Origin of the sequence: Actinomadura syzygii, from assembly GCF_008085905.1 — a bacterium.
Taxonomy (GTDB): Bacteria; Actinomycetota; Actinomycetes; order Streptosporangiales; family Streptosporangiaceae; genus Spirillospora; species Spirillospora syzygii.
Window position 1 is genome coordinate 230,687 of the sequence record NZ_VSFF01000012.1, and the last position, 56,265, is coordinate 286,951.

The window sequence follows — 56,265 nt, forward strand, 5'->3', positions numbered from 1 at the left end:
ACGTTGACGGTTCCGTCCAGCGGATCGACGACCCAGCGCAGCCCCGAGGTCCCGGGACGGGCACCGGACTCCTCGGTGAGCCAGGCGTCGTCCGGGCGGCGCCGCCCGATGACCGTCCGGATCGCTTCGTCGCTGGCCAGGTCGGCGGCCGTCACCGGATCGCGGGCGTGCTCGTCGGCAGCGTCGACCCGTGCCCGCGTCCCGGCGTCGCCGAGCAGGCGCAGAACCTGTCGCCCGCCGGCGTGGGCGGCGGTGAACGCCAGCCCGGCCAGCCCATCGCGGGGCGCCCCGGCCCTCCTGGGCGAGGAGCGTCGGCGGCTGGGAAGCATCAGCCGGACCGCCGCGGCAGGGACTCGGCCCACCGGGCCAGCAGCAGGTCCTGGCGGGCGAAGGCGTGCACGTCCTGGTCGATCGGGTCCTTGAAGAAGTAGGCGAGTTCGCGGACGGGGCCGACGTGCCCGGCGGCGTGCGCGGCGGCGACGAGCCGGGCTAGATCGAGGACCAGCGGGGCGGCCAGGGCGGAGTCCACGCCCTGCCAGATCAGCTGCATCGTCATCCGGACGCCGAGGAAGCCCTCGAAGGAGACGTGGTCCCACGCGGTCTTGTGATCGCCCAGGTCGGGCACGTAATCGATGTGCAGCGGCGCGGTCACGTCCTCGCCGAGGACCGACGGCAGGACGCCCGACTTGGAGCGCAGCTTGCTGTGGGCGGTCTCGGTGTCGGCGAGTGTCGCGCCGTCGCCGCCGCCGAGCAGATTGGTCCCCGTCCACGACAGCACGTGCAGGGCCCGCGAGGCGAACATGGGCGCGAGGACGCTGCGCAGCAGGGTCTCTCCGGTCTTGCCGTCCGACCCGGCGTAGGGCACGCCGTGCTCTCGCGCGGCCTGGGCCAGCGCCGGGAGCCGCGCCCCGGTCGACGGTGTGAAGTCGACGAACCCGGAGCCGGACCGGAACGCGGCCAGGGCCGCCACCGAACTCGGGCGGAGCACGCGCTGGGACGCGTCGCCGAGCGCCTCGTCCAACGCGGCCAGATCCGCGGTCTGCGGCGACGGCGGCGTGGGCGGCTCGGTGGAGGCCACGTTGATCACGACGACCCGGTCGAGTCCGTGGCGGGCCCGGAAGTCCTCGATGTCGGCGGCCATCCGCTCGACGGCCTCCCGCTGCGGGCCGCGCTGGACCGCCGGGTCGTATCCAGGACGCAGTTCGGCCTCGACCTCGCCGAAACCGGGCCGGACCGCCCGGTAGATCGCGTGCGGGACGACGCCGCTCGCGACAAGGGCCTCGGCGCGCTTGTCGATCGGGTCGCCGGTGATGTCGTGCCCGCCCACGACCATCCGCGACCACACCGGCAAGCGCACCTCGTCGAACGGCGGACGCTCGGTCACGCACCCGATGGGCGGCAGGAGGTTCTCGCGCAGGCCGAGCAGTCCGGTGATGGCGGTCGTCGCCACCGAGCCGCGGGCCCCGTGCAGCCACACGCCGACGAGTTCGGCGTCGCCGGTGTCGTGCGGCCTCCCGGTCGGCTGGGCGGACCGGGTCTCGGACGCTTGGACGTCGGGCGGCCCCGTGAGCGGGACTGCCGCCGGACCAGGGCTGGAAGCGCGGATGGTCATGCTGCACCTCACTGTGGAAGGTTCATCGCCGACGCGGTCCGTCAGCCGATGGCCCGGGTGACCTTGTCGATCGCCTCGGCGATGTCGTTCATGTCCGTGGCGTCGCCCAGGAGAGCGCTGTGGTGCGTCTGCACGCAGTGGGTCGCGATGTGATCGGTCACCGGGTACCGGCGTCCTCGGTGCAGGTCGGCGAACCGGTCGGCGAGCGGCTTGAGCGTCGGCTTGGTCCACGGCCGCAGCAGCGGGCTTCGGTGCAGGGGCGTGTCGGTGAGGTAGAAGCCGCGTCCGAGCTCGGCGGACAGCGCAGTCGCGATGTCCTGGTTGGTCACGCCCGGGGGCAGTTCATCGAAGATGAAGGTCGCCTCGTAGATCGCCAAGCGTGTCTGCTCGGGCGCAGGAGTCAGCAACCGCACTCCGTCGATGCTGGCCAGCAGGCCCGCCAGCAGGCGGAAGTTGCGTTCACGCCGGTCGTGCTCCTCCTCCAGGACCTCGATCTGCGCGCACAGGACGGCGGCGTTGAACTCGCTCATGCAGAAGTTCGCGCCATGGATGCCGGCCGTCTCCGCGAGTTCCAATTCGTCCGGCCCGGCGGGTTCTGGGCGGTAGCTGCGCGAGTCGGCGCGCAGTTCCTCCAGCGCGACCGCGAGGGCGCCGTCGTCGGTGACGACGGCGCCGCCCTCACCACCGGTCAGCACCTTGCGGTCCTGGAAGCTGAAGCAGCCCAGGCGGCCCATCGAGCCGGCGCCGCGCCCCTCCCACCGGCCGCCGTGCGCCTGCGCGGCGTCCTCGATCACGACCATGTCGCGTGCGGCGGCGGCCTTCACCAGCGCGGGCACGTCCGCCATGACGTTCGCCCAGTGCACCACGACGGCCGCGCGTGCCGGGACATCGGTGTCCAGATGCTCGGCCGTCATGCAGCCGGTGGCCGGGTCGACGTCCACCAGCAGCGGCAGCAGCCCGGCGCGCAGCGCCGCCGACGCCGAGGCGATCCAGGTCAGGGCGGGCACCAGAACGACGTCGCCGTGGTCCAGCCGCAGCGACTCCAGCGCGATCACCAGCGCGCTGGAACCGTGGTCGACCGGAACGCAATACCGGGAGCCGGTGTAGGCGGCGAAGGCTCGGCCGAACCGGCGCTCGAACAACTCCGGTCCCTGCGGGCCGCTGATCGCCCAGCGGCCGGCACTCAGAACCTCGCGCAGATTGCGGTCGGCGTTTGGCGCCGGGACGGGCCACTCCGGCCAGCGCCGTCGCGGCGAGCGCACCGGCGTGCCGCCGTTGACGGCCAGTTCCGGCAGAGGCCGGGACCGGCGGGCACCGGACACGCGAGGCGGTTGCGTCATGGCTCAGAGACTGGACAGCGCACATACGCGCCCCCTACATGCGGCCTACGGTCACGCCCAGGCGTCCCGGCCAGGCGTCACGCCCTGGTGTCGCGGCCGGGGATGTGACAGCACCGCCTGGAACGGCCATGCCGTCTCGACCCATTCGGTGACCGCATGGTGGACCGGTGCGTCCAGGACGGCCAGATCGGCACGCACCCACGTGCGGACCTCACAGTCGTGCTCGTCGTCGGCCGCGGGGTAGAGGTAGACGCAGCCAATGACGTCGTCGCTTCCGGACTGCATCACGGCGTAGGTGAAACCGACTCGGGCGGCGAAATGCCGGATGTGGCGGCGCACCGACTGCATGTTCTCCTCCAGCGACATGCCCTCGGACGGGGGCCATGTCGTGCCGGCGAAACCCGCGGTGGCCTGAACGAAGGGGATGTTGGACATCCAAGCCTCGCGGTCGCCCTCGTTGTGCCGTTCGCTCAGCGCCTCCAAGCGGAACACGGGTGTGCGCCACTCGGTCGGCACGTCGAAGTCGTCGGGCACGAGACTTCGGGCCAGCGATCGCCAGCCCGGAAAAAGAGGCATCGTCTCGGCGTCCTTCCCGCGCGAGTCCACCCTGTCTGTACGGGTGGTGTATGGCATCTGCTTACGATCGGAAATCTCCGTGGGCGCGGAGCTCCAATGGAACCGCAGCAGAAAGGTCGATCACGACGATGCGCGTTGCACTGGACCTCTCGCATTCTAGGGTATGGTCCGCCGATCCGAAACGGAGAACCGGCGGACATTCCACTCGCGAGTACACCGAACTGGGCTACGTCGCGCACCTACCCGAGATCTTCGACGGTTTCGCCGAGCGCACGCAGATCATCGACCGGCCATGGACGGCGGAGACGCTCGCTCGAACCGACGTACTTCTCATGCCCACCGGCGGCCGCGAAGCCGACCGGCCGGTGACAGCAGAGGAGTCCGAATTGCTCGCGAATTTCCTCGACGGAGGAGGCGGAATCCTCGCCTTCGGCGACGGCGATCGTCCTCCAACGCGACCAGGCGAGTCACTGACCTCGGCGGTGGCCCGTTTCTCCTTTGGAGACATCTTCGTCTCCCAGCAGCGTCCAACCGCCGAGCATCTGCTGACCTACGACGTCACCTGCGCCGCCGTTCCAGGCCACCCGATCACGGGCGGAATCGACACCGTCCACCTTCACCGGGCCCGTCCGATCAAAGCGGACATGACCGCATTGCTCAGCCACGCCGGGCACACCGTCGCCGGTGCGGCCACCCGGGGCGAAGGCCGGATCGTCGTCGTCAGCAATGCCGACATGTTCACGCTTCCGTTCCTGGGACGCCGCGACAACCTGCTGTTCCTACTGAACGCGATCTCATGGCTGGCCACCGGACAGGTCGATGCGTCGGTCGGCGAGCGGCATGCCGAAAAGGTCCGCGGCCAGGCATTCGCCACACGTTCCTTCGATCCCGAACCCTGTCTGGCGCGCGCGTCCGGCCCGCACGCCATCGACGCCTCGGCACTCCACGCGGAACTGGACCCGATCACCGCTACGGAGCTACCAAACTCCCATGAGGACGACGACGCCTTCATCGCAGCGGCCGAACTGTGTTTCCATGAACTTCCCAGGTCGATCAGGCACACGGTCAGCACATTCCGCGAACGGTCCAACGACTACGGGATTCTCCTCGTCTCCGGCCTGCCTCTGGGGGCGTCCCTGCCGCCGACTCCTGCGGATCCGCATGCACGTCCGCACCGCAAGCGTTGGCTCAGCGAACTGTGGCTGGCGGCCTTCGCTTCAGCGCTCGGATCACCGTTCACCTATCTGCAGGAACAGTCCGGTTCCCTGTTCCAGAACGTCGTCCCGACACCCGAGAACGCCAACAAGATATCCTCTGAAAGCTCCTCTATCCTGCTCGGCTTCCACACCGAAATGGGCTTTCACCCCTACCCGCCCGACTACCTTCTCCTGCTGTGCCTGCGACCCGATCACGACAACGAGGCGAAGACCATCACCGCTGGCATCCGCATGATTCTCTCCCGGTTGACGCTTTGCGAGCGCGCCATTCTCTTCGAGCCGCTGTACCGTCCCGGGATCGACTACTCGTTCGGCAGCCCGAACGCCACGGAAGGAAACGGGCCGGCGGTGCCCATCCTGTACGGCGACCCGCACGATCCCTTCCTGAACTTCGACCTCGACCTGATGGTCGGCCTCACCGAGGAGGCCGAGGCCGCGGTGCAGGCCCTGCGGACCGCGGCCAACCAGGTCAGACGCTGGGTCCGGCTGTCCACCGGTGACCTGCTGGTGATCGACAACCGCCGTGCCGTGCATGCGCGCTCGGAGTTCACCGCCCGATACGACGGACAGGACCGCTGGCTCCAGCGCATGTGCGTGACGCGCGACCTCGCCGCGTCCGCGGCCGAGCGGGCGGGCGGCGGGCGGACCGTCGAGACGACGTTCGCGTTCTGAGCCGAGGGCCGCCCTCAGACGTCCTTGTGCATGATCGCGTTAGTGGGGCGGAGCATCCCGACCCGCGTGAATCCCTCCGCCTCGAACATCGACACCGTGCCGAAATGGCCGTAGTCGGACCAGGTCCCAGGGCCCCACCGGTCCTTCGTCGCGAGATCGAGGGGATAGCCCTCGACCAGCCCGCCTCCGGCGTCGCCGATCGCGGCGAGCACGGCGCGCAGCGCGGTCGCCGCGACACCGCGCCGCCGGTACTTCTTGGCGACGACGAAGCAGGTGACACGCCAGTCCTCGGCGGGCACGCCGTCCAGCGGCGGCTTGGCGAACCTGCCGCGGCGGCCGTCCATCAGCGGAAGCTCGTCCTTCCGGCCGTACTGGCACCATCCGATTGGGGCCCCGCCGTCGTAGACGAGCACACCGTGGGACCGGCCCTGGCACACCAGCTCCCGCTTGTGTCGATGGTTCACGACGCTGCGCTCGGCCCGGGTGCGGTGCAGAGACCCCGGCAGCGGCTTGTCGCGCTGGAAGGCCGTGCACCAGCAGAAGTCCCAGCCGTTGCCCTGAGAGAACAGCGTCTCGAAGTCCGGCCACGTCTGCGTCGTCAGCTCCCTGGTGGTGAGCGACAGCGGTTCGGCCTTCATCTCGTCCCCTCCACTCCGGCTCTGCACCACCAGGATCGCCGCGGGACGCCCGCGGCGCCAGAACCGTCGGGCCCTACATCCCGGTGTCGGCCGAGCCGTCGACGAACCGAACCCCCGGGGCGCGACCGGCCGTTCCGCACAAGACGGCCGCCGTCCACAGCGGGTTCGCCACCGCGCCCCGCAGTGTCTTCGCACGCGTCACCAGCCCCAGGTGCAGCCTGTCCAGACCGTGCTCGGACGCATACTCGATCGCCCGGTAGATCATGAGGTTGAAGTACTCGAACGAGTCCCGCAGCCGCTCGTGATCGAGCCCGACGGCATGCAGGTAGAGCATGTCGCGCCACACGAAGTCGACGGCGCAGGCGACCAGCGCGCCGCGCTCGTCCCGGCAGGTGAGCACCACGGCACGAGGGCCGACCGCCCTGGCCTCCCAGCGGAAGATCCGCCGCAGCAGGAAGTCGGGCACCGTGTCGCCGTGTCGCCGGTTCACCTCGCTCACCAGACGCGCGACCTCCGGGACACAGCCCGCCAGCGGCTCGACGCCGGAACGCCAACCGGCCTTCGCATACCGGTCGCGCTCCTGGCGCGCGTAGTACCGCCGCTTCTTCGGCAGCCGCTCGACATAGGCGTCCACGCCCACGCTCGCGCCGCTGACGATCGCCTCGGCGTCGTCCCGCGCGGCGACGACCCACGCCGCTCGCCGGATTCGCTGCACCTGCGCGGCCGGCAGATAGGGCAAGACTATTCCGTGCAGGCCCTCGCCCTCGGCCACCGCCAGCGCGGCCTGCAGCAGCACCCGGACCGTCTGCTCACCCACGTCCGCTCGCAGATCGTCGGCCAAGAGCACACCACCGCGATTGCACAACCGGGAGCCCGCGACCAAATGGTCGCCTTCAATGCCCAACAGCGTCCGGAAGCGCTGATTCTGATAAAACGTGCCGCCCTCATACAGCAATCGATAAATCGGCAAGGCGCCTATCAGCCGATCACCTGCCAGCGCCAGCACGTACCGGGCCCTAGCGACACGATCACGCTCAATGGAAGCTAACCACTCGTGAGACATGTAAAAGTCGTCGGCCCCGGCCAGCGCATTCCAACACTCCGCCTCGACCTCGCCAATTCCACCGACCACGCGAACACGTGGCGCGCATACGTCCGCTGACTCGGAGCACGGCCGCCAATCGCTTCGCTCGGTGGCCGGGCCGCCATCGGAACGCTGGCCTCCCATGCCCGCCACACTGACCGCCCGCGGTACACCACGGCTACAGCCATAGCCAGGGCGACCCGAAGTACATCCACCAGCCGCCCCGGCGAACACTGCGCAGAGGTCAAGACCGGTCACCGAGGGAGGCATGTGGGATCACCGCAGGTGGCATACCGCGGTGAGGATCTGCCAAGCCGGGCGTCGGTCATGAGCGCGGCGGGCAGGGCGAGTAGCGGGATCTCCTCCCGCACTCCTGCGGCCAAGGCCTGGGCGACGAACAGGCCCGGGTTGTGCAGGCCCGTCGCGCTAGCCTGCTCTGCTTGGTCGGTCACGGCCGGTCTCAGTTGGGTGAGCCAATCGCTCAGAAGCCTTGCAGCCGTGTGCAACCACCGAGAGTTCCGGCAGGGCGAGGCCTCGGTGCCGTATGGCGAGGCACTCGCGCAGAGACGTGTGGCCTCGGCGAGGTGCACCGGGTCGCCCAGCCGAGGCAGTGTAAGCCCGCCGCCTGCCAGATCGAGGTGCATTTCTTCTCTGCAGCCAGGGGGATCGCGTTTCTGAGATCGCGTGATGTTGTTCGGAGGCATGTCTGCGACCACCACGATGCCTCCGATAGCACATCGTCGAATGTCCGCCTCACCCAGTGGGCGGATCTGCGGAAGTCTTATCGATCCCGTGATCGACTGTCGTTGGTCCCGCAACTCCGGGGACCGACCGTGCCCGACCCGCGAGGAGCCCGGAACCCGTCGCCGAGCAGCCATCGAGCAGCCATCCGGAGAAACTGGGACATCCCCGGCGGGGGACATACCGGACGTACTCACTTTGCCCTGGTCAGGGGTGCTGGGTTGCGTGGGAACCCGCCACCTGCGGATTGAAAGTCCGAAGCGCTCCGGCTGGTCGGCAGCCTCACCGACCTGCGCGCACTCCCGAGCGTCCACCCGCCGGAAGCAAGATCATTCCGCGCATTCTCCGGATCTTGCTCGTGGCCGCGTCCTGCCGTCGTGGGCCCTGCCTCGGCGTGCCCCACAGGTAGATTGGACACCATGACCGCCCAGCCCGAGGAACCGACCGCGCCGCGTGATCCTGGTGAGGACCCGGCCGCGATCTTCGATGCGCTCCCACCGTCGCATCGTGACCAGTTCCGGGCCGAGTATGACGAGGCGCTCGACGCGGCTCACGACCTGGCGCGCTTCAAGCAGGTTCAGACCTTGCTGCGGCAGTGGCGGCTGCGGGCCATCGCCTACGCCCGTCCCGGCTACGACGAAGCTGTCCGGGACGCCCTACAGGGCCGTGAAGAGACCTTCGTGCGCTACACCCCGCCGGGCTGGGAAGGCCGGGTGTGACCTACCGCTTCGACGGCTTCCACGGACGCGCACTCTACGAACTCAACGGCCTTCCCGAAGACGTCCGCAACGGCCCACTCCTCGAACGCCTCCTCCAGCTCCTGGAAGCCCCATGGGACGCGGTACCGGAACGGCCAGAGCAAACAGCAATCCGGCACGCCTTCTTCGGCTCCAACAGCGAAGGCATGCTGACGCTCCTGGTGGACGAGGAATCCGAGACGCTCCGCATCATCGACATCCTCTGGACGGGCTAGCGGCGTAGCGGCCGTTCTGTGCTCCCCGCGCACGCGGGATGGTCCCGAGTTCGCTTTCGGCCACCTCCGGCCCACGCGATGGAGGTGAGTGTTCGGGGTGCGGAGGTCCGCGTGCGGGATCAGGCTCAGGAGGCACGCTGCGGCGGGGATCTGCCAAGCCGGGCGGCGATCACCAGCCCGGCAGGCAAGGCGAGCAGTGATGCCTGGGCAGTTCATGCTGCTGGCGATGCAGGCCGGTCTTCCGCCTGTCCGGTTGCATGATCTGCGGCAAGGCGCGGCGACCATCCTGTTGCGCGCTGGGCGGGATCTGAAAGTCGTGCAGGAGACGCTGGGGTTGTCGTCGATCACGGATCGCCTTCGACACCTGCACCGGCGTTCTGCCTGACCTGGCCCGCCCGTCGGCCGAAGATGCCGGCCGCCGGCCGCCATCCTCAACGGCCGGGCCGAGGCCGAACGCACCGAAACGGCGACACTGGGACGTATCGCCCGCCTGGCGGAGGTGGCAAGGCGATGACCGGCGGAGGTTGACCGTCGGATTCTTCGCGCCGTGTCCGCATCCGAGCCCCGGACTGGACGCGGACACCGGTGCGCCGTCTCAACTCAATTGGTCGGCCTAGAGACGTCCAGCCCCGGTCAGGCCGTGGTTGTCGCGGGTCCGTCGGCGCGTTGCCAGGGGTCCTCGGAACTGGTGATCAAGCGGGGTTGGAGGCGGGTTCGGCGACAGGTTTGCGACAGCCGAGCAGACATCGAGCAGACGGGGGGACATATCGGGCAAGATCTGGGATCTTGGCGGTGGTAAGACTGCAGGTCAGGGGTGGCGCGCCCGGCAGGATTCGAACCCGCGACCGTCGGATTAGAAGTCCGATGCTCTATCCAGCTGAGCTACGGGCGCTCGGCGCCCGGCGGGACGCCGGGACACAGTGTAAGGGGGCGGGTCCTCCGGCTCCACATCTATAACGCCACTACCACGGGTGAACGGGCGTGGGTGGTGGGTTCGGAGGCTTATCTTGGGGTGCTGTGGCGGTGAACTTTGAGGTGCCGCTCTCCGAGGGGGGTGTTTCGGAGGGTGTGGTGCGGGTCGGGGAGACGGTGCGCAGGCCGTTGCGGGCGCACAGTCCGGCCGTGCACGGGTTGTTGCGGCATCTGGAGTCGGTGGGGTTCGACGGGGCCCCGCGGGTGCTGGGCGTGGACGAGCGCGGGCGCGAGGTTCTGAGCTGGGTGCCGGGGGAGGCGCCGCGCAGGCCGCTGCCCGGGTACGCGGTTTCGGAGGACGCGCTGCGCGGCGTCGGGCGGTTGTTGAGGGGTTACCACGAGGCCGTGGCGTCGTATGAGGCGCCGGACGGCGCGCCGTGGGACGGGGAGACCTCGAATCTCGACGGGGAGTTCGAGGTCATCGGGCATTGCGATGTCACATTCGAGAACGTCGTGTTCCGGGACGGGGTTCCGGCGGCGTTGATTGATTTTGATCTGGCGCGGCCGACCACCCGGCTGTTCGATGTTGTCACGGCGCTGCGGCATTGGGGGCCCATCGCCGATCCGGCCGATCGGGACGCGTTGTTGTACCGCGCCGACGTCGGGCGCAGGCTGCGGCTTTTCTGCGACGCCTACGGGCTCGAGCGGGAACGGCGGCGGGAAGTGCTTCCGGCGGCGCGGGTGAGGTTCGAGAGGTCCTATCGGGCGATGCGGAACCGGGCGCGGGGCGGTGGCGGCTGGGCGCGGATGTGGCCGGTCGCCGGGCAGCGGATACGGCGGGCGCAGGATTGGCTTGAGCGGAACTGGGATGAACTCGATGCGCGTCTCTGCTGAGGGGCTTGTGCTCGGGGTGGCGCTGGACGCGCTGCTCGGCGATCCGAAGAGGTGGCATCCCGTCGCCGGATTCGGGCGGGTCGCGTCAATGGCGGAAAAGTCTCTTTACGGGGACTCCCGGTGGCGCGGCGCCGTTTTCGCCGGGCTGTTGGTGGGTGGCGCGGGGGTCGTCGGCGTCGGCTTGCAGCGGGTGGGGCGTGGGAATGTCCTGGTGACGGCGGCGTGTACGTGGGGCGTTCTCGGTGGGACGTCATTGGGGCGCGAGGGGCTCATCATGGCCCGAATGCTGGAGCGCGGAGACGTTGACGCGGCTCGTGGGCGGCTTTCCCATTTGTGCGCCCGCGACCCCGAGGGGCTGGACGCGAAAGAACTGGCCCGGGCGGTCGTCGAGTCGGTGGCGGAGAACACGAGCGACGCGGCCGTCGCCCCGCTGGTGTGGGGTGCGGTCGGCGGCATTCCGGGGCTGCTGATGTACCGGGCCGTCAATACGCTGGACGCGATGGTGGGCTACCGGAATCCGCGGTACGAGCGTTTCGGGTGGGCCGCCGCGAAACTCGACGATGTCGCCAACTGGGTTCCGGCACGCGCGACTGGGGCGCTGGTCTCGCTTTGCTCGGGACGCGAGGCTTGGCGAGTCTTTCGGCGGGACGGTGGGAAGCATCCGAGTCCCAATGCCGGACGGTGCGAGGCCGCCTTCGCCGGGGCGCTCGGAGTTCGGCTGGGTGGAGAGAACGAATATGGGGGGCGCGCTGAGCGGCGTCCTGAAATGGGAGACGGCCGGGCCCCCGAAGTGCGCGATATCAGGCGGGCCGTTGAGCTTTCCGCGGTGGTGACGTTCGCGACGGCGGCCATCGTCTGGGCCCTGCGGTGACCGCGGGGCTGCTGGTCGCGGGGACGACGTCCGACGCGGGCAAGAGCGTCGTCACGGCGGGGCTGTGCCGGTGGCTGGCGCGCAGGGGAGTGAAGGTCGCGCCGTTCAAGGCCCAGAACATGTCGCTCAATTCGATGGTGACGAGCGACGGCGCGGAGATAGGGCGCGCGCAGTACATGCAGGCGCAGGCGGCGATGGTCGAGCCGAAGGCGGCCATGAATCCGGTGCTGCTCAAGCCGGGCAGCGATCGGCGCAGCCAGGTCGTCGTGCTCGGACGTCCGGTGGCGGAGGTCGACGCGCTCGCCTATGGGGAGCACAAGGAATGGCTGAGGGGCGTCGTCCGGGACAGCCTCGCGGAACTCCGTGCCGAATACGACGTCGTGATCTGTGAAGGCGCGGGAAGCCCGGCCGAGATCAATCTGCGCGCGGGCGACATCGTGAACATGGGCCTCGCCCGTGACGCGGGCCTTCCCGTGATCGTGGTCGGTGACATCGACCGGGGCGGCGTCTTCGCGTCGCTGTTCGGGACGGTCGCCCTTCTCGAACCCGAGGACCAGGCGCTCATCGCGGGATTCGTCATCAACAAGTTCCGCGGCGCACGCGAACTGCTCGAACCGGGCCTCGACCAGCTCAATGCGCTCACTGGACGTCCGACACTCGGCGTGCTGCCCTGGAAGCTCGGCCTCTATCTCGACTCCGAGGACACCCTCGCGTTGGACGCGCCGCGTCCCGACGCGAGAGGCCCGGTCGGGCGGGAGACGCTGCGCATCGCGGTCGTTCGGTTTCCGCGGATATCCAATTTCACCGACCTGGACGCCCTTGGCTGCGAGCCGGGAGTCGTCGTCCGGTACGCGGCCAGTGTGGGGGATCTGGCGGAGGCCGATCTGGTCGTCCTGCCGGGGACGCGGGCCACCGTGAGCGACCTCGCCTGGCTCCGCGAACGCGGAATGGCGGACGAGATCGCGAGGCGCGCCCGCGAAGGACGTCCCGTACTCGGCATCTGCGGCGGCTACCAGATGCTCGCGGAGAAAATCGTCGACCACGTCGAGTCGGGAGCCGGACGAATCGACGGCCTCGGCCTCCTCCCCGCCGAAGTCGAATTCGGGGAAGAGAAGATCCTCGGCCGACCGCGCGGGAGCGCCTACGGTGAGGACGTCCACGCCTACGAGATTCACCACGGCGTCGTGACCGCGCGCGGAGAGCCGTTCCTCGACGGATGCCGGAAAGGCGCGGTCTGGGGCACGACCTGGCACGGCGCAATGGAGAACGACGGTTTCCGCCGTGCCTTCCTCCATGATGTGGCTCAGGAAAGCGGTCGCCATTTCACGCCCGCGTCCGATGTGTCGTTCGCGGCCATCCGGGAGGCGACCCTCGACGCGCTCGGCGACCTCGTCGAAGAGAATCTGGACGTCGACGCCGTCTGGCGGATCATCCGGGAAGGCGCGCCGGACGGCCTGCCCGTCGTCCCACCGGCCGGGCCGCCCCGACCGGTAGGGTGATCCATTCGAGAACCGGCCGCAAATGTCGAGCAACAGGCGAGCAACAGGCAGGCGTCAGGAGGAGCGTCCCGTGACCGAGCCGCGGTCCAAGCTGATCGTCCCGTTGATGAAGGCGCGCGTCCCGGCCGAGGTCCAGTTGGAGTTCCCGCTGCCCCCGGACGAGGAGCCGGTCCGCGACCCGTTCGCCGCCGGGCTCTACGTCACCTACGCGGTGGAGGTCGCCGACGAGGGCGTCCCGTCCGGACGGCGGCACGAGCACGTCGCGCGGCGGCACTGCGCCGAGCTCGGCGTGCCGCCCGAGGAGCTGCGCCGCAACGCGGTGGCCAACCTGCGCGACCTGCGCCCCGACCTCGGCCTGAGCTGGGATCCCGAGGTGCGCGCCGTGACGGTCACCCTCGGCGGCGGGACCGGCCAGCCGCAGCGCGGGCGCGGCACGCTGGAATCCGGCCTCCTGCTGGACGAGGGCTTCATGGAGAAGCTCGCCCAGGACGTCGAGGGCGACCTCGTCGTCGCCGTCCCCGCGCGGGACATGTTCATCGCGTCCGGTACCGGCCACCCGGACGGCGTCGACCGGCTCCGCCGCACCGTCGCCCGCGTCTGGACGGCCGACCGCGGCGAGGACGCCGACCCCGCCTGGGACGTGCCCGCGGGCACCCTCCTCGCCCACGACCTGCTGGTCCGCCGCGCCGGGAGCTGGGACGTCCTCCCGTAACCCGAGCCCCGGTTCGCCCGCCTAAGTGGGCTATGTCGCAATCCGGAGCGATCACGAAAATCCGGTGGGATTGCGGCGAATCCGGTGCGTAGTGTGCGGCCCATGGTGTCGATGGACCAGATGCTGGCCTTCTCCGCGATGGCCTTCGCGATCATCATCATTCCGGGGCCGTCCGTGCTGTTCGTCGTCGGCCGCGCGCTCGCCCACGGCCGCCGCACGGCGCTCGCCGGGGTCGTCGGCGGGGTGCTCGCCGCGCTGGTGCTGACGGTCGCCGTCGCGGTCGGCGTCGGCTCGATCGTGGAGCGTTCCGCGCTCGTGTTCACCGCGCTCAAGATCGTCGGCGCGGTCTACATCGTGTACCTCGGGGTGCAGGCGATCCGGCGCCGCCGCTCGCTCCAGGAGGCGATCGGCGCGGACGACCGGACCCAGGGCGGCGACCTCCGCGCCCTGGGGCAGGGCTTCCTGGTGGGCCTGACCAACCCGAAGACGACCGTGTTCTTCGCGGCCGTGCTGCCGCAGTTCGTCGTCCGGGAGCACGGGCACGTCGCGCTCCAGATGATCGTGTTCGGGCTGGTCTTCGCGGTGATCGCGCTGCTCAGCGACAGCGTCTGGGGCCTCGTCGCCGGGACGGCCCGGGAGTGGTTCGCCCGCTCGCCCCGCCGCCTCGCCGCGATCGGCGGCACCGGCGGGCTGATGATGATCGGGCTCGGCGTCACCGTCGCGGCCACCGGCCGCAAGGACTGACCCGCGCCGGAACGCGGGTCAGACCGAGCAGAGCGAGAAGTCGTCGAACGTCGCCTCGGGACGGCCGGAGGTGCCGTCCGGGCGGCTGACGAGCAGGCCGCTCGACCCCGGCTTGCCCGAGCCCGCGGGCAGCGGCCGGGTGGCGTTGACCGCGGCCTTCCCGTTCACCCACATGCCGAGCGACAGGTGCCCGTCCTGGACGACGCACGCGGCCTGGACGCGGTTGCGCTTGTCGCGGACCTCGACGGCGGGGTTGGCCGCGATGTCCGTCAGCGTCCCGGTGGAGCCGAAGGCGGCGATCCGCGCGTGCCCGCTCGCGCTGAGCAGGAACGCGAAGCCGCGCCGCCCGTGGCAGAAGACCCCGGCCTCGCCGTCCGCCCCGATCGACTCGATCTTCACCTCGATGAGCTGCGACCGGGGCACGACCGGGACGGGCGCGTCGGCGGTCGCCCCGCCTCCCGCCGTCGTCCCGCCCGTCGGCGCCGCGCCGCTCAGCACGTACTCGCGGTCGAGGTAGCGGGCGCCGGCGGTCGCCTTCCAGCCGGAGCCCGCGTCGTCGAAGTCGTCCTCGAAGACCTTCTCGTCGCGCTTCGGCGGCTCGGCGTCGGACAGCGCCGAGCTGGCCGGCGCCTGCGCGCCCTCCGCCGCGCCGTCGCCGGACGACATCCGGTCCGGCATGAGCGCCATGACGGACAGCACCACGGCGGCGGCGACGGTGACGGCGAGCAGGCCGAGCCGCTGCGGGGAGCGCGCCAGCCGCGCGGGCGCCGACGCCGCCCGCGTCCGCGGCACGCCTCCGCCCGGCAGCGTCGGCTCCACCGCGGGCCCCACTGCGGACGGCGCCGCGAACCGCGCGGCGGGCGGTGGCGACTCCGGCGCGGCGAGGGGCACGAGTGGGTCGTTCTCGCCGGTCAGGGCGCTGATCAACTGCTTGACCGCCGGGCGTGCGGCCGGGTCCTTGGCGAGCGACCGGGCGACGACGGCGCGGACGGCCGGATCGAGCCCCTCCAGATCAGGATCGGCGCTGGTCACCCGATGGATGATCTCCGGGAGGGCGCCGCCGCCGAACGGGACGCGGCCGGTGCCCGCGTAGGCGACGACGCAGCCCCAGGAGAACACGTCCGCCGCCGGGGTGACCTCCCGGCCGTGCATCAGCTCGGGCGCGAGGTAGGCGGGCGTGCCGATGAACTGCCCGGTGCGGGTCGGCCCGTCGGTCGAGTCGAGCGCGCGGGCGATGCCGAAGTCGATCACGCGCGGCCCGGTGGACGACAGCAGCACGTTCGCGGGCTTGAGGTCGCGGTGGACGATCCCCGCCCCGTGGATCGCGCTCAGCGCGGTCGCGATGTTGACCGCGAAGGACTCCAGGTCGCCGCCGCGCAGCGGCCCGCCCGCCTTGACGGCCTCCTCCAGCGACGGCCCGGCGACGTACTCGGTCACCACGTACAGCGGCTCGCCGTCGAGCCGCGCGTCCAGCACGGCGGCCGTGCAGAACGGCCGGACCTGCCGCGCGGCCGTCACCTCGCGCCGGAACCGCTCGTGGAACGCCTCGTCGTCGGCCAGCTCCGCGTTGATGACCTTGACGGCGACCTGCCGGTCCGCGCCGTCCGCGCCGAGGAAGACGGTGCCCATCCCGCCGCGTCCGAGCCGGGCGGTGAGGCGGTACGGACCGAGCCGCCGCGGGTCGCGGTCGCGAAGGGGACCCTGCATGGCTCGACTCCCGGGAGGCGAAGGACACTGGTGTTGTTCGTTTGACGCCGCGATAAAGGGCATTGTTCGCAAATCTCTGCGGGAGGAAGCGTGGACGTGACGGCGGATGTGCTCGGCCCCGGCTACGAGGCGATCGAGCTGCCGATGGGCGAGGACGCCGAGGGCGAGGTCGTGGCGACGCTGGTACGACGCCGCCGGGACGTCCCGGCGCGCCGTGCGGTGCTGTACCTGCACGGGTTCGTCGACTACTTCTTCCAGAAGCACCTGGCCGACTTCTACCTCGACCTCGGATTCGACTTCTACGCGCTCGACCTGCGCAAATACGGGCGGTCGCTGCGCCCGCACCAGACCCCGAACTACGTCGAGAGCCTGGCGGACTACTTCCCGGAGATCGACGAGGCGGTGCGGATCGTCCGGGACGTGGACGGCCACGACGCGCTCCTCCTCAACGGCCACTCCACCGGCGGTCTGATCGCCGCGCTGTGGGCCGACCACGCTCGGGGCAAGGGGCTGGTGGACGGGGTCGTCCTCAACAGCCCGTTCCTGGACATCGCCGAGCCGCTCGTCATGCGCAAGCTCGGCGCGGGCCTCGCGCGGGCGCTGCGGCCCCGGTTCCCGAAGGCGAAGCTCCCGGCGAGCGTGTCCGAGCGGTATCCGCGCAGCCTCCACCGCGACCACGAGGGCGAATGGGAGTTCGACCTGGGCTGGAAGCCGATCGCCGGGTTCCCGGTGCGGGCGGCGTGGCTGGCGGCCGTGCGCCGGGGCCAGCTCCGGCTGCACCGCGGCCTGGACGTCGACGTCCCGGTGCTGGTGATGGCGTCGAGGCGGAGCGTCCGTCCGACCCGGAAGGTCCTGGACGTGACCGGCGCCGACGCGGTCCTGGACGTCGAGCACATGGCGCGCTGGGCGCCGCGGATCGGACGGCACGTGACGCTCGTCCGGATCGAGGGCGGCCTGCACGACCTGGTCCTGTCGGCGGAGCCCGCGCGCTCGCAGGTGTTCGCCGAACTGACCCGCTGGACGAACGGCTACCTCCCGGCCTGAAACGGGCCGGGCCCGGCTAAGAGAGGATCTTGGACAGGTCGAAGTCGTCGAACTCGGCGGTGATCTGCTGGGCCGGGTTGCCGCCCCGCTCGACCCGCAGCCCGGCCTTGCCGTTGCCGAGCGGCTGGTCGTCGTCCTTCGCGTCGATGACCCGCTCGCCGTTCACCCAGAGCCGCAGCCGGACCGACTTGCCGCCGTCGCCGCTCTCGCACGCGATCTGCACCTTGTTCGGCTCGCCCTTGGCGAACCCGGGGACGGAGTCGGGCGCGTCCAGTTCCTTGCTGCCCTTGTCGCCGTTGTACTTGCGGAGCGCCGCGCCCTTCCCGTCGTTGCGGACGACGAAGACGTACTTGTCCTTGTCGTCGTTGGCGGACCGGCAGCTCAGGCCGTAGGCGGCGTCGTCCGGGCCCTGCACCACGGAGACCGTCACGGTGGCGAGCATCGGGTCGGGGGCGAACTCGTCCTTCGGGACGTCCTCCAGCACGCTCGCGTGCGTGCTGTCGGTCAGGATCCGGTACCTGCCGTTCTGGTAGTTGTTCTCGCCCGCGTAGGAGCCCCAGCCGGAGTCCTTGTTGGAGAAGTCGTCACTGAACACGGTGGCGAGTTTGTCCGGCGGGCCGCCGGAGCCCAGCACGGTGAACCCGACGGCGGCCAGCACGGCGAGGACGGCGACGCCCGCCCCCGCGATGATCAGCGGGCGGCGAGGGAACGACCGCCCCGCCGCCGCGCGCTGATCGCCGCGCGTGACGTCCGCGCCGAGCATCGCCGTGGGCTGCTGGAACGCCGCCTGCTGGAACCCCGCCTGACCTGGGCTGCCCGTCCGAGCCTGGACGGTCGGGTCGCTCGGCAGCCCGTTCCCCAGCCCGCCGCGCCCCGGGTCGTGCCAGCCCGCCTGGACGGTCTCCGCGAGCGTCGCCGGGTCGGTCTGCCCGTTGCCGACCAGCCTGGCCAGCAGGTCCTGGACGGACGGCCTGCTCCGCGGGTCCTTGTCGAGCGCGGCGGCGACGACGTCGCGCAGGTCGGCGTCGAGGCCGTCGAGCTTCGGCTCCTCGTGCGCGACCTTGTAGAAGATCTCCGGGACGGTGTTGCCCGCGAACGGCGCGCTGCCCGTCCCGGCGTAGGCGACGACGCAGCCCCACGAGAACACGTCCGACGCGGGGGTCACCTGCTCGCCGCGCAGCAGTTCGGGCGGCAGGTAGTTCGGGGTGCCGACGAACTGGCCGGTGCGGGTCGGGCCGTCGGCGGCGTCGAGGGCGCGGGCGATGCCGAAGTCGATGACGCGGGGTCCGGTGGAGGACAGCAGCACGTTGGCGGGCTTGAGGTCGCGGTGGACGATCCCGGCGCCGTGGATGGCGGCGAGGGCGGTGGCGACGCCGACCGCGAGGCCCTCCAGGTCGGAGCCGGGCAGCGGGCCGCGCTCGGCGACCGCGCGCTCCAGGCTCGGGCCCTCGATGTACTCGGTGACGACGTACAGCGGGTCGTGGTCGAGTTCGGCGTCCATGACCGGCGCGGTGCAGAACCGGCGGACCTGCCGCGCGGCGGTCACCTCCCGGCGGAACCGGTCCCGGAACGCGGCCTCCCCGGCCAGCTCCCGGTTGATCACCTTGACGGCGACGCGGCGGCCGGCGCGGTCCGTGCCGAGGTAGACCGTTCCCATGCCGCCGCGGCCGAGCCGGCCGACGAGCCGGTAGGGGCCGAGTTCCGTGGGGTCCTCGGGGCGCAGGGCCTCGCCGTTCTCTCCTGCGTGCGTGGTCATCGCGTTCCTGAACTGGGGGAATCGGGGAGTCTTCCGGAGAACCCTAGCGGGCCTCGGTAATTCGGACGCTCGAAGTGCTCAGGACGTTCGGCGCGCCCGCGGCAGGGTCCGGAACGGCGGCAGCACCTCGCCGGTGAGCCCGAAGGCGTAGGCGATGACGCGGCCGGACCAGCGGTGGCAGCCGACCGCCAGCCGGTACAGCACCCGCGGGTAGCGCCTGGTAAACGGCACGACCAGCCAGCTCAGCGACATCACGACCACCAGCAGCGCGTACATGGCCAGCATCACGACCAGGTGCGGGACGACGAGCAGCCCCCTGAGCAGGCTGAACCAGCGGCGCGGCCCCTGCCACGACGCCGGGAACGGCAGGTCGACGACCACCGTCGACTCGCCCTCCGCCGAGGACGAGGACGCGGACGCCGTGCTCGGCACGGGCGCGACCGGAGCGGCGGCCGCGGGCTGTTCGGCGGCGGGCCGGGGCCGCGGCACGTCGGTCGCGCGGCGGGCGCCGGACGGGCCCGCCGCCGGGGCGCCGCCGTTCGCCTCCGGCCCGCGCCAGGACAGCGAGATCGTCTCGGTGGTGTGCTCCAGGTCGTCCTGGCCGACGAGCCGGGTGAGGAGCCGCCGCGCGGACGGCCGGCGCCGCGGGTCCTTGTGCAGCGCGGCGGCGACGATCTCGCGCAGCCGCGGGTCGAGGCCGGACAGGTCCGGCTCCTCGCCGCCGATGCGCTGGAACGTCTCGGCGACCGTCCTGCCCTGGAAGGGGGGCTGCCCCGTCCCCGCGTAGGCGACGACGCAGCCCCAGGAGAACACGTCCGACGCCTGCTCGACGGTCTCGCCACGCAGTACCTCGGGCGCGATGTAGGCGGGCGTCCCGACGAACTGGCCGGTGCGGGTCGGGCCGTCGGCGGCGTCGAGGGCGCGGGCGATGCCGAAGTCGATCACGCGGGGCCCGGTGGAGGACAGCAGCACGTTGGCGGGCTTGAGATCGCGGTGGACGATCCCGGCCCCGTGGATGGCGGCGAGGGCGGTGGCGACGCCGACCGCGAGGCCCTCCAGGTCGGAGCCGCCCAGCGGGCCCTTGTCGCCGACGGCCGTCTCCAGGTTCGGCCCGTCGATGTACTCGGTGACGATGTAGGGCGGGTCCTGGTCGAGCGCGGCGTCGATCACGGGCGCGGTGCAGAACCGGTGGACGCGCCGCGCCGCCGTCACCTCGCGGCGGAACCGGGCGAGGAACGCGGACTCCCCGGCGAGGTCGCGGTTCACGACCTTCACCGCGACGCGCCGCCCGTCCGGCTCGGCGGCCAGGTACACGGTGCCCATGCCGCCCCTGCCCAGACGTCCGAGCAGGCGGTAGGGGCCGAGGACGCGGGGTTCGTCCTGCTCCAGCGGTCCGGCGGCGTACGTCGTCATGGCGGGCGGGCTCCTCGGAGATCGTATATTCGAGCCCAGCCTAAGGGAGCCGCCGCGCCCCGGAGGGACGGTCAGGGGATCACCAGGAGCTTGCCGGTGCTCCGCCGCGCCTCCAGATCGGCGTGTGCGGAGCGGGTGTCGGCGAGGCCGTACCGGCGTCCGACGTGCACCTTCACCCGGCCGTCCGCCACCCAGCGGTAGACGTCGGCGGCGCGCTCCAAGAGCTCCTCGCGGGCCGTGATGAAATGCACGAGCGACGGCCGCGTCAGGTACACCGAGCCCGCCGCGTTGAGGCGCTGCGGGTCGAACGGCGGCACCGGGCCGCTCGCCGCCCCGTACAGCGCGAGGACGCCGCGCGGGCGCAGGCTCGCGAGGCTCCCGTCGAACGTGGCCGCGCCGACCCCGTCGTACACGGCCGCGACGCCCTCCCCGCCGGTCAGCTCCCGCACCCGGGCGGCGAAGTCGTCGTAGTCGAGTGTCGCGTCGGCTCCCGCCCCGGCGGCGAGGTCGCGCTTCTCGGGCGTGGACGCCGTCCCGATCACCCGCGCGCCGAGCGCCGTCGCCGCCTGGACGAGCAGCAGCCCCATCCCGCCCGCCGCCGCGTGGACGAGGACGGTGTCGCCCTCCCGGATCGCGTACGTCGCCCGCGTCAGGTAGTGCGCCGTCATGCCCTGGAGCAGGACGGCCGCCGCGTCCTCCAGGCCGACGCCGTCCGGGACGGGCACGACCCTGTCCGCCCGGACGGCGGCCTGCTCCGCGTGCCCGCCCTGGATGTTCGCCCAGGCGACGCGGTCGCCCGCCGCGAACTCGCGGACGCCCTCGCCGACCGCCGCGACCGTCCCGGCGGCCTCGACGCCCGGCGTGTAGGGGAGCTCCTGCGGGTAGGCGCCCGTCCGGTAGTACACGTCGATGAAGTTGACGCCGCCCGCCGCCACGTCGATCAGCACCTCGCCGGGGCCGGGCTCGGGCCGCGGCCGCTCCGCGGGCGTCAGGACCTCGGGTCCGCCGGTCTCGGTGACGACGATCGCGCGCATGTGGTGCCCTCCTGCCGGACGGTTGGGAACGATCAAGGCAACCCGCGTCCCCGGCGGGCTATTCCACCGGGCGGGCGCTCAAACCCAGTCGCGGACGGTGCGGCCGATGAGCGCGACGGCCTCCTCGACGCGGGCGGCGACGGTGCCCGCGTCCCAGATGTCGCGGCGGGCGCAGTCCTCGAACGCGACCTTGACCGCCGCCATGAAGAACGCGACGACGAACCGGGGCCGCAGGTCGGCCACGGGGTCGACGCCCTCGCGCCGCGCGATCTCGGCGACGAGCGCGTCCGTCGTCGCCGAGTGCGCCGCCATGTGCGCGGTGACCAGCGTCGGCGTCGACTCGATCACCTGCCGGACGCGGCGGAACCGGGCGCTGTCGGTCGGGTCGCCCTGGGCGATCGCGCACAGCACCACGCGCAGCGCCTCGAACAGCGCGGTGAACGGCCGCTCCTCGGCCGGGCGACCGGCGAGCGCCTCCTTCAGGACGCGGTCGTGCTCGGCGAGGGTGCCCGTTATCACGTCCTCCTTGGTGGCGAAGTAACGGAAGAACGTCCGCTGCGACACCTCCACGGCGGCCACGATCTCGTCGATCGTGGTCTCCTCGTAGCCCTGCGAGAGGAACAGGTCGAGCGCGGCGTCGAGGAGGGCGAGGCGGGTCCGCTGCTTCTTGCGCTCGCGCAGGCCCGCGAGCGCGGGCGTCCGGCCCGCCGGCGGCTCGGGCGGCTGCCCGGGCTCCGCCGGCCGTTCGGGCGCCTGCGGGCGCGGCTGCTCGGGCGGCTGACCGGGCGTTTCCTCCGGTTCCTGCGCGGGGGCCGCGGGTGCGCCGGCACGGGCGGGGGCGCCGCCGGTCTCGGGGCTCGACGGGTCGCCGGCGGGGACGGCGCTCATCGGCTCGCTCCTTCTGTCCGCTGGACGCGGGCGCTGCGCGCCCGGCTCTCAGAGGCTTTTATCACGGACGCGTCCTCCGTATGCGCGCCGGGTTCCACCATCCGGAACCCGTTCCGGAGCCCCGGAATGGCGCATCGCCGCCCGGCGCGTCGCGGCTCGCTCTACGGTCCATCCTCGCCGAATATTCCGGCGACCGTCCCACTCTGTGGATTTCCGCTGCGCAGCGAGGGAATCCGGGTCATGCTGAGAGTCGGTCACCAACCGTCGCCGGACGGTCGCCGAAGGTCATCGCCCGGCGGCTCGGACCATGCTGAGGCGGCTGATTGTGTCTGTAGTCGGTGGACGGGGGATCGCCGAGGTGCGCAAGCGCCACCTCGCGGCCCTCGCGCACGAGGTCGAGGCCCACGGCCTGTCCTGGCGGCTGACCGGCCCCGGGGAGTCACTGCTGAGCGTGTCGGGACCGGGGGCGCGCAGGCAGCTCATGGTCGTCGCCACCCCGTCCGGCGAGGGCTGGTCCTACCTGTGGCCGGGCGGCGGGATGGCCGACGTCGCCGACGTGGCCGACGTCGCCGAGCGGCTCGCCCGCCTGCTCGCCTGATCTTCGGGCGCGCGTTTCCGCCGACCCGCCTTGCTCGCGGGGCGGCGACTTCCCTACACTCCCTGATGCGAACATTCGTTCGAATCGTCACAGGTCCGCATGTCCTTCCCCCGTGCGGTGAGCGCGAGGGGGAGGCAGATGACGCGCGTGTTCGGCGACCCGGTGGACGTCTGGGTGAGCGACGGACGTCCGGTCCGGTTCGTCTGGCGTGGCCGGCTCTACACCGTCCGGCGGGTGCTGGAGCACTGGGTCACGACCCGTGACTGGTGGCGGGAGCGGCAGCCCGACGGCGAGGCCACCGGAGAGCGGGAGTTCTGGCGGGTCGAGGCCGCCCCGGGCCGCGAGGTCGGCGTCTACGAGCTGCGCTACGACGTGCCCGCCGACAGCTGGATGCTATCCCGGGTATGGGATTGACGTGCACCTTCATGTCGCTTCGGGCTATTCGCTCCGGTACGGCGCCGCCAGTCCGGCGGCGCTGGCCGAGCGTGCCGCGGGCCTCGGCATGGAGACGCTCGCGCTGACCGACCGGGACGGGCTGTACGGCGCGGTCCGTCACGTTCTGTCATGCGCGGACGCGGGGATCGGCGCCGTCGTCGGCGCCGACCTGAAGGTCGCGTCCACCGGCGAGGAGCGGATCGTCGTCCTCGCCGCGGGGCGCGCCGGGTACCGGTCGCTCTGCCGCCTGGTGACCGCCGCGCACGCGGCGGGCGAGCGCGGGAACCCGCTGGTGACGCGGGAGATGGTCGGCGCGCACGCGGACGGCCTGGTCGTCCTGCTCGGGCCGTGGTCGGACGTCGGCCGCGCCGTCGCCGGGCGCCGTCCGGACGTCGCGGCCCGCCTCCTGCGCCGGTGGCGCGGCACGGTCGAGACGGCCGTCGAGATCGTGAACCACCTCGACGAGGGCGACGGGCCCCGCGCGGCCCGGATGCTCGCCCTCGCCCGCGCGGCCGGGGCGCCCGCGGTGCTCGGCAACGCCGTCCGCTACCTGGACCCGGAGGACCATCCCGTCGCGCAGGTACTGGACGTGACGCGCCGCCGCGTCCCGCTCGACCGCCGCCACCTGGACGACCGGACCGGGCAGGCGTACCTGAAACCCGTCCCGGAGATGCGCCGGGTCGCCGAATTGGCCTGCGGCCCGGACGAGGCGGACGCGCTGCTCGCCGAGACGCGGCGGCTGTCCGAGCGGTGCGTCCTCGACCCGGCCCGCGACCTCGGCATGGACGACGTCCACCTGCCGTCCGCCGGCGGCGACCCGTACGCGCGGCTCGTCGCCCGCTGCGCGGACGGCCTGGCCCGCCGCGGCCTGGACGGCTCCCGGACGGCGGCGGCGCGGCTCGACGACGAGCTGGCGGTGATCGCCCGGAAGGGCCTCGCGTCCTACTTCCTCACGGTCGCGGAGGCCGCCGCGCTGATCAGGGCGCGGGGCATCCGCTGCGCGATCCGCGGCTCGGGCGCGGGCAGCCTCGTCACCTACGCGCTCGGCATCGGCGACCTCGACCCGCTGCGGCACGGCCTGCTCATGGAGCGGTTCCTCGCCGACAGCCGGGACGGCCTGCCCGACATCGACCTGGACGTCGAGTCCGCCCGCCGCCTGGAGGCGTACGAGGCGCTGTTCGACCGGTTCGGCGCGGACGGCACCGCCTGCGTGTCGATGATGGAGACCTACCGGGCGCGCAGCGCGATCCGCGACGTCGGCAACGCGGTCGGACTCCCGCCCGCCGAGATCGACGCGATCGCGAAGGCGTTCCCGCAGATCCGGGCGAGCCAGATCACGGCCGCGCTGCACGACCTGCCGGAGCTGCGGCAGAGCAACCTCGCGTCCGGGCGCCTGGAGGTGCTGTTCCGGATCGCCGAACGGCTGGACGGCCTGCCCCGGCACGTCGCCATGCACCCGTGCGGCGTCCTGCTGTCGAACCCGACGCTGCGCGACCGGACGCCGGTGGAGCGGGCCGCGACCGGCTTCCCGATGAGCCAGTTCGACAAGGACGACGTCGAGGCGATGGGCCTGCTCAAGCTGGACGTGATCGGCGTCCGGATGCAGTCGGCGATGGCGCACGCGGTGGCGGAGGTCGCGCGGACGACGGGGGAGGAGATCGCGCTGGAGGACGTCCCGCGCGACGACCCCGCGACGTACGCGCTGGTCCGCACGTCTCGGACGCTCGGCTGCTTCCAGATCGAGTCGCCCGGCCAGCGGGAGCTGATCGGCCGCCTCCAGCCCCGCGACCTGGACGACCTCGTCCTCGACATCTCGCTGTTCCGTCCCGGGCCGGTGAACTCCGACATGGTGACGCCGTTCCTGGAGGCCCGCGCCGGGACGCGGGAGCCCGCCTACCCGCACCCCGACCTCGAACCGGCGCTGCGGGAGAGCCTCGGCGTGGTCGTCTTCCACGAGCAGGTGCTCCGCGTCCTCGACGTCATGACCGGCTGCGGGCTGTCGAAGGCGGAGGCGGCGCGGCGGAGCCTCAGCCATGAGCGGGGGCAGGCCGTCGTCGGGGCGTGGTTCCGGGAGCGGGCGCTCGCGCGCGGCTACGACGCGGAGACCGTCGAGCGCGTGTGGCGGATGCTGACCGCGTTCGGCGCGTTCGGGTTCTGCAAGGCGCACGCCGCGTCGTTCGCGCTGCCCACCTACCAGTCGGCCTGGTTGAAGCGGCACCACACGGCCGCGTTCTACGCGGGCGTCCTCACCCACGACCCCGGCATGTATCCGAAGCGGGTCATCCTGGACGACGCGCGGCATTTCGGCGTCCCGATCCTGCCGCTGGACGTCAACCGGTCGGCGCAGGCGTGGCACGTCGAGCCGGTGTCGGAGGGCGGCCCGGCCGGGATCAGGGTCGCGCTGAGCGAGGTCAGGGGCATCTCCGACGCCGAGGTGCACAAGATCGTGGACGCCCGTCCGTACGTGTCGCTGACCGACTTCTGGCGGCGCGCCCGGGTGTCCCGGCCGACGGCGGAGCGGCTCGTCCTCGCCGGGGGGTTCGACGGCGTCCACACGGGGGCGCTGCGCCGGGACCTGCTCTGCCGGGTCGGCGCGCTGGAGCGGTCCGCCGCTCCGCCGCCGGTGGTCGCGGGTCAGCTCCCGCTCGACGGTGCGGACGGCTCCGGCCTCGGGCTCGGGCTCGTCCCGGCCGACGACGCCGCGCCGGGCGGGCTGCCGCCGATGACCCCGGCCGAGGTCGTCGAGGCGGAGCTGGACGTCCTCGGCATGGACGTCAGCCGCCACCTCGTCACGTTCTTCGACGGGCTGCTCGACGCGCTCGGCGTCGTCCGCGCGGCCGACCTGCCCGGACGCCCCGACGGGGCGGACGTCCTCGTCGCCGGGGTCAAGGTCGCGACGCAGACCCCGGCGGTCCGGTCCGGGCAGCGGGTGATCTTCGCCACGCTGGACGACGCGACCGGCCCGGTCGACCTCACGTTCTTCGAGTCCGTGCAGGACAGGTGCGCCGCGACGGTGTTCGGCCGCTGGCTGCTCGTCGCGCGCGGCCGGGTCCGGCGGGCGGCCGCGGCCCGGCCCGGCTCCGGCTCCGCGTCGATCACCGCGTACGCGTGCTGGGACATGACCGTCCTGCACGAGGAGTGGCTGCGCGGCGGGATGGACGCGGTCCGCGCCGCGATGGCGGGCCCGCCGCGTCCGGGACGCCCGGTGGGGCGGCGGATCGTCCATCCCACCGGGTTCGCGATGTCGCCGTACTCGGACGTCGGCCACGCGGGAGGCGCGGTCAAGCGCCCGCCCGCGGCGCGCCTGTGGCACACCAGCCGGGGATCTTCCGGCCCGACGCCTTAGCCGGGACCCGGCGCGTCGGCCGAGGACGACGCGAACAGGCACTGCAACCGCGTGATCTGGAAGACGGTGGCCATCGCCAGCGTCGCGGCCAGCGCCTGGAACGCGGCGGCGGCGACGCCGACGTGGACGTCGAACCGGGCGTCCGCGAGCGTGTCGACGCTGCCGTGCGTGAACGCGTGCCCGAGGACGAGCCCGAGCAGGGCGCACGCCCACCAGCCTCCGACGACGAGCCCGGCGGCCTGGCGCTCGGCTGTCCGGTACCGGCCGCTGTTCACCCAGACCTCGTAGACCACGCGCGGCGGCATCCACAGGTTGACGATCGGGGTCACCCAGCCCAGCAGCACCCAGGCGCGGTGGTACCGGTGCGGTCCGGGGGACTGCCGGTAGGCGCGCCACAGCCAGGTCAGGTACAGCGCGCCGGTGACCGCGGCCATGATCGTGCTGATCGTGAACACGTCCGCGTAGGGGGCGAGGGCGTGGCCGGTGCCCGCCGCGTCGTAGCTGTCATGCGTCGCCCCGCGCAGCGGGTGCGCGAACCTGAGCAGGCTGATCCCCGAGCCGAGCGCGACGAACGCGTTGAAGCCGAGCAGCATGAACACGGCCACGCCGACGGCGCGGAAGTCGCGGCGCCGCGCCCATGCCCCGCACGCCGGGCACCGGGCGACCTCGGCCGGGATGATGTCGCCGCACAACGCACACGGCATGCTCCACCTCCAACGGCCTTTTGCGCTTCGCTGCTTTGGATACTACGTACGTTTGACTTACGCGGCCCCACACGGGTTCACGCTCAAACATGGAAGACGAGCCGGACGGTCGCGAACGTGCCCGCGGCGGTGACGGCGGCCCAGGCGGCGAGGCGGCCGAGCCCGCCGGTGGACAGCAGCCGCTCCGGCCGGAACCCGGTCACCGCGAGCAGCGCCCACCACTCGGCGGTCAGCGCGATCGTCGCGTACAGCGAGCCGAAGCCCACCAGCGAGAACGCGAGGACGACGCCCGGCGGGGTCACCGTGTGCGCGAACAGCGCGGGCCCCCGGTCCGGGCCGTGCAGCCCGCCGCGCAGCCGCAGCAGGACGAGGCCCCACCCGGCGGCGAACAGCGCCCAGACGATCAGGACGGTCACGGGCAGCCCGTTCAGCGACTCCGGTGCCAGCGCCTCTCCCTTTCCCCGTGCCTATCGCTCTTCAGTCAGGCGGTGAGGCCCGACTCCCACGCCCACGCCGCCGTCTCGACCCGGTTCCGGGTGCCGAGCTTGCGGTGCACGTTGCCGAGGTGCGTCTTCACCGTGGACAGCGACACGAACAGCTCGGCGGCGATCTCCTCGTTCGTCCGGCCGCGGGCGACGAGCCGGACGACGTCCACCTCCCGGTCGGTGAGCGGCTCGCTCGGCGGGCGCGGCGCCGCGGACGGCCGGGCGAGGTGCTCCAGCAGCCGGACGGTGATCGACGGCGACACCAGCGACCCGCCGCTCGCCGCCGCGCGGACGGCCTCCACCAGCAGCGCGGGCCCGCTGTCCTTCAGCAGGAACCCGACCGCGCCGCCGCGCAGCGCCCCGTAGACGTACTCGTCCATGTCGAACGTCGTGACGATCACGATGCGCGGCGGGTCGGGGACGTCCGGACCGGCGAGGGCGCGGGTCGCGGCGAGGCCGTCCAGCCGCGGCATGCGGATGTCGAACAGGCACACGTCCGGGTGGAGGCGCCGGGCCAGCTCGACGGCCTCGGCGCCGTCGGCGGCCTCCCCGACCACCTCCATGTCCGGCTGCGAGTCGACGATCATCCGGAAACCGGTCCGGACCATCTCCTGGTCGTCGGCGATCAGTACGCGGATGGCCACGCGCCGATTCTGTCAGCAATCCCCGACCGGCGGTCACGGGCCGGCGTTCAGCGGTCGGCGGCGGCCCGGCCGTCCGGGACCGGCAGCACGGCGACGACCTCCCAGCCGCCGTCCGGGCGCGGGCCCGCGCGCAGCCGCCCGCCGAGCGCGCCGACCCGCTCCGACAGCCCGGTCAGCCCGAACCCGCCGGACGGGAGCCGGCGGCCCCGGCCCCGGCCGTCGTCGCGGACCGCGACCTCGACGTCGTGGCCGACCCGCACCAGCGTGACCTGCACGGTCGCGGCGTCGGCGGCGTGCTTGCGGACGTTGGTGAGCGCCTCCTGCACCACCCGGTGCGCCGACGTCGCGACCTCCGGCGGCAGCGTGCCGAGGTCGGGCGCGAGGGTCAGCGCGGCGGGCGGATGGGTGAACCCGTCGACCAGCTCGCGGAGCCGGGCGAGGTCCCCGACCGGACGGGTCGCGGCGCCGCCGTCCCCGCGGGCCTCGCCGTCCGGGGCGTCGACGTGCTGGGCGTCGCGGAGCAGGCCGACCATGCGGCGCATCGACGTCAGCGCCTCGGTGCCCGCCTTCTCGATCCCGCCGAGCATCGCGTCGAGCTGCTCGGGCGAGTGGGCCGCGCCGGACCCGGCCGTGAACCGCGCCGCCTGCGCCTGGACGACGATCCCCGTCACGTGGTGGGCGACGAAGTCGTGCAGGTCGCGGGCCAGCTCCAGGCGCTCGTCCCGGCGCGCGGCGGCGAGCGCGCGGGACCGGCGGGCGTCGACGGCCCGCAGGTACAGCCCGATGCCGAGGGCGATCGCGACGGTGACGCCGAGCGGGGCGGTGAACAGCAGCGCGGCGAGCGGCGAGTAGCGCAGCGGCGTCGTCATGATCGCCGCGCCGATCATGACGGAGGTCGGGACGAGCCGCTGCCGGTCCGTCCGCCACACCGTCCGGGCCAGCACGATCAGCAGGCCGCCGATCTCCGCGAACAGGCTCGGCTGGCCGAGCTCCGGGACGCCCGCGAGCCCGCCGTAGAGGGTGGTCAGCGCGGACAGCGACACGGCGGCGAACGTCCAGCCGGCGAACCGGCGGCCGGAGATCGCCGCGCCGTTCGCGACCGCCGCGACGGCCACCAGCCACAGCGTCCCGAGCTCGCCGAGGACGGAGACCGCGCAGCCCAGCAGGTAGAGGCCCGCGAACCCGGCGTAGGCGAGGCGCAGCAGGCAGCCGCCCACCGAGTGGATGCGGTCGAGCCGCGCGCCGATGTCGCTCACGCTCAGGCAGCGTACGACCCGTGGCGGACCGGCGGATCAGCCGTTCGGCTGATCCGCGCCCCTCGGGACCGGACCCTCGCCCGATGCGGAGTGCCCCTCCCGGCGCGCACGCTGGAGGCATGTCCTTGATATATCTGCCCCTCGTCCTGGCGTTCGCCGCCTTCGTGATCTACGCCGGGATCGTGATGCCCGTCATGGAGATCGCCGAGTCGATCCGCGCCCGCCGTTCCTGACCGAGTCCCCGTGCCGGGGTGAATCCGCCGCCCGCGGCGGGGCTCCGGCCGAATAAACGTTCGAGAATGTCAGACCCGGTGCGTAGCGTTGACCTTGTGATTTGGGAGACACCCGGGAACAGGTGTCGAACCAAGTGGCTTGTAACGACGTACCAAGGGGTATGTCGCAGACGGTGGCGACCGCACCGGCGCGGTGCCACCGGGCAAGAAGGAAGGGGTGTCGACATGAGCGCGGCGACCGGCACGTTCCATCTCTCCTACCCGCGGCTCGACGGGCCCGCCGAGCGGACCGTCGTCGAGCCGTGGCTCACCGACCTCTCCCACGCCACGCTGAACGCCTATGCCGAGACCGCCGCCGTGACGGCGCCCGCCGCGCTGGCCCCGGTCGAGGCGCTGCCCGCGCCGCCCGCGCCGCGCGTTCCCGCGCGGCCCGTCCGGCGCAGGCCCGCCCGCGTGGCCGTGGCGGCCTGACCGCGCGCACCCGGCGAAGGGGACCGGCTTCCGGTCCCCTTTTCCTTTGCCCGTGTGTCTCACATTGCAAGACATGTTTCTCGATATCTGAGAACTCGGCGTAGGGTGCGGGGACGGCACAGAGAGGTGATCCGCATGACCCCGAAGGCGACCTACACGCACGGCCACCACGAGAACGTCCTGAGCGCGCACCTGTGGCGCACGGTCGAGAACTCCGCCGCCCACCTGATCGAGCACCTGCGCCCCGGGGCGTCGGTGCTGGACGTCGGCTGCGGCCCCGGCACGATCACCGCCGGGATCGCCGAGCGCGTCGCCCCCGGACGGGTCCTCGGCGTCGACGCCGCCGAGACCGTCCTCGCCGACGCCCGCCGGAACACCGCTGGGCTGGACAACGTCGAGTTCGCCGTCGCCGACGTCCACGCCCTGTCCTACGCGGACGGCGCGTTCGACGTCGTCCACGCGCACCAGGTGCTGCAGCACATCGCCGACCCCGTCCAGGCGCTGCGCGAGATGCGGCGCGTCACCAGGCCCGGCGGCGTCGTCACCGCCCGCGAGGCCGACTTCGGGACGATGATCTGGCACCCGAACCCGCCCGGAATGGACGCCTGGCTGCCCGTCTACTACAAGGTGGCGCGCGGTAACGGCGGCGAGCCGGACGCCGGGCGCCTCCTCGTCTCGTGGGCGCGGGAGGCCGGGTTCAGCGACGTCACCGCCACCGCGTCCGCCTGGTGCTTCGCGACGCCCGCCGAGCGCGAGTGGTGGAGCGAGTCCTGGGGCGGACGCATGCTCAGGTCGGGGGTCGCGGACGCGGCCGTCGCGGGCGGCCACGCCACCCGCGACGAACTGCGCCGCGTGTACGAGGGCTGGAAGGAGTGGGCGGCGGCCGACGACGGCTGGTTCTCCGTCACCCACGGCGAGATCGTCTGCCGCGTCTGACCCCGCCGGAGCCTAGAACGGGTCGGTCAGCTCTCCCAGCTTGTCGGTGAGCCGGAGGTTGTGCGAGTAGTCGACCGGGACGGCGATCACCGACACCGCGTCGTCGTCCAGCGCCTTGCGGAGCGTGGGCAGCAGCTCCCCGGCGGACTCGACGCGGTAGCCGCGGGCGCCGAAGCTCTCCGCGTACTTCACGAAGTCGGGGTTGCCGAACGTGATGTTGGAACTGGTGCCGAGGTCCAGGTCCATCTTCCAGCCGATCAGGCCGTACGCGGAGTCGTCCCAGACAAGCACCGTGATCGGGACGTTCTCCCGGACGGCCGTCTCCAGCTCCTGCGAGTTCATCAGGAACGCGCCGTCCCCGGTCGCGGCGAGCACCTTCCGCTCCGGGTGCGCGAGCTTCGCGGCGATCGCGCCCGGGACGGCGAACCCCATCGACGACAGCCCGTTCGACACGAGCAGCGTGTTCGGCTCGTAGGTCGGGTACATGCGGGCCATCCACATCTTCACCGCGCCGGTGTCGGCGAGGACGATGTCGCTGCGTCCCATGGCCTCGCGGACGTCCGCGACGATGCGGCGCGGGGAGAGCGGGTGGCCGTCCTCGGTCGCGCCCTCGGCCAGTTCCCCGGCGATCATCTGGCGGATCCTGCGGCCGGTCCCGTTCACGTCGAAGCGGCGGTGGACGGAGTCGGCCAGCGCGCGGAGCGTCCGCGAGACGTCGCCCTGGATGCCGACCTCGACCGGGTAGTGGTCGTCCACCTCCGCCGGGAACCGGTGAATATGGATGATCTTCTTGTCGGCGTTCGGGTTGACCTTGACCGGGTCGAACTCCTGGAGCTCGTAGCCGACGGCGATGAGGACGTCCGCCTCGTCGAACCCGTAGTTCACATAGTCGTGGCGCATGAACCCGACCGCGCCGAGCGCGTTCGGATGGTCGTCCGGGAAGACGCCCTTGCCGTTGAACGTGGTCGCGACCGGCAGGCCGAGGTGCTCGGAGAAGTAGACGAGCGCCTCGCTCGCGCGGGCGCGGGTCGCACCGTGCCCGGCGAGGACGACCGGCCGCCGCGCGAGCGCCAGCACGTCCGCGGCGCGGGCGATCTGCGACGGCGACGGCTCCTGCGTCCGGACCACGTTGACCGGCAGCGGCCGCAGGTCGGCCGACACCTTCGCCGACTCGACGTCCTCCGGGATCGCCAGGTACACCGCGCCGGGACGTTCGGTCTGCGCCGTCTTGAACGCCTTGCGCACCACCTCGGGCAGCGACTCGGGGGTCGGCGCCAGCTCCGCCCACTTCGTCACCGGCCGGAACAGCGACACGAGGTCGATGATCTGGTGCGACTCCTTGTAGATCCGGTCCAGGCCGACCTGCGCGGAGATCGCCACGACCGGGGTGCTGTTGGTGGTGGCGTCCGCGACGCCGAGCTGGAGGTTGATCGCGCCGGGCCCGAGCGTCGCCGACGCCACGCCCGCCTTCCCGGTCAGCCGTCCGTAGATCTCCGCCATGAACGCGGCGCCCTGCTCGTGCCGGACGAGGATGTAGCGGATGGACGAGTCGTTCAGGGCGTGGACGAAATGGATGTTCTCCTCGCCCGGGATGCCGAATACGTACTCGACGCCCTCCGCCTCAAGGATCCTGACGAGCAGGCGGGCGGCGTCTTCCTGCGTGGACATCGTGTGTCCCATCTCCAGTCATGCTTATCGCCGGGTGCTGTTATGTGCAGCGCCCGTAGCCCTACCTCCATTCCAGACGGGGATGTGGGGTTGATCTCCCGAGGGTCGCTCAGGAGTCGGCGAGGTCCTTGAGGGCGCGCAGGGTCGGCTCGTCCCGGACCCCGGCGACCAGGACCGTGGTGACCGGGCTGTTCCGCCACAGGTCGAGCCGCTCCCTGATCCGTCCGAGCGGGCCGAGGAGGGAGATCGCGTCGGCCAGCTCGTCCGGGACGGCCCTGATCGCCTCGTCTCGGCGACCTTCCAGGAACAGCGCCTGGACGCGCGCCGCCTCCTCCGCGTAGCCGAGCCGGCCGATCATGTCGAGGTGGAAGTTGCGGTCGCGGGCGCCCATCCCGCCGATGTAGAAGGCGAGCGGGATCTTCGCGAACTCCAGCGCGCCGCGCAGGTCGTCGGTGACGATCGTGACGACGGTGGCGGCGATCTCGAAGCCGTCCGGGCGTCCCGCGAGCGACGCGCCGAACACCGGCTCGATCTGCTGCGGGTCGATGAACAGCGGCAGCCAGCCCTGCGCGAGCTCGGCGGCCAGCGCGACGTTCTTCGGCCCCTCCGCGCCCAGGTAGACGGGGATCTCCGGGCGCACCGGATGGACGATCGACTTCAGCGGCTTGCCGAGCCCCGCGCCGCCCGGATGGGGGAGCGGGTAGTGCGGGCCGTCGCTCGTCACCGGCTCCTCGCGCCGCCACACCCGCCGGACGATGTCGAGGTACTCGCGGGTGCGGGCGAGCGGCTTCGGGAACGGCTGCCCGTACCAGCCTTCCACGACCTGCGGGCCGGACGCGCCGAGCCCGAGGATGAGCCGTCCGCCGGACAGCGCGTCCAGCGTGAGCGCGTGCATCGCGGTCGCCGCCGGAGTGCGCGCGGAGAGCTGCACGACGGCGGTGCCGAGCCTGATCCGGGACGTCCGCGCCGCGTACCAGGTGAGCGGGGTGAACGCGTCGGAGCCGTACGCCTCCGCGGTGAACACCGAGTCGTAGCCGCAGCGCTCGGCGGCGAGCACCGTCTCGGTCTGGTCGTCGGGGTCGCGCTGCCAGTAGCCGACGTTGATGCCGAGCTTCAGGTCCGCGGTCATGGGACACCCTCCCGGTTGGCGACGCACGCGATACTAGAACACGTTCTAGTTCGTCGAAAGGGGACGCGCCCGGACGTGCAGGGGGCCGGACGCGGGCGGGGCCCGGACATGGGCGGGGGCCGCGGCACGCGCGCCGCGGCCCCCGGGGGGAATTGCTCGCTAGACCTCCTTGATCGCGCTCAACAGGCTCCGCCAGGCGGACCGCGTCAGCACCAGCGCGGGGCCGGCCGGGTCCTTGGAGTCACGGACCGCGCGAAAGTCTCCGGTCAGCGACGCCACCTCGACGCACTGATCGCCGCTCCCGCTGTGGGAGGACTTGCGCCAGACGGCACCGGTGAGTTCGCGCTGCGGGTTGGTCACGGGCTGCTCCTTGCTGCCTCGGCTATGAGGTGCGCGGATTCCTCGGGGGACAGGGCCGCTTCCTCTATGCGTTCGAAGCGATCCCTATGTTTTGCTATTGCCTCAGCACTCTCAAGGTAAACGTCGCCCATGGTGCCCTCTACGTAGGCGATATCTGGGTCAGCAGGGTCTGGATACGACAATATGGTGAATCGTCCGTCTAGGCCCGCATGCTCCCGTGCTGTAAATGGAAGTACCTGAATGGTGACGGATGGGCGGGTCGCTCCGACATTGGCGAGCGCCTCCAACTGCTCGCGCATCACCGCCGCGCCGCCGATCGGACGGCGCAGCACCGCCTCGTCGAAGATCACTTGCAGCCGCGGCGCGTCCGTCCGGTCGAGGAGGGCCTGGCGGATCTTGCGGGCGGCGATCCGGCGCTCGATGTCCTCCGGGCCGGGCAGCAGCCGGCCCGCCGTGATCACGGAGCGCGAGTACGGCTCGGTCTGCAGCAGCCCGTGCACGAGCTGCGGGTCCCACGTGCGGATGTGGGACGCCTCGTCCTCGAGCGCGACGTAGCTGCCGGCGAACACGTCCTGGTACGCCGTCCACCAGCCGCGCTGCCCGGCCTGCCGGGCGAGGGTGATCAGCGCGTCGCGGTCGGGGCTCGGCACGCCGTAGAGATCGAGGATGTCGGCGATGTCGCCGGGTTTCGGACGGGTCTGGCTCGTTTCCAGGCGGGAGACGGTGGCTCGCGACCAGTCGAGCCGGTCCGCCACCTCCTGGAGGGTCAGGCCCTGCTCTTCCCGCAGCTTGCGGAGCTCCCGTGCCAGGCGGCGGCCACGAACGGTCGGGCGGTAGGTCATGGGAGTGGAGTCTTACCACTCTCGGGGCGCGTCACAACGCGATTGACGAACCCGGCAGGAAGGGCAGAGCAATTCCGCGAATGCAGTTGCGAAGGTGAGAATCTCACGAGACCCTTGGCCCTGTAACGGCACGGGGACCGAATGTGACGGACCTGGCGGTGGGACGCCCGGCCGGCCGGAGCGCGGGAGGAACCCGTGAACAGCACGTCAGCCCAACCGGCGGCAGCCGAACCGACGGCGGAGACGATGTCCGATGCGAAGACGGCCGATGCGATGACGGCCGGTGCGATGACGGCCGGTGCGACGACGACCGGTGCGATGACCGCCGGGGCCGGGCGCGCCGCCCGGACCGGCGCGAGGCCCGGCTGGGTCTGGGCCCTGCCGGGCGGGCCGGGCTGCGCCGGGCACGCCCGCCGCGTCCTGCGCGACGCGCTCGCCAAGCTGGGCGTGCCGCCCGGCGCGATCTGCGACGCGCAGCTCATGGTCAGCGAGCTCGCCACGAACGCGCACCAGCACGCGGGCGACCACGGCCCGCACGAGCTGTGGCTCTACCTCCCCGGCGCGGAGCCGCCCGAGCCGCCCGGGACCCCGGACGCGGGCGCGGCCGGTGAGGTGCGCTGCGCGATCTTCGACGCGTTCGCGGAGGCCGCGCTGCCCGGCTACTCGTGGACGTCCGGCGACTGCGGGCGCGGGCTGAGCATCGTCCGCGAGCTGTCCGGCGGGCGGTGGGGGACGCGGCGCACCCGGTCGCGGCTCGGGCCGTCCGTCCGCGGCAAGGCCGTCTGGTTCGCCGTGCCGGGCGCGACGGCCGCCGCCGCGCTCCGCTAGCCCCGCTGGCCCCGTCGGCCCTCCGCTGGGCGGTCCCGTTCGAGGGCCGGGCCGATGTCGTTCACCAGGGCGAGCAGCGACCGCGCGAGAAGCGTGTGGACCTGCGCGCGGTCGAGCGTCCGCTCCTGTAGCCACTGCCGGGTGGCCGCGTCCGCCAGCCCGGAGTAGACGCGCAGGACGGCGCGCAGCGTCTCGGTCGGCTCCGGCACCCGCAGGACGGCGAGCATGTGCTCCACCGTCTCGTCGCGGAACCGGTTCACGATCCGCAGCAGTTCCGGGTCCTGCCCGAAGCCCTCGGCGTCGAGCGCCGCGAACCAGGTCGTCGCGTTGCGCTCCGCCGTGTCGAGGAAGAGGTCCACGCACAGCTCGACGGCATCGGCGAGGGTGAGCCGCTCGTCCGGCGGGGGCGCCTGCAGCGCGGCCTCCGCCGTCAGCCCCTGGACGACCTTGAGGAACAGTTCGCGCTTCGTCCCGAAGTAGTAGTGGATCAGACCGCGCTGGACGCCCGTCTCGCGCGCGATGGCGGCGGTCGACACCTCGGCGTAGGGGAGCTCGGTGAACATCCGCCGTGCGACGTCCAGGATCTGGGCGCGCCGTTCGTCCGGGGACAGGCGCTGGTAGCTCACCGCGACAGCCTATGCTGTGCGGTGGTCGAGGCAGGCGGAGGAGAGCGCGGGTGAAGGCCTTCGGTGGAGGGGTCCGGCTGGAGGGCGAAGGGGTCGTGCTTCGCCCGTTCGGACTCGACGACGCGCCCTCGCTGATCGAGGTGATCCGCGCGGGTGAGGACTTCCTCCCCCCGAACTTCCCGGGCGTGCTGGAGGCCGAGCCCATCGCGTGGTTCCTGCGGGAGGGCGTCCACAAGCTGCAGCGGTTCGGCCTCGGCATCCACCTCGCGACCATCCATCCGGGCACCGGCGACCTGCTCGGCACGATCGGGCTGTTCCGCGTGAACTGGGAGCACCTGAGCTGCGAGGTCGGCTACGGCATGCGGCCCGGGGCGCGCGGCCGCGGCCACGCCACCGAGTCGCTCTCCCTCATCACCGCCTGGGCGCTGCGCCACTGCGGGCTGCACCGCGTCGAGCTGCGCGCCATGGTCACCAACGGGGCGTCGCTCCGCGTCGCCGAGAAGGCCGGGTACGTGCGCGAGGGCGTCGCGCGGGGCGCCGAGCGCGACGCCGACGGGATCAGCCGCGACATGGTCGTCTTCAGCCGCATCTCGACCGACCCGGCGCACCGGGAGCCGTGATGAGCACTCGGGTGGTCCACGGCGCGGGCGCGGGCGAGGCGGCCCGCCGGATGATGCCGACCCTGCCGGGGTCGTGCTTCGCGGAGGCGGGCCCGGACGGGCTCGGCGCGGCGGTCGAGCAGGCGGTCGCGGACGGCATCGAGCGGTTCGTCCTGGTCACGGGCCTGGGCGAGCAGGCCGCCTTCCTCGGCGGCGGTTCCGGGCTCGCGGGCGTGCTGGATTCGATCACCCTCGACATGGACGGCGGCGCCGCGCTCGCCGCCGAGGTCGCCGACGCCCCGACGCCCCGGCATGCCTACGAGCTGTGGGAGTCCGCCGGACGGCTCGGCCCGTGCGGCCGGGAGCTGTGCCGCCGGACTGCTGGGGAACTGGAGCGGCTCGCCGCCGCTGCCGCCGGGACGTCCGCCAGTCCCGTCGCCGCGCAGGTGGTGCTCGTGGACGCGGAGGGCGAGCGCATGGTCGGCATGTACGGGCGCATGAGTCGAAGTCCGGCTCGGTCTGATGTGGGGGGGACGACCCCCCACACCCCCCGGAACAGCTCGGTAGGCGGCGGAGCAGATCATGCTGACGGTCGTCGGCCGTGACGGTTCGCCCCTCGCCGAGGCGGCGCGGGCGGCGCTGGACAGCGCCGCCCTGGTCATCGGCGAGGCCCGGCTGCTGGACGCGCTGCCCCTGCCCCCGGACGCGAAGAGAATCGCCACCGACGATGTGGTCGGCGCCCTGCGCGGCGTGGACGTCACCGACCAGGACGTGGTGCTCGTCGTCGACGGCGACCCCGGCCATTTCGGCGTCCTGCGGCCCCTGCTCGAAGACGGGCAGGGCCCGGAGACGTTCCCCGCCGCGCCTCTGGTCGCGCGTGCGTTCGCCCAAGCGGGACTGCCCTGGGACGACGCGCTGGTCGTGTCCGCCAGGGACGGACACCTCAGACAGGCCGTGAACGCCTGCCGGGCCCATCCCAAGGTGGCCGTGCTGACCGGGCCTGGGGCGGGGCCGGCGGAACTGGCGCGCGCGCTGTTCCCCGTCACTCCGCGTTCGTTCGTCGTCTGCGAAGACCTCGACGGGCCTGGGGAGCGGGTCGTCTATGTCCGTCCGGCCGAGGCGACCACTCGTCCTTGGAATGAGCCGGACGTGGTGCTCGTCCTGGACAACCGGCGCGCGCTAGGGGAGTCGTGCTGGATCTCGGGAACCGCTCCCGGGCCCGCCGGGTGGGCGCTGCCCTCGGACGCCTTCGGCGACGGCGCGGGGCCCCGGCCGGAGGTGCGGGCGTTCGTCCTGGCCAGGCTGGGCCCGCGGGTCGGGGACATGGTGTGGGACGTGGAGTCCGGCGACGGCTCGGTGGGCGTCGAGTGCGCGCGGTTCGGCGCGGCCGTGGTCGCCGTCGACCGCGACTACGCGACGTGCGAGCGGATCCGGGAGAACGTCCGGCTGCACGGGGTCAAGGTGGCGATGGCGTCGGGGGACGTGCGCTCGACGGCCGACCACCTGCCGAGACCCGACGCGGTCTTCCTCGGGCCGGGGGTCGCCGGGGCGGAGGCGGTGCGGGTCTGCGCGGCGCTCGGCCCGTCCCGCCTCGTCGCCGTCGCGCCCGGGGACGGCGCGGCGGGGGAGATGCTGGACGCCCTGGCCGAAAGCGGGTTCGCGGCGGCGGCCGTCCGGCTCCAGGCGTCCCCGCTGGACGCGCCGCCCGAGGAACCGGTGATCGTCGTGTGGGGCGAGCGGGGCGTCCCGTCGGCGGGTCGCCGCCCGCCCCGAGCCGGACGTCCCATCGACACCACCCCCGCCCTCCCCGCCGAGCCGGATGAGCCGGATGAGCCCGACGGGCCGGACGAATCCGGCGAGTCGAGCAAGTCGAACTAGCCCGGCATAGTGCGATAGCGCGCCGCGTCCCGTGACACCCTGGTGGTCCGGAACCCGAAGCAGGAGGCGCAGTTGACCGTCCGCCAGCCCCATCCGATCGAGGTCCGGTCGTACGAGATCCTGCGGTCCCGCGTCGACCTGTCCCCGATGCCGCCGCTGTGGCGGGCCGTCGCCGAGCGGGTGATCCACGCCACCGCCGACCTGGAGTACGCGGTCGACCTCGTGACGAGCGAGGAGCACCTGCACCGGGGCTGGACGGCGCTGCGCGGCGGCGCGCCCATCGTCACCGACGAGGGGATGGTCGCCGCCGGGATCAGCGCCCGCGAGACGGTCTGCCACGCCGCCGACCCGGCCTCGGCCCGGATGGCGCGCGCCGCCGGGATCACCCGGTCGGCCGCCGCCGTCCGGCTCGCGTACGCGGAGGTGGGGCCGGGCGCGGTCTGGGCGGTCGGGTCCGCCCCGGAGGCGATCGCGGAGATCATCGCGCGCGGGGTGGACCCGGCGCTGGTGGTCGGCGTGCCGGTCGGCTTCGCGGGCGCGCGCGAGGCCAAGGAGGCGCTGCGGGCGAGCGGGCTGCCGCAGCTCAGCAACGCCTCGGAGAAGGGCGGCTCGGTCGTCGCCGCGGCCGCCGTCAACGCCCTGCTGTACCACGAGCAGCCCGACCACGAGCAAATCCACCACGGGCAGTCACACCACGGGCAGCCCCGCCACCAGCAGCCGGACCACGAGGAGGGCCGTCCATGACCCGCCCCCCGGACGTCGACCTGCGCCACCACGGCGACGCCGAGGTCGGCGACGGGCTCGCCGACTTCGCCGTCAACGTCCGGACGGGCACCCCGCCCGCCTGGCTGGCCGAGCGGATCCGCGCGTCCGTCGCCGACCTCGCCGCCTACCCCGATCCGCGCGCCGCCCGCCGTGCGGTCGCCCGGCGGCACGGCCGCGCCGCCGGCGAGGTGCTGCTCACGGCGGGCGCGGCGGAGGCGTTCGTGCTGCTCGCGCGGGTGCTCGCGCCGCGCAAGGCCGCCGTCGTGCACCCCCAGTTCACCGAGCCGGAGGCGGCGCTGCGGGCCGCCGGGCACGCGGTGCGGCGGGTCGTCCTCGGCAAGGACTTCACCCTCGACCCGGCGGACGTCCCCGACGACGCCGACCTCGTCGTGATCGGCAACCCCACCAACCCGACGTCCGTGCTGCACCCGGCCGACGCGGTCGCCTCGCTCGCCCGTCCCGGCCGGACGGTCGTGGTCGACGAGGCGTTCATGGACTGCGTCCCCGGCGAGCCGGAGTCCCTCGCGGGCAGGCTCCCCGCCGGGATCGCCGTGATCCGCTCCCTCACCAAGACGTGGGGCCTCGCCGGGCTGCGCGCCGGATACGTCCTGGCCGACCCCCACCTGGTCGGACGCCTCGCCGACGCGCAGCCGCTGTGGGCGGTGTCCACGCCCGCGCTCGTCGCGATCGAGGCGTGCTCCGCGCCGGAGGCCGTCGCCGAGGCCGAGGCGTGGGCCGTCGAACTCGCCGCAGAGCGGGACAGGCTCGCCGCCGAGCTGGCCGCGCGCGGCCTCTACGTCGTGCCCGAGGCGCGGGCGTCCTTCCTGTGCCTGCGCGTGCCCGACGGCCTCGGCATCCGGGCGCTGCTCAGGCAGCGCGGCTACGCCGTGCGGCGCGGCGACACGTTCCCGGGCCTCGGCCCCGACTGGCTGCGCATCACCGTGCGCGACAGGGCGTCCAACGACGTCCTGCTGGAGACGCTCGGCGAACTCGGCATCTGATCCGCCAGAGAGGTAGGAGAGCGTGAACCTGATCGAGGAGACCGTCGCGGCCGTCGTCCCGCCGGACGAGGCCGCGATGCGGGACGCCCGCGACCACCAGGCCCGGCTCACCAAGCCGCCCGGGTCGCTCGGCGTCCTGGAGGAGGTGTCGGTCAAGCTCGCCGGGCTGGCCGGACGGTGCCCGCCCCCGCCGCCCGAGCCCGCCGCCGTCGCCGTGTTCGCCGCCGACCACGGCGTCCACGCGCAGGGCGTCACGCCGTGGCCGCAGGAGGTCACCGCGCAGATGGTGGCCAACTTCCTCGCGGGCGGGGCCGTCGTCAACGCCTTCGCCGCCCAGGTCGGCGCGGACGTCACCGTCGTCGACATCGGCGTCGCCGCCGAACTGCCGCCCGCGCCCGGCCTGCTCGCGCGCAAGGTCGCGCCCGGCACCGCCGACATGACCGGCGGCCCCGCCATGACCCCGGACGAGGCCCGCCGCGCCGTCGAGACCGGCATCGGAATCTCCCGTGAACTCGTGGCGAACGGCGCGCGGTGCCTGATCACCGGGGACATGGGGATCGCCAACACCACCGCGTCCGCCGCGCTGATCGCCGCGTTCACCGGCCTGCCGCCCGAGCGGGTCACCGGACGGGGGACCGGCGTCGACGACGCCACCCACGCCCGCAAGGTCGAGGTCGTCCGCGCCGCGCTCGCCCGGCACGGCCTGCCCGCCGAGGCCGCGGACCCGCTGGACGTCCTCGCCGCCGTCGGCGGGCTGGAGCACGCCGGGATCGCCGGGTTCGTCCTCGGCGCGGCGGCGCAGCGCGTCCCGGTGATCCTGGACGGCGTGATCGCCGGCGCCGCCGCCCTCGCGGCCGCCGCGCTCGCCCCCGACGCCGTCGCCGCGTGGGTCGCCGGGCACCGCTCGGCCGAGCCCGGCCACGCCGCCGCGCTCGCCGCGCTCGGCCTGCGCCCGCTCGTCGACCTGGAGCTCCGGCTGGGCGAGGGGACCGGGGCCCTGCTGGCGTTGCCGCTGGTCCAGGGCTCGGTGCGGGTGCTGCACGAGGTCGCGACGTTCGACTCCGCGGGCGTCAGCGAAAAGGAAGCCTGAGTCCGTAACTAATCGATCACCGAATGAGTCACGCTCGGCTATCGACTGGCCGGAGGCCCTCTCCATGCACTCCTGAACGCGAGTACCTTTGTTCCACAAAGACAGTTGTCCGTAACCGGCGTCCGCGGGGCGCCCCGCACTTCACGATCGAGAGAACAGCACGTGCCCCCGTACCTGCTAGGACTGCGACTCCGCGGTCGGCGTGTCCTCGTCGTCGGCGGGGGCCGGGTCGCGCAGCGCCGCGTGCCCGCGCTGCTGGACGCGGGCGCCGCCGTCGTGCTGGTCTCGCCCGAGGTCACCGCCTCGCTGCAGGGGCTCGCCGAGCGCGACAAGATCGTCTGGCATGAGCGGCCGTACCGCCCCGGCGACTGCGCGGGGGCCTGGCTCGTCCAGGCCGTCACCGACGACGCCAAGGTCAACGGGGACGTCGTCGCCGAGGCCGAGGCCGCGCGGATCTGGTCCGTCCGGGCCGACGACGCCGAGTCCTCGCCCGCCTGGACGCCCGCGTCCGGGCACGCGGGCGAGGCCACCGTGGGCGTGCTGCTCGGCGGCGACCCGCGGCGCGCCGCGGGCATCCGCGACGCCGTCGTCGAGGGGCTGCGCGAGGGCGGCCTTGAGTCCCGGCACTCCCGGCGCAAGCCCGCCGGGGTCGCGCTCGTCGGCGGCGGGCCCGGCGACCCGGGGCTGATCACCGTGCGCGGGCGGCAGTTGCTCGCGATGGCCGACGTCGTGGTCGCCGACCGGCTCGCCCCCGGCGGCCTGCTGGACGAGCTGCCCACGGACGTCGAGGTCATCGACGCGGCCAAGATCCCCTACGGCCGGACGGTCGCGCAGGACCGCATCAACGAGTACCTCGTCGAGCACGCCAAGCAGGGGCGCTTCGTCGTCCGGCTGAAGGGCGGCGACCCGTTCGTGTTCGGCCGCGGCGGCGAGGAGGCCCTGTACTGCGCGCGGCACGGCGTCCCGGTCACGGTCGTCCCGGGCATCACCAGCGCCGTCGCGGTGCCGTCCGCGGCGGGCATCCCGGTGACCCACCGCGGCGTCGCGCAGGAGTTCCACGTGATCTCCGCGCACGTCCCGCCGGGGCACCCCGACTCGACCGTCGACTGGGCGGCGCTCGCCCGCGGCGGCGGCACGATCGTCCTGCTCATGGCGGTCGAGCGGATGACGCTGATCGCGGCGGCCCTCATGCGCTATGGTCGGTCGTCCGACACGCCGGTCGCCGTCGTCCAGGACGGCACCCTCCCCGGCCAGCGGACGCTGACGGCGACGCTGGGCACGGTGGCCGGTGAGATGGCCGCCGGCGGGATCCGGCCCCCGGCGATCGTGGTCGTGGGCGACGTCGTCAACGTGGCACGAGAGATCGACATGATTCGAGCGGACATGGGACGGGATCCGTGACACCCCCCGCAGAGCAGAGCGCGGTCCACGACGAGGAGGCCGGCGCCGGCCCGGGACGCGGAGCGGACGACTCCGCGGCGCCCGGCGAGGGCGCCGCGCCCGGCGCGGCCACGTCCGGCAAGGGCGCGCGGCGGCGGCGGTCGGGCACCCGGTCCAAGAAGGAGCCCGGCGACACGAACGACAAGGATCAAGAAGCCGAGGCCCAGGCCGACGCCAAGTCCGCGGCCGAGCCCGAGACCGGCGGCGACGAGCGGCCCGAGCGGCCGAAGCGCGCGCGGCGGCGCGCCGTCCGCCCGGCGCGCGGCACGGTCCACCAGGGCGAGCTGACCCGGGCGTTGAACGTCCTGCGCGAACAGCTCGGCGCGTTCGAGTTCCTGCTGGACGTCCCCGGCGTCGAGGAGGCCCGCGAGGCCCGCGACGAGCTGCGCGACCAGCTCCAGGACTACGTCCTCCCGCGCATCCAGGCCGCGGGCGCGCCGCTGCTCGTGGTGCTCGGCGGGTCGACCGGCGCGGGCAAGTCCACGCTGGTCAACACGCTCGTCGGGTCCCGGGTGAGCGCCACCGGCGTGCTCCGCCCGACCACCAGCAGCCCGATCCTCGTCTGCCATCCCGACCACGCGCGCTGGTTCCTTGAGGGCCCGATGCTGCCCGGCATGGGGCGCGTCCGCGGCCCGGCCCCCGACGCCATCGCGGGCGACCAGCTCGTCGTGATCACCAGCGACGTCCTGCCGCCCGGCCTCGCCCTCCTCGACAGCCCCGACTTCGACTCCGTCTTCGAGGACCACTACGAGTTCGCGACCAAGCTGATGGCCGCCGCCGACCTGTGGCTGTGCGTCACGACCGCCGCCCGGTACGCCGACGCGCAGGTGTGGCAGATGCTGCAACGCGCCAAGGAGAACGGCGCCACGATCGGGGTCGTGCTGTCCCGGGTCCCGCAGGGCGCCGGGCCGCAGGGCGCCGAGATCGTCGAGCACTTCGGCTCCATGCTGGACGAGAACGAGGTCGGCGACGCGCGCCGGTTCACCGTCCCGGAGACCCGCGTCGAGGACAGCCGCCTCCCCGAGGAGGTCGTCGCCGACATCCGCGCGTGGCTGACCGGCGTCGCCGAGGACGCCGAGGACCGCGAGATCGTCATCGAGGACACCCTCGCCGCCGTGCTGGACAGCTTCCGCACCCGCGTCCCCGAGGTGGCCCGGCAGGTCGAGGCGCAGGTCGCGCAGCGCACCGAGCTGGCGCGCGAGGTCGACGGCGGGTACGGCACCGCGCTCGCCGAGCTGGACGAGGCCACCCGCAACGGCTCGCTGCTGCGCGGCGAGGTCCTCGCCCGCTGGCAGGACTTCGCGGGCACCGGCGACCTGCTGCGCTCGCTGCACGCCCAGCGGCCCCGGCGCGGCCGGTCCGCGAGCCGACGGCGGCGCAGCAGCCCGGCCCGCGTCCGGGCGCTCAAGGCGGCGCTGCGCAGCGGGCTCGAATCGCTGATCATGGCGTCCGCCGAGCACGGCGCCGAGCAGGTCATCGCCCGCTGGCGGGACCACCCGGCCGGACGGCAGGTCCTCGCCGCGGCCGGCGCCGACCTCGTGCACGTCTCCCCGGAGCTGTCGCGCCGCGTCACCCGGGCCGTCAGCTCCTGGCAGGACCACGTCCAGGAGCTGATCCGCACCGAGGGCGTCACCAAGCGCTCGGTCGCGAAGCTGGTCTCGTTCGACACCGAGGCGGTCTCGCTCGTCCTGATGATCGGGCTGCTCGGGTACGGCACGTCCGAGGTGGCCGTGGAGGGCGGCAACAGCGCCGTCCCGCAGCGGCTGCTGAAGGCGCTGTTCGGCGCCGAGTCGCTGCGCGGCATGGGCGCCAAGGCCCGCGCCGACCTGCGCAGCCGCATCGGGATGCTGTTCGACGAGGAGGCCATCAGGTTCGGGCAGGTGCTCGATTCCGCCGGCATCCCGGACGAGACCGTCCCCGTCCAGCTCTACCAGGCCACCTACAACCTTGAGGTTGCCCGATGACCACCTCGGCCATCCCCGCGAACCCGTCCGCGGAAACCGGCGGGATCCCGCTCCCGGGCCCCGGCGACGGCGCCGCTCCCCTCGGGCCGCCGGGGCTGACCGAACGGCTCAACGGCCTCGACCGGCTCGTCCAGGCGGGCATCGGACGGCTCGACCAGCCCGTCCTGGAGGACGCCGCCGCGCTCCTCGACCGGGCCGGGCAGCGGCTCCGGCTGTCCGGCGACCACACCGTCGTGACCCTCGCGGGCGGCACCGGCAGCGGCAAGTCGTCCCTGTTCAACGCGATCTGCGGGCTGGAGCTGTCGCCCACCGGGATGCGGCGGCCGATGACGTCCCAGGCGCACGCCTGCGTCTGGGGACTGGACGGCGCGGGCCCCCTGCTCGACTGGCTGGACGTCGACAAGCGGCACCGCTACGCCCGCGCCAGCGCCCTCGACCTGGAACGCGCCGACGCCTCGCTGCAGGGGCTCGTCCTCATCGACCTGCCCGACCACGACTCGATCCAGGCGATGCACCGCGCCGAGGTCGACCGGTTCGTCACGATCGCCGACCTGCTGGTCTGGGTCGTCGACCCGCAGAAGTACGCCGACGCGGCACTGCACCGCAACTACATCGTCCCGTTCGCGCGGCACACCGGCGTGACCCTCATCGTGCTGAACCAGGTCGACCGGCTCGCCCCGCACGAGATCGACGACTGCGTCGCCGACCTGCGCCGCCTGCTGGAGGCCGAGGGCCTCGCCGACCCGCGGATCGTGACCACCTCCGCCGTCGCCGAGGACGGCGTCTACGGCTTCCGCGACATCCTCGTCGACACCGTCGCCGCCCGCCGCGCCCGCACCGAGCGGCTGTCCGCGGACGTCGACCGGGTCGCCGAGCGGTTCGCCGGGTACCGGCTCGACGGCGAGCCCCCGACCACCGTGGACGACGGGCGGCGCGGCGACCTCGTCCAGGCGCTGACCGACGCGGCGGGCGCGCCCGCCGTCGCCGAGGCCATGGAGAGCGCCTACGAGCTGCGCGCCGCCGACTTCGTCGGCTGGCCGGTCGCCGCGATCGTCGCGCGGCTGCGCTCCGACCCGCTGCGCCGGATGCGGCTCACCGAGCTGCGCGAGGAGCTGCGCGGCGCCTTCACCGGGCCGATCGGCGCCCAGCAGGGCGACGTCGACAACGCGCTCCAGGGCGTCACCGAGGGCATCACGCCCGAGCTGCCCGCCCACTGGGGGCGGTCCGTCCGCGCCGCGGCCCGCGCGCACGCGACCGAGATCCCCGAGGCGCTCGGCGAGTCCCTGAAGGACGCCCTGCCCACGTTCAACCAGGTGCCGCGCTGGTGGTGGCTGGTCAAGACCTGGCAGTACTTCCTCGTGCTGGTCGCCGTGCTCAGCGTCCTCTGGATCGGGTTGCTCGTCGCCTACGGTGTGTTCGACCTCGGCGGCGACGACCCGGGCGGCCTCCTCGGGGAGCCGGGCCTGATCCCGTACGTCGCCGTGCTCGTGGTGTGCACGCTGGGGATGGGGTGGCTCACCGCGTCCGCGTGCCGGAACCTGGTGGCGCTGTCGTCGGCCAAACACGCCGAGAAGATGGAACACCACATGCGCGTCGGCATCGAGCGTGTCGCGGGGGAGAAGGTGGTCGCCCCCGTCGAGGACGACCTCCAGGTGTACTCCCGCTTCCGCCGCGACGTGGACGTCGCGCTCGGCCGCACCTGAGTTATCCACAATCGCGGCATCGCTTCCGGGGGGCGGTCGCGCTGCGTCACCGTTGACTCGTCAGCACATGGACTGCACGAGTCCCACGGAGGACGCTCATGAACGAGGCGCACGTCACCATCACCGGCTGGGTCGCGGCCGAGCCCCGCTACGCCGTCACCGCCAACGGGACGCCGTTCCTGTCGCTGAGGGTCGGCTGCACGCCGCGCCGCTTCGACCGCCAGACCGGCCAGTGGCAGGACGACGACGCCCTGTTCCTGACCGTCAACTGCTGGCGGGGCCTCGCCGACAACGTCAACGGGTCCGACTTCCAGCGGGGCACGCCCGTCCTGGTCACCGGCCGCCTGCGGATCCGCCAGTACGAGCGCGACGACCAGTGGCGCTTCTCCGCCGAGGTCGAGGCCCTCACCCTCGGCCCCGACCTGACCCGCGGCACCGCCGACTTCCGCGCCGCCCAGCGCAACGGCCCCCTGACCGAGGAGGACCGCCGCCTCGCCCGCGAGACCGCCGACGAATGGGCCCTGACCCCGACCGAAGAACCCCAACCCCAAGCGGCCTAACTCACCCGCTGACCGGCGGCGGACGGTCTTGGCGATGGCGGGCTCAGTGGTCGATGTCTGGTCGGGCGCCGTCGTCGGCGACCGAGGAGGGCGACGTCCCTGAGTAGGCGGCGCGGCGGCCTTCGGGCGGGCGGCGCGGTGCCCTTCGGGCGGGCGGCGCGGCGGCCTTTGGGCAGGCGGGGGCGGTGCCCGGCGCTGGGGAGTGGGCAGGGCGTGGGGTGGGCCGGTGTGGGCCCTGAGGGGGGAAGTGGGGGGAGGTGATTCTCCGGGGAGCGGGGGCGGGGCCGGCGGTGGTTCGGTCGTCGGTCTTCGCCCCCGCACCGTCGGGGTTCTGCGGCCTGGTCAGATCCAGGAAACGCCGCGCATGGTGTATCCCCCTCAGGATGTGCCGGGGACCGCGACTCCGCGGTCCCTGATGCGGGGCGACCTCGGCTGTCGCCCGCATGTGCGTTCCCGAACGTACCTGTTTCACGCCCCTTCCGCACACGTTGCAACTATCGTGTTACACAACGTGATGCGCGTAAGGGGGAAGGATGACGGCAGTGCAGTCGTCCGCCGAGGACCGTGGTGGGGAGCTGGCCCGAAGGCCGAGGCGCCGGGCGCTTCTGGGGCGTCCGCCCCTGCTCCTGGTCTACGTTCCGGTGGTCGTCGCCGTCCATCTGGGGCTGATCGCCGCGGGGCTGGTCGAGACGCCGTTCAGGATGGGCGACGTCACGACGTTCGCGGCCCTCCTCGCGTGCAGCGCGGTGTGCATCGAGGCGTCCCGGCGGCTCGGCATGCCGGCGGGGGTCGCGCGCGACCTGCTGTCGGCGTGGTGGCTGCCGGTGGCGCTGCTGCTCCCGCCGGTGTACTCGCTGCTGCTGCCGGTGCCGCTCCAGGCGCTGCTGCAGTTCCGGGTGCGGCGGACGCTGATCTACCGGCGGGTGCTGGTCGCGGCGGCGTACGGGATCGCGGGGGCGGGCGCGTCCGGCGTGTTCCACCTGGTGGTGCCGGAGCCGTTAGAGGGGGCGCGCGACTGGGTCGTCGACGGGTATCCGGGCATCCCGGCGGCGGTGGGGTGCGCCGCGCTGTTCACCGTGGTGAACACGGCGATCGTCGCGATCGCCGCGCACGCGGCCAACCCGGAGAGCCGCTGGCGCGACGTCCTCTGGACGCGCGAGATCGTCCTCCTGGACGTGGTCGAGCTGTGCGTCGGCATCCTCGTCACGATCACGAGCGCGCTGTCGCTGGGCCTACTCCTCCTCGCGCTGCCCCCGGTCGTCCTGCTGCAGCGGAGCCTGATGCACCAGCAGCTCCAGGCCGCCGCCCGGACGGACGCCAAGACCGGCCTGCTCAACGCCTCGGCGTGGCAGCGCGAGGCCGACACCGAGCTGTCCCGCGCCCAGCGCACCCACGACGCCGTCGCCCTGCTGCTGATCGACATCGACCACTTCAAGCGCGTCAACGACACCCACGGCCACCTCATGGGCGACCAGGTGCTCATCGGGGTGGCGAACACGCTCTGCCACCAGCTCCGCGACTACGACGTCGTCGGGCGGTTCGGCGGCGAGGAGTTCGTGGTCCTCCTCCCCGGCGCCGACACCGTGGAGGCGTGCCGGGTGGCCGAGCGGCTCCGCGGCCGGGTACGGCGCCTCGCCGTCCCGGCGGAGGAGGGAACGGTGACGGTGACGGTGTCCGTCGGCGTCGCGCTGTTCCGCACCCACGGCGAAGACCTGCTTGAGCTGATGGCCGCCGCCGACCTGGCGCTGTACCGCGCGAAGTCGTCGGGCCGCGACCGCGTGTGCCTCCCCGCCCTCGACGGACCCCCCGCCCCCGCCGCGTAACGCGCCGCGTAACCTCCCGCACCGCGACGAAGCGGTGCCCGCGACCCTCTAGGCTTGAAATATGGCCGAGTACATCTACACGATGCAGCGTGTGCGCAAGGCACATGGCGACAAGGTCGTCCTCGACGACGTCACCCTGCACTTCCTCCCGGGTGCGAAGATCGGCGTCCTGGGACCGAACGGCACCGGTAAGTCGACGCTGCTGCGCATGATGGCCGGTCTGGAGCAGCCGTCCAACGGCGACGCGCGCCTCATGCCCGGGTACACGGTCGGCATGCTCCAGCAGGAGCCGCCGCTGAACGAGGAGAAGACCGTCCTCGGGAACGTGCAGGAGGGCGTCGCCGAGACCAAGGCGATGGTCGACCGCTTCAACGAGATCGCCGAGAAGATGGCGACGGACTACTCCGACGAGCTCATGGAGGAGATGGGCAAGCTCCAGGAGCAGCTCGACCACCGCAACGCGTGGGACCTCGACAGCCAGCTCGAACAGGCCATGGACGCGCTCCGCTGCCCGCCCGGCGACGCCGACGTGTCGAAGCTGTCGGGCGGTGAGCGCCGCCGCGTCGCGCTGTGCAAGCTCCTCCTCGAAGCCCCCGACCTGCTTCTGCTGGACGAGCCCACCAACCACCTCGACGCCGAGAGCGTCCAGTGGCTGGAGCAGTTCCTCGCCAAGTACGAGGGCACCGTCCTGGCCGTCACCCACGACCGCTACTTCCTCGACAACGTCGCGACGTGGATCCTGGAGCTCGACCGGGGCCGCTGCTACCCGTACGAGGGCAACTACTCCACGTACCTGGAGAAGAAGGCCGACCGCCTCAAGGTCGAGGGCAACAAGGACGCCAAGCGCAAGAAGCGCCTCGAGGACGAGCTGGAGTGGGTCCGGTCGAACCCGAAGGCCCGGCAGACGAAGAGCAAGGCCCGCCTGGAGCGGTACGAGGAGATGGCGGCCGAGGCCGCCAAGACCCGCAAGCTCGACTTCGAGGAGATCCAGATCCCGCCGGGCCCCCGCCTCGGCAACACGGTGATCGTCGCGGACAAGCTGACCAAGGGCTTCGAGGACCGCGTCCTCATGGACGACCTGTCCTTCAACCTCCCGCCGAACGGCATCGTCGGCGTCATCGGCCCGAACGGCGTCGGCAAGACCACGCTGTTCCGGATGATCGTCGGTGAGGAGCAGCCGGACGCGGGCCAACTGCGGCTCGGCGAGACCGTCAAGGTCTCCTACGTCGACCAGGGCCGCGGCGGCCTCGACCCCAAGAAGACGGTGTGGCAGGCCGTGTCGGACGGTCTCGACCACATCAACGTGGGCCAGGTGGAGATGCCGTCCCGCGCCTACGTCGCCGCGTTCGGGTTCAAGGGCCCCGACCAGCAGAAGCCGTCCGGCGTCCTGTCCGGCGGGGAGCGCAACCGGCTGAACCTGGCGCTCACCCTCAAGCTCGGCGGCAACGTCCTGCTGCTGGACGAGCCGACCAACGACCTCGACACCGAGACGCTGTCCAGCCTGGAGAACGCCCTTCTGGAGTTCCCCGGCTGCGCCGTGATCACCTCGCACGACCGGTGGTTCCTCGACCGCATCGCGACGCACATCCTCGCGTGGGAAGAGGGCTCGAACTGGTTCTGGTTCGAGGGCAACTTCGCCGACTACGAGAAGAACAAGATCGAGCGGCTGGGCGCCGACGCGGCCCGTCCGCACCGCGTGACGCACCGCAAGCTCACCCGCGACTGATACACCCGACCCCGCGGGCGCGCCCGGCGCGCCCGCGGCGGCGGAACCTACTGCGGGTAACATCGGGCCGGACCGGTTTCCCGTACCCCCAGGCGAGGACATGCAGCAGACCGACCTGCCCGAGGCCGAGTACCGGCACGTCTACGAGTTCAACATCCGGTTCGGCGACATCGACTCCCAGGGCCACGTGAACAACGTCAAGTTCCTCGGCTACCTGGAGGACGCGCGGCTGGAGATGTTCCACGGCGACCCGGTGCGCAAGGGCGAGAAGCCGGTCCGCGGCATGGTGGTCTCGCGGCACGAGATCGACTACCGGCTGCCGCTGCTGCCGACCGTCTACCCGATCCGCGTCGAGACGTGGGTGACCGAGGCCCGCGCCGCGTCGTTCAAGCTGGCCTACGAGGTGCGGGACGACGACAACGTCTACGCCGAGGCGACGTCCACCATGGTCGCGTTCGACCCGGAGACGAACCGGCTGCGCCGCTTCACCGCGGCGGAACGGGAGTTCGTCGGGCGCTACCTGGCGCCGGGCGCATGACCGCGCTGGCGGGGACGCCGCCTCGGCTCGACAGCGTCCGGTCGGAGGTGCGGCTCCGCGTCGTCCAGATGGCGGACGCCGAGGCGCTCGCCGCCCTCTACGCGGAGAACCGCGACTACCTGCGCCCCTGGGAGCCGGTGCGGGACGACGCGTACTTCACCGTCGACGGCCAGCGCGACAACCTCCAGCACCTGGTGGAGGCGTACGCGACGGGCGAGATGTGGCCGGGCGTGATCCTGCTGGAGGGCGAGGTCGCCGGACGGATCACGCTGAACAACGTCCTGCGCGGCCCCCTGCAGAGCTGCTTCCTCGGCTACTGGGTGGCGCGCGCGCACGCCGGACGCGGTGTCGCGACCGAGGCCGTGCGCCTCGCCCTGGACGTCGCCTTCGCCGACCTGCGGCTGCACCGCGTCGAGGCGTTCACGAGGGTCGACAACCACGCCTCGCAGCGCGTCCTGGAACGGAACGGCTTCACCGTCGTGGGGACGGCCCGCCGCCACATCCACCTGGACGGCCGCTGGCACGACGAGCGCTTCTTCGAGCGCCTGGCCCCCTGGGACGACGGCATCACCCCGACCCCGCCCGCCTGACCCGATCCATCGGTGTGACGCCGTGCGCGCCCCGCGTTCACCCATGCCCGCGTGCGAGCCCGCCCCGTTCGGCCGCCCCGCGACTGGCCGCGCTCCGCGTTCGGTCGGGCGCGGGGTGCCGTGGGCGGGCGGGGGCGTGACAACTGAGCAGTCACGGATAGGTAACAAGCGCAACAGCAATCCGTTTTCGGCACCCTTCTCCCTCTAAGGTCGCGACGCGAATGTGGAGAACCCACGCGAAAGGGGCACTAATGCGGCGCGTCTCACGAGGAGCGATGGCACTGCTGCTCGCCGCGGGAATGACCGGGGCGGGCGTCACGGCGGCGCAGGCGGGCACCACGCATGCGGGCGCGGCCCAGCGGGGAACGGTTCAGGCCGTCGACATCCTTGACCAGCTCAGGGCGATTCCCGGAATGCAGGTGACCGAGAAGACGTCGGCGCTGCCGGGTTACCGCTGGTTCTGGCTCGAATACCGGCAGCCGGTGGATCACCGGAAGCCGCGCGGGCCGTGGTTCGAGCAGCGCATCATGCTTCAGCACAAGGCGTCCGACCGGCCGATGGTGCTCTACACCAGCGGTTACAACACGCCGGAGACGATGTTCACGGCCGAGCCGACGGCGCTCGTCGGCGGCAACCAGATCTCCGTGGAGTACCGGTACTTCACGCCGTCCCGTCCCGAGCCCGCGGACTGGTCGAAGGACGACATCTGGCAGGCCGCGACCGACGAGCACCGCCTCATCGGCGCGCTGAAGACGATTTACAAGGGCAAATGGATTTCGACGGGCGCCAGCAAGGGCGGCATGACGGCCGTCTACCACAAGCGCTTCTACCCGCGTGACGTGGACGGCAGCGTCGTGTACGTGGCCCCTAACGACGTGAACAACAACGACGACCACGCCTACGACGACTTCTTCAAGAAGGTCGGCACCGACCCGGAATGCCGCGCCCATGTGAAGGGGCTCGCCCGCGAGTTCCTGAAGCGCCGCCCGGCCATGCTCAAGCGCTTCAAGGCCGCGGCCGACGAGGGCGGCTGGACGTTCAACATCCTGCGCACGCAGGACCGCGCCTTCGAGAACTCGGTAATGGACTACGAGTGGGCGTTCTGGCAGTACAGCCTGCAGTCCGACTGCGCGTCGCTGCCCGCGGTGAACGCGTCCGACGACGACATCTACCAGACGCTCGACACCATTTCCGGGCTGTCGTTCTACAGCGACCAGGGCCTTGAGCCCTACATTCCGTACTACTACCAGGCGGGCACGCAGCTCGGCTGGCCCACGCCGCAGTTCAAGAGCCTGCGCCCGCTGCTGCGGTACGAGAGCAGCTACCAGCCGCGCACCTACGTCCCGCGTGACGTCCCGATGCGGTTCGACCGCGGAAAGGCGATGCGCGACATCGACCGCTGGGTGCGCGGAAACGCCAACCACATGCTGTTCCTCTACGGCTCGAACGACCCGTGGGGCTCCGAGCCGTTCCGCCTCGGGCACGGCAGCCGCGACTCGGCCGTCTACGTCGCGCCGGGCATGAACCACAGCGCCCGCCTGATCGACAAGCTCACCGCGGACGAGAAGGCGAAGGCGATCGCCTCCCTCAAGCGCTGGGCCGGTGTCGAGGCGGGGACGCAGTCGCTCAAGTCCGCCCCGGCGGCCGACGACCCGCTGCAGCTCCAGCGCCCGCCGCTGTAGCCCGGAAAGGCCGGTAGCGGAACTCGCGGTGTGCCCGGCCCGTGCGCCGACCCCTGGCACGGGCCGGGCACACCGCGCCGTCTTCTCGGCCGTCTCGGCGGCCGGGAAGCCTGGGGACCTATCGGGCGGAGGGGGCGTTCACGAGGCTCTGGGCGGCCATCGTGAAGTAGTTCCAGAGCTGCTGCTCCAGCTGCTCGGGCAGCTTCAGCTCCTCGACGGCGACCCGCATGTGGCGCAGCCAGGCGTCCCGCTGGGCCTCGTCGATCACGAAGGGGACGTGCCGCATCCGCAGCCGCGGATGCCCGCGCCGCTGGCTGTAGGTCGACGGACCGCCCCAGTACTGGATCAGGAACAGCCGGAGCCGCTCCTCGGCGGGGCGAAGGTCTTCCTCGGGGTAGAGGGCGCGGAGGTCGGGGTCGTCCGCGACGCCCTGGTAGAAGCGGTGCACCAGCCGGTGGAAGGTCTCCTCGCCGCCGACCGCCTCATAGAAGGTCACCTGTTCAGCCATAGCGCTCCCCACCCTATGCGAGTCCCCCCGCGGGCCGCGTCCCGATCCGGATCTTGGACGGTCACGGCGCCGGGGTGGCGACCGTGACGCCCGCCTCGTCGAACGACCGCTTGACCCGTTCGCGCAGCTCGCGCGCCACGTCGCCCTGCCTGCCCGGCGCCGTCTTCAGCACGACGCGGATCACGATCGCGTCACCGGCGAGGGCCTGCACGCCCCACACCGACGGCTCCTCCAGGACGATGTCGTTCCACGGCCCGTCCGCGACCATCTCGTCGGCGGTGCTCTGCAGGATCTCCTTGACCTTCTCGGTGTCCTCGTGGATGTCGACCGGGATGTCGAGGACGGCGCGGCCCCAGTTCTGCGACTCGTTCCCGACCTTCTTGATCTCGCCGTTCGGGACGTACCAGACGACGCCGTTCACGTCCCGCATCCGCGTGACCCGCAGCGTCACCGCCTCGACCGTGCCCTTGGCGCCGCCCACGTCGATGATGTCGCCGACGCCGTACTGGTCTTCGAGCAGCATGAACAGCCCGGCGAGGAAGTCCTTGACGATGTTCTGCGCGCCGAACCCGACGGCGACCCCGATGACGCTCGCGCTCGCCAGGATGGGCGCGATGTTGAGGCCGATCGAGCCGAGGATGCTGAACGCCGCCGTCCCCATGATCACGATGGACGCGATGGAGCGCAGCACCGAGCCGAGCGTCTGCGCCCGCTGCGCGCGCCGCTTGTTGAGCAGGACGGGGTTGCCGTCGAAGACCGTCCGGGACCGCTCCCGGACCTTCTCCGCCATCGTCCCCTCGGCCATCTGCATCGTGACCTTGCTGATCATCCGGTGCGCGAGGTTGCGCACGATCAGCGCGATGACGAAGGTGAGGATGATCTTGGAGAGGGTGCCCAGCGGGGCGTCCAGCCAGTCCGCGTAGAACTTCGTGAACCCGCTGTTGTGCGAGATGTTCCAGACGAGCCGGCACGCGGTGGTCGGCGTGGAGTCGCCGCAGGCTGCCTCCGGGGTGCCGTCCTGAGCCCACGGCAACGACGAAGCGACGGCGAACGACATGCGAAGAACCCTCCCCGGCCATTGTGGTGCCTGGACACCGCGCCGTGCCCCCGGCGGGTACGAGCCTGATCGTAGGGGACGTTTCCGACCGGTTCATACTCGCTTCGGGGATGGTCACGGCTGGCCGGGGAGGGTTGGACCGGCGGGCGCGCCCCTGCGGCGCCCGCGACCGCCGCGCTGTATCTTCAGCCGCGGGGCGCGGGGCGCGCCCGGTCTGCGGGGCGTTCCGGCGGCCGCCGGAACGCCGGTGCGCCGGTCAGCGCCGCAGCGGCTGCAGGACGTGCGCCAGCTTCAGGGCGGCGCCGCCGACGTCGTCCACGGCGTGCATGCGCTCGCCCCACGACCACCAGAAGTAGTGGTCCTTGGTCTCGGGGGCGGGGGCGCACGTCACGTCCTCCGCGAGGCTCGCGGCCTCCGGGTTCACCACCCGCAGGAACGCCGGGCCCGAGCGGG

The 56,265-nt window shown here is 72.5% G+C and carries 54 protein-coding genes and 1 tRNA gene (2 of these 55 only partly in view); 31 read left to right on the plus strand and 24 right to left on the minus strand.

Going from position 1 to position 56,265, the window contains the following annotated elements; genetic code table 11:
• The 4 genes in view from FXF65_RS31040 to FXF65_RS31055 are tightly spaced (at most 51 nt apart) and all read right to left on the minus strand, a layout consistent with a single transcriptional unit that may run on beyond the window.
• A protein-coding gene (locus FXF65_RS31040) for an inositol monophosphatase family protein (RefSeq protein ID WP_148353775.1) crosses the window boundary here: on the minus strand, positions 1-329 show its start. Its footprint begins 496 nt before the window's first position; only the first 329 of its 825 coding nucleotides appear in the window; it begins with the start codon at positions 327-329; the stop codon falls past the left edge of the window.
• Positions 329-1,612 carry an inositol-3-phosphate synthase gene (locus FXF65_RS31045; RefSeq protein WP_148353606.1) on the minus strand — a complete coding sequence of 428 codons (1,284 nt, stop codon included), beginning with the start codon at positions 1,610-1,612 and terminating at the stop codon, positions 329-331. The genes FXF65_RS31040 and FXF65_RS31045 overlap by 1 nt, the downstream gene beginning before the upstream one ends.
• 41 nt (positions 1,613-1,653) lie before the next feature.
• Positions 1,654-2,952, minus strand: coding sequence for a DegT/DnrJ/EryC1/StrS family aminotransferase (locus FXF65_RS31050; protein ID WP_148353607.1), 1,299 nt, complete (start codon positions 2,950-2,952; stop codon positions 1,654-1,656).
• Positions 2,953-3,003: 51 nt separating this feature from the next.
• The gene (locus FXF65_RS31055) at positions 3,004-3,528 is read right to left on the minus strand and encodes a GNAT family N-acetyltransferase (protein ID WP_148353608.1); all 525 of its coding nucleotides are present in this window, start codon (positions 3,526-3,528) and stop codon (positions 3,004-3,006) included.
• Positions 3,529-3,656: 128 nt separating this feature from the next.
• Here FXF65_RS31055 and FXF65_RS31060 point away from each other — a divergent pair, with 128 nt between their 5' ends.
• Positions 3,657-5,417 carry a TauD/TfdA family dioxygenase gene (locus FXF65_RS31060; protein WP_187412593.1) on the plus strand — a complete coding sequence of 587 codons (1,761 nt, stop codon included), beginning with the start codon at positions 3,657-3,659 and terminating at the stop codon, positions 5,415-5,417.
• A 14-nt stretch (positions 5,418-5,431) separates the two neighbouring features.
• Here the strand turns inward: FXF65_RS31060 and FXF65_RS31065 are convergent, their stop codons facing one another.
• Positions 5,432-6,055: a GNAT family N-acetyltransferase gene (locus FXF65_RS31065; RefSeq protein ID WP_148353610.1), complete on the minus strand. Its 624-nt coding sequence runs from the start codon at positions 6,053-6,055 to the stop codon at positions 5,432-5,434.
• A gap of 73 nt (positions 6,056-6,128) precedes the next feature.
• Positions 6,129-7,409 (minus strand): GNAT family N-acetyltransferase, encoded by a 1,281-nt coding sequence (locus FXF65_RS31070; protein WP_148353611.1) that lies wholly within the window; start codon positions 7,407-7,409, stop codon positions 6,129-6,131.
• Between the two features lie 890 nt (positions 7,410-8,299).
• On the opposite strand from FXF65_RS31070, the gene FXF65_RS31075 reads away from it, so the two are divergent.
• From FXF65_RS31075 to FXF65_RS46315, 3 genes are all read left to right on the plus strand, one after another.
• The gene (locus FXF65_RS31075; protein ID WP_148353612.1) at positions 8,300-8,599 is read left to right on the plus strand and encodes a DUF6247 family protein; all 300 of its coding nucleotides are present in this window, start codon (positions 8,300-8,302) and stop codon (positions 8,597-8,599) included.
• Complete coding sequence (locus FXF65_RS31080; RefSeq protein WP_148353613.1) at positions 8,596-8,853, plus strand: hypothetical protein; 258 nt, start codon at positions 8,596-8,598, stop codon at positions 8,851-8,853. Before FXF65_RS31075 ends, FXF65_RS31080 begins: the two co-directional genes overlap by 4 nt.
• A gap of 97 nt (positions 8,854-8,950) precedes the next feature.
• Positions 8,951-9,238 (plus strand): tyrosine-type recombinase/integrase, encoded by a 288-nt coding sequence (locus tag FXF65_RS46315; RefSeq protein ID WP_425458758.1) that lies wholly within the window; start codon positions 8,951-8,953, stop codon positions 9,236-9,238.
• Between the two features lie 430 nt (positions 9,239-9,668).
• Here the strand turns inward: FXF65_RS46315 and FXF65_RS31090 are convergent.
• Positions 9,669-9,745: transfer RNA gene (locus tag FXF65_RS31090), tRNA-Arg, on the minus strand.
• A 125-nt stretch (positions 9,746-9,870) separates the two neighbouring features.
• On the opposite strand from FXF65_RS31090, the gene FXF65_RS31095 reads away from it, so the two are divergent.
• From FXF65_RS31095 to FXF65_RS31115, 5 genes are all read left to right on the plus strand, one after another.
• The gene (locus FXF65_RS31095; RefSeq protein WP_148353614.1) at positions 9,871-10,659 is read left to right on the plus strand and encodes a phosphotransferase; all 789 of its coding nucleotides are present in this window, start codon (positions 9,871-9,873) and stop codon (positions 10,657-10,659) included.
• On the plus strand, positions 10,634-11,530 hold the full coding sequence (locus FXF65_RS31100; RefSeq protein ID WP_246199240.1) for a cobalamin biosynthesis protein: 897 nt from the start codon (positions 10,634-10,636) through the stop codon (positions 11,528-11,530). Before FXF65_RS31095 ends, FXF65_RS31100 begins: the two co-directional genes overlap by 26 nt.
• Entirely contained in the window at positions 11,527-13,029 is a 1,503-nt protein-coding gene (locus tag FXF65_RS31105) for a cobyric acid synthase (RefSeq protein WP_148353615.1), read from the plus strand. Before FXF65_RS31100 ends, FXF65_RS31105 begins: the two co-directional genes overlap by 4 nt.
• Positions 13,030-13,099: 70 nt before the next feature.
• Positions 13,100-13,741, plus strand: coding sequence for a DUF1444 domain-containing protein (locus FXF65_RS31110; protein WP_148353616.1), 642 nt, complete (start codon positions 13,100-13,102; stop codon positions 13,739-13,741).
• 102 nt (positions 13,742-13,843) lie between these two features.
• Entirely contained in the window at positions 13,844-14,485 is a 642-nt protein-coding gene (locus tag FXF65_RS31115) for a LysE family translocator (RefSeq protein WP_148353617.1), read from the plus strand.
• A gap of 18 nt (positions 14,486-14,503) precedes the next feature.
• Here the strand turns inward: FXF65_RS31115 and FXF65_RS44850 are convergent, their stop codons facing one another.
• Entirely contained in the window at positions 14,504-16,192 is a 1,689-nt protein-coding gene (locus FXF65_RS44850) for a serine/threonine-protein kinase (protein WP_222868811.1), read from the minus strand.
• A 96-nt stretch (positions 16,193-16,288) separates the two neighbouring features.
• Here FXF65_RS44850 and FXF65_RS31125 point away from each other — a divergent pair, with 96 nt between their 5' ends.
• Positions 16,289-17,236: an alpha/beta hydrolase gene (locus tag FXF65_RS31125; RefSeq protein ID WP_246199241.1), complete on the plus strand. Its 948-nt coding sequence runs from the start codon at positions 16,289-16,291 to the stop codon at positions 17,234-17,236.
• A gap of 16 nt (positions 17,237-17,252) precedes the next feature.
• Here FXF65_RS31125 and FXF65_RS44855 read toward each other — a convergent pair whose 3' ends face one another.
• The 4 genes from FXF65_RS44855 to FXF65_RS31145 all read right to left on the minus strand — a co-directional run bounded on the left by FXF65_RS44855 (position 17,253) and on the right by FXF65_RS31145 (position 22,327).
• Positions 17,253-18,992 carry a serine/threonine-protein kinase gene (locus FXF65_RS44855; protein ID WP_222868813.1) on the minus strand — a complete coding sequence of 580 codons (1,740 nt, stop codon included), beginning with the start codon at positions 18,990-18,992 and terminating at the stop codon, positions 17,253-17,255.
• Positions 18,993-19,070: 78 nt separating this feature from the next.
• A complete protein-coding gene (locus FXF65_RS31135) occupies positions 19,071-20,405 on the minus strand; it encodes a serine/threonine-protein kinase (protein WP_148353618.1) in 1,335 nt (444 codons plus the stop codon).
• Positions 20,406-20,476: 71 nt separating this feature from the next.
• Positions 20,477-21,439 (minus strand): quinone oxidoreductase family protein, encoded by a 963-nt coding sequence (locus FXF65_RS31140; RefSeq protein WP_148353619.1) that lies wholly within the window; start codon positions 21,437-21,439, stop codon positions 20,477-20,479.
• A 78-nt stretch (positions 21,440-21,517) separates the two neighbouring features.
• Entirely contained in the window at positions 21,518-22,327 is an 810-nt protein-coding gene (locus FXF65_RS31145) for a TetR family transcriptional regulator (protein WP_148353620.1), read from the minus strand.
• 325 nt (positions 22,328-22,652) lie between these two features.
• On the opposite strand from FXF65_RS31145, the gene FXF65_RS31150 reads away from it, so the two are divergent.
• The 3 genes from FXF65_RS31150 to FXF65_RS31160 all read left to right on the plus strand — a co-directional run bounded on the left by FXF65_RS31150 (position 22,653) and on the right by FXF65_RS31160 (position 26,706).
• Positions 22,653-22,925: a hypothetical protein gene (locus tag FXF65_RS31150; protein WP_246178120.1), complete on the plus strand. Its 273-nt coding sequence runs from the start codon at positions 22,653-22,655 to the stop codon at positions 22,923-22,925.
• Between the two features lie 138 nt (positions 22,926-23,063).
• Positions 23,064-23,339 carry a DUF6504 family protein gene (locus tag FXF65_RS31155; RefSeq protein ID WP_148353622.1) on the plus strand — a complete coding sequence of 92 codons (276 nt, stop codon included), beginning with the start codon at positions 23,064-23,066 and terminating at the stop codon, positions 23,337-23,339.
• 1 nt (position 23,340) lies between these two features.
• Positions 23,341-26,706, plus strand: a complete 3,366-nt coding sequence (locus tag FXF65_RS31160) for a DNA polymerase III subunit alpha (protein ID WP_246199242.1) — start codon at positions 23,341-23,343, stop codon at positions 26,704-26,706.
• Here the strand turns inward: FXF65_RS31160 and FXF65_RS31165 are convergent.
• The 4 genes from FXF65_RS31165 to FXF65_RS31180 form a co-directional block, all read right to left on the minus strand.
• The gene (locus FXF65_RS31165; RefSeq protein ID WP_148353623.1) at positions 26,703-27,410 is read right to left on the minus strand and encodes a DUF4328 domain-containing protein; all 708 of its coding nucleotides are present in this window, start codon (positions 27,408-27,410) and stop codon (positions 26,703-26,705) included. The genes FXF65_RS31160 and FXF65_RS31165 overlap by 4 nt on opposite strands.
• Positions 27,411-27,493: 83 nt before the next feature.
• Positions 27,494-27,826, minus strand: coding sequence for a hypothetical protein (locus tag FXF65_RS31170; RefSeq protein WP_246199243.1), 333 nt, complete (start codon positions 27,824-27,826; stop codon positions 27,494-27,496).
• 65 nt (positions 27,827-27,891) lie between these two features.
• Positions 27,892-28,539: a response regulator gene (locus FXF65_RS31175; RefSeq protein ID WP_148353625.1), complete on the minus strand. Its 648-nt coding sequence runs from the start codon at positions 28,537-28,539 to the stop codon at positions 27,892-27,894.
• 47 nt (positions 28,540-28,586) lie between these two features.
• Complete coding sequence (locus FXF65_RS31180; RefSeq protein WP_246199244.1) at positions 28,587-29,795, minus strand: sensor histidine kinase; 1,209 nt, start codon at positions 29,793-29,795, stop codon at positions 28,587-28,589.
• A 458-nt stretch (positions 29,796-30,253) separates the two neighbouring features.
• Between FXF65_RS31180 and FXF65_RS31185 the strand changes: the two genes are divergently transcribed.
• Together FXF65_RS31185 and FXF65_RS31190 are read left to right on the plus strand one after the other, a co-directional pair.
• On the plus strand, positions 30,254-30,499 hold the full coding sequence (locus FXF65_RS31185; protein ID WP_148353626.1) for a hypothetical protein: 246 nt from the start codon (positions 30,254-30,256) through the stop codon (positions 30,497-30,499).
• Between the two features lie 135 nt (positions 30,500-30,634).
• A complete protein-coding gene (locus FXF65_RS31190) occupies positions 30,635-31,435 on the plus strand; it encodes a methyltransferase domain-containing protein (RefSeq protein ID WP_148353627.1) in 801 nt (266 codons plus the stop codon).
• 12 nt (positions 31,436-31,447) lie between these two features.
• On the opposite strand, the gene FXF65_RS31195 is transcribed toward FXF65_RS31190, so the two are convergent.
• The 4 genes from FXF65_RS31195 to FXF65_RS31210 all read right to left on the minus strand — a co-directional run bounded on the left by FXF65_RS31195 (position 31,448) and on the right by FXF65_RS31210 (position 35,434).
• A complete protein-coding gene (locus FXF65_RS31195; protein ID WP_148353628.1) occupies positions 31,448-33,103 on the minus strand; it encodes an acetolactate synthase large subunit in 1,656 nt (551 codons plus the stop codon).
• Between the two features lie 109 nt (positions 33,104-33,212).
• Positions 33,213-34,232, minus strand: coding sequence for an LLM class F420-dependent oxidoreductase (locus FXF65_RS31200; protein ID WP_148353629.1), 1,020 nt, complete (start codon positions 34,230-34,232; stop codon positions 33,213-33,215).
• Between the two features lie 159 nt (positions 34,233-34,391).
• Positions 34,392-34,592 carry a DUF397 domain-containing protein gene (locus FXF65_RS31205; RefSeq protein ID WP_148353630.1) on the minus strand — a complete coding sequence of 67 codons (201 nt, stop codon included), beginning with the start codon at positions 34,590-34,592 and terminating at the stop codon, positions 34,392-34,394.
• On the minus strand, positions 34,589-35,434 hold the full coding sequence (locus FXF65_RS31210) for a helix-turn-helix domain-containing protein (protein ID WP_148353631.1): 846 nt from the start codon (positions 35,432-35,434) through the stop codon (positions 34,589-34,591). Before FXF65_RS31210 ends, FXF65_RS31205 begins: the two co-directional genes overlap by 4 nt.
• Before the next feature lie 195 nt (positions 35,435-35,629).
• Between FXF65_RS31210 and FXF65_RS31215 the strand changes: the two genes are divergently transcribed.
• Positions 35,630-36,262, plus strand: a complete 633-nt coding sequence (locus FXF65_RS31215) for an ATP-binding protein (RefSeq protein ID WP_246199246.1) — start codon at positions 35,630-35,632, stop codon at positions 36,260-36,262.
• On the opposite strand, the gene FXF65_RS31220 is transcribed toward FXF65_RS31215, so the two are convergent.
• On the minus strand, positions 36,259-36,888 hold the full coding sequence (locus tag FXF65_RS31220; protein WP_148353632.1) for a TetR/AcrR family transcriptional regulator: 630 nt from the start codon (positions 36,886-36,888) through the stop codon (positions 36,259-36,261). The two genes, FXF65_RS31215 and FXF65_RS31220, sit on opposite strands and share 4 nt — an antisense overlap.
• A 50-nt stretch (positions 36,889-36,938) precedes the next feature.
• Between FXF65_RS31220 and FXF65_RS31225 the strand changes: the two genes are divergently transcribed.
• From FXF65_RS31225 to FXF65_RS31295, 15 genes are all read left to right on the plus strand, one after another.
• Positions 36,939-37,508 (plus strand): GNAT family N-acetyltransferase, encoded by a 570-nt coding sequence (locus FXF65_RS31225; RefSeq protein ID WP_246199248.1) that lies wholly within the window; start codon positions 36,939-36,941, stop codon positions 37,506-37,508.
• A complete protein-coding gene (locus FXF65_RS31230; protein WP_148353634.1) occupies positions 37,508-38,092 on the plus strand; it encodes a hypothetical protein in 585 nt (194 codons plus the stop codon). Before FXF65_RS31225 ends, FXF65_RS31230 begins: the two co-directional genes overlap by 1 nt.
• Positions 38,070-39,365 carry a bifunctional cobalt-precorrin-7 (C(5))-methyltransferase/cobalt-precorrin-6B (C(15))-methyltransferase gene (locus tag FXF65_RS31235; RefSeq protein ID WP_148353635.1) on the plus strand — a complete coding sequence of 432 codons (1,296 nt, stop codon included), beginning with the start codon at positions 38,070-38,072 and terminating at the stop codon, positions 39,363-39,365. Before FXF65_RS31230 ends, FXF65_RS31235 begins: the two co-directional genes overlap by 23 nt.
• Before the next feature lie 72 nt (positions 39,366-39,437).
• Positions 39,438-40,109: a precorrin-8X methylmutase gene (locus FXF65_RS31240; RefSeq protein ID WP_148353636.1), complete on the plus strand. Its 672-nt coding sequence runs from the start codon at positions 39,438-39,440 to the stop codon at positions 40,107-40,109.
• Entirely contained in the window at positions 40,106-41,131 is a 1,026-nt protein-coding gene (cobC, locus tag FXF65_RS31245) for an Rv2231c family histidinol phosphate aminotransferase CobC (RefSeq protein ID WP_148353637.1), read from the plus strand. The genes FXF65_RS31240 and cobC overlap by 4 nt, the downstream gene beginning before the upstream one ends.
• A 22-nt stretch (positions 41,132-41,153) precedes the next feature.
• Positions 41,154-42,221, plus strand: coding sequence for a nicotinate-nucleotide--dimethylbenzimidazole phosphoribosyltransferase (gene cobT, locus FXF65_RS31250; RefSeq protein ID WP_148353638.1), 1,068 nt, complete (start codon positions 41,154-41,156; stop codon positions 42,219-42,221).
• A gap of 162 nt (positions 42,222-42,383) precedes the next feature.
• The gene (gene cobA, locus FXF65_RS31255; protein ID WP_148353639.1) at positions 42,384-43,622 is read left to right on the plus strand and encodes a uroporphyrinogen-III C-methyltransferase; all 1,239 of its coding nucleotides are present in this window, start codon (positions 42,384-42,386) and stop codon (positions 43,620-43,622) included.
• Positions 43,619-45,625 (plus strand): dynamin family protein, encoded by a 2,007-nt coding sequence (locus tag FXF65_RS31260; protein WP_246199249.1) that lies wholly within the window; start codon positions 43,619-43,621, stop codon positions 45,623-45,625. The genes cobA and FXF65_RS31260 overlap by 4 nt, the downstream gene beginning before the upstream one ends.
• Positions 45,622-47,328 carry a GTPase family protein gene (locus tag FXF65_RS31265; protein ID WP_148353640.1) on the plus strand — a complete coding sequence of 569 codons (1,707 nt, stop codon included), beginning with the start codon at positions 45,622-45,624 and terminating at the stop codon, positions 47,326-47,328. The genes FXF65_RS31260 and FXF65_RS31265 overlap by 4 nt, the downstream gene beginning before the upstream one ends.
• Positions 47,329-47,426: 98 nt before the next feature.
• On the plus strand, positions 47,427-47,888 hold the full coding sequence (locus tag FXF65_RS31270) for a single-stranded DNA-binding protein (RefSeq protein ID WP_148353641.1): 462 nt from the start codon (positions 47,427-47,429) through the stop codon (positions 47,886-47,888).
• Positions 47,889-48,421: 533 nt separating this feature from the next.
• Complete coding sequence (locus FXF65_RS31275) at positions 48,422-49,711, plus strand: GGDEF domain-containing protein (RefSeq protein ID WP_148353642.1); 1,290 nt, start codon at positions 48,422-48,424, stop codon at positions 49,709-49,711.
• 61 nt (positions 49,712-49,772) lie between these two features.
• On the plus strand, positions 49,773-51,437 hold the full coding sequence (gene ettA, locus FXF65_RS31280) for an energy-dependent translational throttle protein EttA (protein ID WP_148353643.1): 1,665 nt from the start codon (positions 49,773-49,775) through the stop codon (positions 51,435-51,437).
• A gap of 100 nt (positions 51,438-51,537) precedes the next feature.
• Entirely contained in the window at positions 51,538-51,975 is a 438-nt protein-coding gene (locus tag FXF65_RS31285; RefSeq protein WP_148353644.1) for an acyl-CoA thioesterase, read from the plus strand.
• Positions 51,972-52,565 (plus strand): GNAT family N-acetyltransferase, encoded by a 594-nt coding sequence (locus FXF65_RS31290; protein WP_148353645.1) that lies wholly within the window; start codon positions 51,972-51,974, stop codon positions 52,563-52,565. The genes FXF65_RS31285 and FXF65_RS31290 overlap by 4 nt, the downstream gene beginning before the upstream one ends.
• A 275-nt stretch (positions 52,566-52,840) precedes the next feature.
• Entirely contained in the window at positions 52,841-54,247 is a 1,407-nt protein-coding gene (locus FXF65_RS31295) for a S28 family serine protease (RefSeq protein WP_222868814.1), read from the plus strand.
• 118 nt (positions 54,248-54,365) lie between these two features.
• Here FXF65_RS31295 and FXF65_RS31300 read toward each other — a convergent pair whose 3' ends face one another.
• From FXF65_RS31300 to FXF65_RS31310, 3 genes are all read right to left on the minus strand, one after another.
• Positions 54,366-54,755 (minus strand): globin, encoded by a 390-nt coding sequence (locus FXF65_RS31300; protein WP_148353647.1) that lies wholly within the window; start codon positions 54,753-54,755, stop codon positions 54,366-54,368.
• 61 nt (positions 54,756-54,816) lie between these two features.
• Complete coding sequence (locus FXF65_RS31305; RefSeq protein ID WP_148353648.1) at positions 54,817-55,812, minus strand: mechanosensitive ion channel family protein; 996 nt, start codon at positions 55,810-55,812, stop codon at positions 54,817-54,819.
• A gap of 256 nt (positions 55,813-56,068) precedes the next feature.
• Positions 56,069-56,265, minus strand: the 3' portion of a protein-coding gene (locus FXF65_RS31310; protein WP_148353649.1) for a hypothetical protein. 85 nt of this gene lie beyond the right edge of the window; only the last 197 of its 282 coding nucleotides appear in the window; its start codon lies beyond the right edge, outside the window — the gene reads right to left on this strand; its stop codon occupies positions 56,069-56,071.

Bases quoted from the DNA above. Each gene is read 5' to 3' on its own strand.
- FXF65_RS31230 (WP_148353634.1), top strand. From the start codon at position 37,508: ATGAGCACTCGGGTGGTCCACGGCGCGGGCGCGGGCGAGGCGGCCCGC.
- FXF65_RS31300 (WP_148353647.1), bottom strand. From the start codon at position 54,755: ATGGCTGAACAGGTGACCTTCTATGAGGCGGTCGGCGGCGAGGAGACC.
- FXF65_RS31070 (WP_148353611.1), bottom strand. From the start codon at position 7,409: ATGCCTCCCTCGGTGACCGGTCTTGACCTCTGCGCAGTGTTCGCCGGG.
- FXF65_RS31140 (WP_148353619.1), bottom strand. From the start codon at position 21,439: ATGCGCGCGATCGTCGTCACCGAGACCGGCGGACCCGAGGTCCTGACG.
- FXF65_RS44855 (WP_222868813.1), bottom strand. From the start codon at position 18,992: ATGACCACGCACGCAGGAGAGAACGGCGAGGCCCTGCGCCCCGAGGAC.
- FXF65_RS31265 (WP_148353640.1), top strand. From the start codon at position 45,622: ATGACCACCTCGGCCATCCCCGCGAACCCGTCCGCGGAAACCGGCGGG.
- cobC (WP_148353637.1), top strand. From the start codon at position 40,106: ATGACCCGCCCCCCGGACGTCGACCTGCGCCACCACGGCGACGCCGAG.
- FXF65_RS31065 (WP_148353610.1), bottom strand. From the start codon at position 6,055: ATGAAGGCCGAACCGCTGTCGCTCACCACCAGGGAGCTGACGACGCAG.
- FXF65_RS31200 (WP_148353629.1), bottom strand. From the start codon at position 34,232: ATGACCGCGGACCTGAAGCTCGGCATCAACGTCGGCTACTGGCAGCGC.
- FXF65_RS31305 (WP_148353648.1), bottom strand. From the start codon at position 55,812: ATGTCGTTCGCCGTCGCTTCGTCGTTGCCGTGGGCTCAGGACGGCACC.
- FXF65_RS31100 (WP_246199240.1), top strand. From the start codon at position 10,634: ATGAACTCGATGCGCGTCTCTGCTGAGGGGCTTGTGCTCGGGGTGGCG.
- FXF65_RS31270 (WP_148353641.1), top strand. From the start codon at position 47,427: ATGAACGAGGCGCACGTCACCATCACCGGCTGGGTCGCGGCCGAGCCC.
- FXF65_RS31285 (WP_148353644.1), top strand. From the start codon at position 51,538: ATGCAGCAGACCGACCTGCCCGAGGCCGAGTACCGGCACGTCTACGAG.
- FXF65_RS31295 (WP_222868814.1), top strand. From the start codon at position 52,841: ATGGCACTGCTGCTCGCCGCGGGAATGACCGGGGCGGGCGTCACGGCG.
- FXF65_RS31060 (WP_187412593.1), top strand. From the start codon at position 3,657: ATGCGCGTTGCACTGGACCTCTCGCATTCTAGGGTATGGTCCGCCGAT.
- FXF65_RS31275 (WP_148353642.1), top strand. From the start codon at position 48,422: ATGACGGCAGTGCAGTCGTCCGCCGAGGACCGTGGTGGGGAGCTGGCC.
- FXF65_RS31045 (WP_148353606.1), bottom strand. From the start codon at position 1,612: ATGACCATCCGCGCTTCCAGCCCTGGTCCGGCGGCAGTCCCGCTCACG.
- FXF65_RS31135 (WP_148353618.1), bottom strand. From the start codon at position 20,405: ATGACGACGTACGCCGCCGGACCGCTGGAGCAGGACGAACCCCGCGTC.
- FXF65_RS31195 (WP_148353628.1), bottom strand. From the start codon at position 33,103: ATGTCCACGCAGGAAGACGCCGCCCGCCTGCTCGTCAGGATCCTTGAG.
- FXF65_RS31185 (WP_148353626.1), top strand. From the start codon at position 30,254: ATGAGCGCGGCGACCGGCACGTTCCATCTCTCCTACCCGCGGCTCGAC.
- FXF65_RS31115 (WP_148353617.1), top strand. From the start codon at position 13,844: ATGGTGTCGATGGACCAGATGCTGGCCTTCTCCGCGATGGCCTTCGCG.
- FXF65_RS44850 (WP_222868811.1), bottom strand. From the start codon at position 16,192: ATGCAGGGTCCCCTTCGCGACCGCGACCCGCGGCGGCTCGGTCCGTAC.
- FXF65_RS31165 (WP_148353623.1), bottom strand. From the start codon at position 27,410: ATGCCGTGTGCGTTGTGCGGCGACATCATCCCGGCCGAGGTCGCCCGG.
- ettA (WP_148353643.1), top strand. From the start codon at position 49,773: ATGGCCGAGTACATCTACACGATGCAGCGTGTGCGCAAGGCACATGGC.
- FXF65_RS31145 (WP_148353620.1), bottom strand. From the start codon at position 22,327: ATGAGCGCCGTCCCCGCCGGCGACCCGTCGAGCCCCGAGACCGGCGGC.
- FXF65_RS31055 (WP_148353608.1), bottom strand. From the start codon at position 3,528: ATGCCTCTTTTTCCGGGCTGGCGATCGCTGGCCCGAAGTCTCGTGCCC.
- FXF65_RS31190 (WP_148353627.1), top strand. From the start codon at position 30,635: ATGACCCCGAAGGCGACCTACACGCACGGCCACCACGAGAACGTCCTG.
- FXF65_RS31210 (WP_148353631.1), bottom strand. From the start codon at position 35,434: ATGACCTACCGCCCGACCGTTCGTGGCCGCCGCCTGGCACGGGAGCTC.
- FXF65_RS31155 (WP_148353622.1), top strand. From the start codon at position 23,064: ATGACGCGCGTGTTCGGCGACCCGGTGGACGTCTGGGTGAGCGACGGA.
- FXF65_RS31075 (WP_148353612.1), top strand. From the start codon at position 8,300: ATGACCGCCCAGCCCGAGGAACCGACCGCGCCGCGTGATCCTGGTGAG.
- FXF65_RS31290 (WP_148353645.1), top strand. From the start codon at position 51,972: ATGACCGCGCTGGCGGGGACGCCGCCTCGGCTCGACAGCGTCCGGTCG.
- FXF65_RS31050 (WP_148353607.1), bottom strand. From the start codon at position 2,952: ATGACGCAACCGCCTCGCGTGTCCGGTGCCCGCCGGTCCCGGCCTCTG.
- FXF65_RS31235 (WP_148353635.1), top strand. From the start codon at position 38,070: ATGCTGACGGTCGTCGGCCGTGACGGTTCGCCCCTCGCCGAGGCGGCG.